This is a genomic window from Stenotrophomonas maltophilia, assembly GCF_023518235.1.
In the GTDB taxonomy this organism is placed as follows: domain Bacteria; phylum Pseudomonadota; class Gammaproteobacteria; order Xanthomonadales; family Xanthomonadaceae; genus Stenotrophomonas.
In genome coordinates this window covers 4,727,024-4,784,694 of sequence record NZ_CP090423.1, presented here as the reverse complement: position 1 = coordinate 4,784,694, position 57,671 = coordinate 4,727,024, and the positions used below count along the sequence as shown (strand labels likewise).

Sequence of the window (57,671 nt, the reverse complement as noted above, 5' to 3'; positions counted from 1 at the left end):
ATCGGCCTGTGCGTGGCGATCTCGGTCGCGTTTGGCACCGCGCTGGTGCTGGAACGGTTGGCACCGTCGGTCGTGGACCAGGGAATCCGCTGGGCCTGCTTCGGCAGCTGGGCGGCCTGTGCGCTGTGGGCCGCGCTGCGACGCCCGGCGCAGGCCGCACGCGAGCTGCTGTGGGCGGCAGCGGCCAGTACCGCGCTGGTGCCGATCCTGCACGGCGCACTCAATGGCGACTGGCTGTGGCGCGCCGCCGCGCGTGGCCACTGGCCGCTGTTCTGGGTCGATGCCATCGCGCTGGCCATGGCCTTCGGCTTCGCCCGCCTGGCAGTCGCCAGCCAGCGCCGCGCCCGCAATGGCGATCCGAACAGCGTCTGGGCGAACTGAGCCTTCGCCGGGCATGGCCCGGCGCTACCGGAGCAGGTGCGCTTGGTCGAGGTAACGGCTGACTTCGATCAGGTTGCCGTCCGGATCGCGGAAGTACACCGATTCGATCGGGCCCAGTGCGCCGGTGCGGGCCACCGGCCCCTCCTCCACCGCGACGGCCTGCGCCTGCAGGTGCGCCAGCACCTCGGCCGTGGCGGTACGCGTGACCAGGCAGAGATCGGCGCTGCCCGGCGTGGGCTGCAGCGCATGCGGCTGCAGCGGGGCGCTGGCCGGGTGCAGGTTGATCTTCTGCCGGCCGAACTGCAGCGCGGTGCGGCCGGCGCCGAAGCGGACGACCTGCATGCCGAGCACGCGCTGGTAGAAATCACAGCTGCGTTCGATGTCGGCCACGGTGAGGACCAGGTGGTCCAGGCGCTCGAGAAAGATCATGCCCGCAGCGTAGCGCTGCGGGCGTTGTCACGGTGTGCGGCGTTGGGCCGATGGCGTTGCCGCATCCGCCGGGCATGGCCCGGCGCCGGCGGGCGGCTCAATCGCCGATGCGGGCCTTCTGCCACGGGCCGAGCATGGCGTTGAGCAGGCTGGCCTGTTCGTCGTCGCCGGTCAGCTCCCACATGAAGACCCCGGCCAGGCCCTGCTCGCGGGCAAACTGCGCACGCAGGCCGATCGAACGCGGATCTTCATAGCTGATGAAGATCTTCTGTTCGGCGTTGTACAGCCATGGGCTCTGCGCCTGCGGCTGCCAATGCTTCGTCCAGCCGGGCTGTTCGAGATAGCGCGCCTTGATCACCCGCCAGTCGCCGGCATCGGCCGGTGCGCTGTAGGCCTGGTAGAGGCCATCGGCGGCTTCGCCGGTGACCTTGAACCCGCGCCCGTAGAACGGCACGCCCAGCACCAGCTTGTCGGCCGGCACACCGTGCTGGCGGTAGTACTGCACCGCGCCGGCCACGTTGTTCCAGCGCCGCAGTTCCGGTGCCAGCGGGTCGGCCGGCACTTCATGCAGCGGCGCGTTGAAGGTCGACACCGACGAGAAGCCGGTGCCCATGTCGTAGCTCATCAGGTTGATGAAATCGAACACCTTGGCCAGCGCCGGCAGGTCGTAGCTGGCGGCCGGATCGTACGGGCCATCGGTCTGCAGGCGGCCGGCGGCCAATGCGGCCGTCAGCAGCATCGGCTGTCGTGCCTTGCGCCCGTGCGCGTCGAGCGCCACGCGGAACGCCTGCACCAACCGGGTCAGATTGGCGCGATCCTGCGGACGGTGCGCCAGCTCCTTCGGCCCGCCACTGACCGGAAACTCCCAGTCGATGTCCACGCCATCAAAGCTGCCGGCGTGGCGATCAAAGAACAGCGCCATGCACGAATCGACCAGGCGCTTGCGGCTGCCCTCGGTCAGTGCCGCATCGGAGAACCCGCCGGCACCCCAGCCACCGATCGAGATCAGCGTGCGCAGGTGCGGATGCGCTTTCTTGAGTTCGGCCAGCGCGGCGAAGTTCTTCGGTGCTTCCGCCCCGATCGTGCAGCGCCCGTCCTCGATGGTGGAGAACGCGTAGAACAGGTGGGTCAGGCGCTCGGCCGGAATGCTCGACACCGGGTAGCGCTCGGCCGAGCCCCCCGGGTAGTACGCACCGAAGATCGGCGGTTGCGCCGCTGCGGCCTGCGCGGCAATGGGCGAGGCACCGGCAATCAGCACGGCAAGGACGGCCACGGTCTGGCGGAACATGCGATCTCCTGGTTCGAAGGCGCCGTCACGTTAGCAAACCGATGCGCCCGCAGGACCGATGTCGTGGCATGTCGTCCACTGGACAGGCGCGATCTGCCGGGTGACGACAATCCAGCAGTCACGCCACGGCCATCATGCAGTGCAGCAGGACACGTGCCGACGCAGCAGCACCGGGATGTTTGCTGGAGGCCATCGAACAGCGCGAGCATCCGCTGAGTGACCCCGAGCCGTGGTGAGGCACCGTAGAGTCGAGCAAGCTCGACGCTACGAAAAAGAAAAAGCGGGCCGAAGCCCGCTTTTTCATTTCAGCGATTCCAGAAGCGTGTCAACCAAGGTTGACACCCACCGTAATCGACCGGAGGTCGATTACTCGGCGCTGGCGCCTTCGCCTTCTTCCACGGCCTTCATCGACAGGCGGATACGGCCCTGCTTGTCGACTTCCAGCACCTTGACCTTGACCACATCGCCTTCCTTCAGCTTGTCGCCGACCTTCTCGACGCGCTCGCTGGAGATCTGCGACACGTGGACCAGCCCGTCCTTGCCCGGCAGGATGGTGACGAACGCACCGAAGTCCATGATCTTGGCGACCTTGCCTTCGTAGATGCGGCCCGGCTCGACGTCCGAGGTGATCTGCTCGATGCGGGCCTTGGCGGCCTGGGCAGCGATGGCGTTGACCGAGGCGATGACGATGGTGCCGTCATCCTGGATGTCGATCTGGGTGCCGGTTTCCTTGGTGATGGCCTGGATGGTCGAGCCACCCTTGCCGATCACTTCGCGGATCTTGTCCGGGTGGATCTTGATGGTCAGCAGGCGCGGCGCGTAATCCGACAGCTCTTCGCGCGGCGCGGTCAGGCCGTGGGCCATTTCGCCCAGGATGTGCAGACGGCCAGCCTTGGCCTGCTGCAGGGCCTGCTTCATGATCTCTTCGGTGATGCCTTCGATCTTGATGTCCATCTGCAGGGCGGAGATGCCCTCAGCGGTACCGGCCACCTTGAAGTCCATGTCGCCCAGGTGATCTTCGTCACCCAGGATGTCGGACAGGACGACGAAGCGCTCGCCTTCCTTGACCAGACCCATGGCGATGCCGGCCACCGGGGCCTTCACCGGCACGCCGGCGTCCATCAGGGCCAGCGACGAACCGCAGACCGAGGCCATCGACGAGGAGCCGTTCGACTCGGTGATTTCCGAGACGACGCGGATGGTGTACGGGAAGGCTTCCAGCGACGGCATGACAGCCAGCACGCCACGCTTGGCCAGGCGACCGTGGCCGATTTCGCGGCGCTTCGGGCCCATCATGCGGCCGCACTCGCCCACCGAGAACGGAGGGAAGTTGTAGTGGAACAGGAAGTTTTCCTTGTACTCACCGGCAACGGCGTCGATGACCTGGCCGTCACGGGCGGTGCCCAGGGTGATGGTCACGATGGCCTGGGTTTCGCCGCGGGTGAACAGCGAGGAACCGTGGGTACGCGGCAGCACGCCGGTCTTCACCGCGATCGGGCGGACGGTGTCCAGCGCACGGCCGTCGATGCGGACCTTGGTGTCCAGCACCGAGTCACGCATGGTGCGGTATTCCAGCTCGCCGAATTCCTTCGACAGCTCGGCCGGGTTCCAGCCCTCGGCAGCCACGCGGCCGGCCAGGGTTTCGACCACGTCCTTCTTGATCGCCGAAATGGCGTCGCGGCGCTGCAGCTTGTCGCGCACCTGGAAGGCTTCGCCCAGGCGCGGGCCGATGGCTTCCTTCAGGGCGGAGATCAGCGCGTCGTTCTTGGCCGGGGCTTCCCAGGTCGACGGCTTGGTGCCGGCTTCCACGGTCAGCTCGTTGATCGCGTTGATGACCTTCTGCATTTCGCGGTGACCGAAGGTCACGGCGCCCAGCATCACTTCTTCGGACAGCAGCGCGGCTTCGGATTCAACCATCAGCACGGCGTTGGAGGTACCGGCAACGACCAGTTCCAGCTGCGAGTCAGCCAGTTCGCTGACGGTCGGGTTCAGGATGTACTCGCCGTTCTTGTAACCGACCTTGGCAGCGCCGATCGGACCCATGAACGGGGTGCCGGCCAGGGCCAGGGCCGCCGAGGCGCCGATCAGGGCCGGGATGTCACCGTCCACGTCCGGGTTCAGCGACATGACCGTGGCGATGATCTGCACTTCGTTCTTGTAGTCTTCCGGGAACAGCGGGCGGATCGGACGGTCGATCAGACGCGAGATCAGGGTTTCCTTCTCGGTCGCACGGCCTTCACGCTTGAAGAAACCACCCGGGATACGGCCGCCAGCGTAGAACTTTTCCTGATAATCGACGGTCAGCGGGAAGAAGTCCTGGCCTTCGCGCGCGCTCTTGGCGGCGACGGCGGTGACCAGCAGTACGGTGTCGTCCATCTTGACGATGACGGCGCCGCTGGCCTGACGGGCGACTTCGCCGGTCTCAAGCGTGACGGTGTGCTTGCCGTACTGGAAGGTTTTGGTGATTTTTGCCACGGAGGGTGTCCTTGGGGATGCTGTCTGCGAATTTGGACCGTCGGCGACCCTTGCCGCCAGCGGGTGGCCGGATCGTTCCGGCCTGAATCGGGGATTGCGGTGCTACAAAACAAAACCGCGGCGCATCGCTGCGCCGCGGGGGATTCGTTGCTTAGCGACGCAGGCCAAGCTTTTCGATCAGGGCCTTGTAACGCTCGACGTCCTTCTTCTTCAGGTAGTCGAGCAGGCTGCGACGGCGGTTGACCATCTGCAGCAGGCCGCGGCGGCTGTGGTGGTCCTTCTTGTGGGTCTTGAAGTGGCCGGTCAGCAGCTCGATGCGGGCGGTCAGCAGGGCCACCTGGACTTCCGGGGAGCCGGTGTCAGCCGAGCTGCGCTTGTTGTCTTCAATGACCTTCTGGGTGTCGATCGACATTTTCTTTTTTCTCTGTGATGCGTGGCCGGCAGGAACGCGCTTCGCGCACCGCCAGGCTCGCCGTGGACTACAAGGATGAAACCTGCGTGGAGCAGGCTGCCGGAAAACGGCCGCGAAATTGTAACGGCCAGGGGCTTCCGGGACAAGGACCGGGGCTGAACCAGCCTGACCTGGTCAGAGGTTGAAACGGCGCTGCGGGGCCAGCAGGCCGCTGTCATCAACCTGTCCGAGCCCCTGGACAGCATCGTCCGGACCGAACACGGCAACCAGTCCCTGCGGCCAGGACAGGTCGCGCTGGCGCTGGCCCACGCAGAAGCGATGCGCCTGTTCGGCATCGAGGTCGACCCGCGGGTATTCGGCCAGCCCGGCGGCCAGCGGCAGCAGCAGTGCGTCCATACCCGCCTCGTCGCCGGCCTCGACCATTGTGCGCAGCTGGTCCAGGGTGACCATGGCCGGCTCACGGAAAGGTTCCACCCAGAGCCGGCGCAGCGCGCTGATGTGGGCGCCACAGCCCAGGGCCTCGCCCAGATCACGGGCCAGGCTGCGGATGTAGGTGCCCGAGCCGCAGGTCACGCGCAGGCGCAGCCGTTCCGGCTGCTGCTCCAGCACCTCGATGGCATGCACCTGCACCTCGCGCTCGGGTGCCTGGATGACATCACCACGGCGGGCCTTCACATACAGCGGCTCACCGCCCTGCTTGAGCGCCGAATAGATCGGCGCACGCTGCAGGATGCTGCCGGTGAGCGGCGCCAGCGCGGCCTGCAGGGCGTCTGCACTGATGGCAGGCACCGGGCGCTGCAGCAGCACCTGGCCTTCGGCATCATCGGTATCGGTGGTCTGGCCGAGCACGATCTCGGCGTCGTAGGCCTTGGCCGAACCGAGCAGCAGACCGGCGATCTTGGTGGCTTCACCGAAGCACAGCGGCAGCAGCCCGGTGGCCAGCGGGTCGAGGCTGCCGGTGTGGCCACCCTTTTCGGCGCGGAACAGGCGACGGGCCACCTGCAGGGCGGCGTTGGAGCTCATGCCGGTCGACTTGTCGAGCAGCAGGATGCCATCCAGGCGGCGGAACTGAATTCGGGTCATGACAGGATTTCGTAGAGTCGAGCCATGCTCGACTGCCACAGCGCTGCCTGCATCAGACATCGCGCTGCCGGAATGCAACAACGCCGGGCATGCCCGGCGTCGCACGGTTATTCTTCGTCGCTCTCGCGACGCTTCTCCGCGGCCAGCGTATCGGGCAGGTCGCGCAGGATGTTGTCGATGTGCTCACCACGGTCGACCGAGTCGTCGTAGTGGAAATGCAGCTCCGGCACGTGGCGCAGCTTCATCGCCCGGGCCAGGTCCATGCGCAGGCGGTAGCCCAGCTCCTTCAGGCCGGCCACGGCCTCGGCCGAGCGCTCGGGCATCAGCGCGGTGACGAACACCTTTGCATGGGCCATGTCGCGGGTGATTTCCACGTCGGACACGCTCACCGAGGGCAACCCGTGCTCGCGCACGGCGTTGTGCACCAGGGTGCCGAGTTCGCGGCGCAGCTGGGCGGAGACACGGTCGGTTCGATGGAAAGTCTTGGGCACGAGGAGCTCTTGGTTCAGTTGTCGCCCGACCAACGGTCGGGCGCTACCTTTGATTCGATTGTCGCCCGACCGACGGTCGGGCGCTACAGGTACATGGCAGGGCCCGACCGTTGGTCGGGCCACATCAGATTACAGGGTGCGCGGCACTTCGATACGCTCGAAGCACTCGATCTGGTCACCCGGCTTGACGTCGTTGTAGGCCTTCACCGCGATACCGCATTCGGTACCGTTGCGGACTTCCTCGACGTTCTCCTTGAAGCGGCGCAGCGATTCCAGTTCGCCTTCGAAGATCACCACGCTGTCGCGCAGCACGCGGATCGGCTTGTTGCGCTTGACCACGCCCTCGATGACCATCGAGCCGGCCACGGCGCCCAGCTTGGAGCTGCGGAACACGTCGCGGACCTCGGCAATACCGATGATCTCTTCGCGGATCTCCACGCCCAGCAGACCGGAGGCCACCTGCTTCACCTGGTCGATCACGTCATAGATGATCGAGAAGTAACGCAGGTCAACGCCGTTGGATTCGATGATGCGACGGGCCGAAGCATCCGCACGCACGTTGAAGCCGATGACGGTGGCCTTCGAAGCGGCCGCCGAATTGGCGTCCGATTCGGTGATGCCGCCCACGCCGGAGTGGATCACGTTGATGCGGATGTCTTCGTTGGACAGCGCGACCAGTGCCTGGCTCAGGGCCTGCACCGAACCCTGCACGTCGGCCTTGATGACCAGGTTGAGGACCTGCTGGCCCTCGCCCTTGCCCAGCGTCGCCATGATGTCTTCCATGCGGCTGCCAGCGGTGGCGACCAGGCGCGATTCACGACGCTTGGTCTCGCGCTGCTGGGCAACATCCTTGGCCAGGCGCTCGTCCTCGACGACCACGAAGTCGTCGCCGGCTTCCGGCACGCCGGACAGGCCCAGGACCTGCACCGGGATGGACGGGCCGGCGAATTCCGGCTGCTTGCCGGTTTCGTCAAACAGCGCACGCACGCGGCCGTACTGGATGCCGCACACCAGGTAGTCGCCCTTCTTCAGGCGGCCCTGCTGCACCAGCACGGTAGCGACCGGGCCGCGGCCCTTGTCCAGCGACGATTCGATCACCACGCCCGAGGCGCGGCCTTCGTCGACGGCCTTCAGTTCCAGCAGTTCGGCCTGCACCGACACCGCGTCCAGCAGATCGTCGATGCCCAGGCCGGTCTTGGCCGAGATCTCCACCATCTGGATGTCACCACCGAAGTCTTCGGCCACGACCTGCTCGGACAGCAGCTCGTTCTTGACCCGCATCGGGTCGGCGCCGGACTTGTCGATCTTGTTGATCGCCACGATCAGCGGCACACCCGCCGAACGGGCGTGCTGGATCGCTTCCTTGGTCTGCGGCATGACGCCGTCATCGGCCGCCACCACCAGCACCACGATGTCGGTCAGCTTGGCGCCGCGTGCACGCATCGAGGTGAACGCTGCGTGGCCCGGGGTATCCAGGAAGCTGATCACGCCCTTCGGCGTATCCACGTGGTAGGCGCCGATGTGCTGGGTGATGCCGCCGGCTTCGCCGGTAGCGACCTTGGTGCGACGGATGTAATCCAGCAGCGAGGTCTTGCCGTGGTCGACGTGGCCCATGATGGTGACCACCGGCGGACGCTGCACGGCTTCGCCCTGGTTTTCACCGGTCGAGGCCAGCAGTGCGTCTTCGGCGTCGTTGTCGTTGGCACGGATCGCCTTGTGGCCGAGTTCTTCGGTCACCAGCGCAGCGGTGTCGTGGTCGATGGACTGGGTGATGGTGGCCATCACGCCCATCTTGAACAGCGCCTTCACCACCTCGCCGCCCTTCAGCGCGAGCTTCTGCGCCAGGTCGGCCACGGTGATGGTTTCGCCGATCGCCACTTCACGCACCACCGGTGCGGTCGGACGCTCGAACGCGTGCGGGCCGGCATTGCTGCCACCGCGCGACATGTCGCGACGGCCACCGGCCTGGTTGCGGCCACCCGGACGACCCCGGGTGTTGCTGTTGTTGCTGTTGCCACGACGCGCACGATCGGCGGCCGACAGGTGCATCTGGCCGGCGAAACGGTCGCCCGGGCCACGCTCGTTGCGCGGCGCGCTGCGGTTGTTGCGGTCATCGTTGCGCGGCGGCGGCGGTGCACCACGCGGCGCTGCCGGAGCGGCGGCCGGGGTACGCGGCGGGCGCGGCGCGGTTTCATCGATCGGAGCACGCTTGGGCTTGCTGGCCGCCAGCGCCTCGGCCGCCTTGGCGGCAGCCGCAGCTTCTTCGGCAGCCTTCTTCTCGGCCTCTGCGCGTTCCTTGGCCGCAACCTCTTCCTCACGGGCACGGACGATGGCTTCGTCGCGCAGACGATCCTTCTCGGCCAGGGCCTGCTGTTCGGCGAGGTTGCGGGCACGCGACTCTTCCAGCTTGCGCAGGATGTCGGCGCGCTCTTCGTCCGGGGTCATGGCGCGAGCACCATCCTTGACGTAGGTGCGCTTCTGGCGCACCTCGACATTCACGGTCGTCTTGCTGCGACCGGAATTGACCGTCACTTCCTGCTGCTTCCGGCGGTTGAGCGTGATCTTCTTTGCAGACTGATCGGTCTCTTCCGGGGCCTGCTCGGGCTTGCCGTGCGAACGACGAAGGAAGCCCAGGAGCTTCACCTTCTCGGAGCTGGTCACGACCTGGTCGGGACCGCTGAACTTCATGCCGGCACCGGCCAGCTGTTCCAGCAGTTTTTCGACCGGCGTGTTGACCAGTTCGGCAAGCTTGCGGATGGTGGTTTGCTGCGACATTCGGATCCTATGATCTTGTGGGCGCCCCCCCGCATCTGGAGGTGGCGCGGATTCTACGCCCTGAGCGGCTCAGGGCCCTGTTCATTGCCGGCTCATTCGCCGCGTTCCAGTCGGGCGATCTCCTCGGCACGCGCGGCCAGGATCAGCGCCGCGGCGCGCTCCTGGTCCAGCCCTTCGATGCCGAAGTCCATGACCTCGTCGGCGGCCAGGTCGGAAAGCTCCTCGCTGGTACGCACGCCGTGGCCGGCCAGCGCATATGCGGTGGCTTCGTCCATGCCCTTCAGGGACAGCAGGTCCTGCGCCGGCTGGCCGTCTTCAAGGCCTTCTTCGACTGCCAGGGCCTCATTGAGCAGCGCATCGCGGGCACGAGCGCGCAGCTCTTCGACGATGTCTTCGTCGAAACCTTCCACGGCCAGCAGCTCGCCAACCGGGACATAAGCGATTTCCTCGACGGTGCCGAAGCCTTCGCTGACCAGGATGCCGGCGATTTCCTCGTCCACTTCCAGCTTGTCCATGAACAGCTGGCGGGCCGACGCCTGCTCGGCTTCCGACTTGGCGGTGACCTGGTCCTGGGTCATCACGTTGAGCTGCCAGCCGGTCAGGCGGCTGGCCAGGCGCACGTTCTGGCCGCCCTTGCCGATGGCCTGGGCCAGGCGGTCTTCAGCGACAGCCAGGTCCATCGAGTGCTTGTCTTCATCGACGATGATCGACTGCACTTCGGCCGGCGCCATCGCGTTGATGACGAAGTTGGCCGGGTTGTCGTTCCACAGCACGATGTCCACGCGCTCGCCATTGAGCTCGTTCGACACGGCCTGCACGCGCGAACCGCGCATGCCGATGCAGGCACCGATCGGATCGGTACGCTGGTCGTGGGCCAGCACGGCGATCTTGGCGCGGTCGCCCGGATCGCGGGCACAGGCCTTGATTTCCACCAGGCCCTGGCCGACTTCCGGCACTTCCAGCTTGAACAGCTCGATCATGAATTCCGGGGCGGCGCGGCTGATGAACAGCTGCGGGCCACGCGGCTCCGAGCGCACTTCGGCCAGGTAGCCGCGCACGCGGTCACCGGCGCGCAGCACGTCGCGCGGAATGCCCTTGTCCTTCGGAATGAAGCCTTCGGCGTTGCCGCCGAGGTCGACGTAGATGTTGCCGCGCTCGGCGCGCTTGACCACACCGGTGATCAGCTCGCCGACGCGATCCTTCCACGCATCCACCACCTGCTGGCGCTCGGCTTCGCGCACGCGCTGGACGATGACCTGCTTGGCGGCCTGGGCGGCGATGCGGCCGAAGTCCGGGTTTTCGATCTGCTCTTCGATGTAGTCGCCGACGTCCACGCCTTCGGCTTCATCGACGGCGTCCATCAGGCGGATCTGGCGGTCCGGCGATTCCATGACCACGTCATCGGCCACCACTTCCCAGCGGCGGTAGGTTTCGTAGCTGCCATCCTTGTGGTCGATGACCACGCGGGTCAGCACTTCCTCGTCGGGATAGCGCTTCTTCGCTGCCGAGGCCAAGGCGGCCTCGATGGCATCGAAGATCACTTCACGCGGCACGCCCTTCTCGTTGGCGACTGCGTCGACTACCAGCAACAGTTCCTTGCTCATTGGCTCACTCCGCGCGCGGCTTCTTTGCCGCCGGCTCGTTGGAAGAAGAATTCGGGTTCGGCTTCGGACGCTTCGGTGCCGGACCGGTCGGCTTGCTCGGGGCCAGCCCCAGCGCCACCCAGTCGGGCATGATCCGTGCCTTGTCGATGTTGTCAGCCGACACCACCACTTCGGTTTTGTCGACGATGAAGGTGATGGTGCCTGCGGCTTCGTCGGTCGCTTCGATGCGGCCCTGCAGACGACGACGATTGTCCTGCGGCAGCTTCAGCGTGACCTTGGCCGATTCGCCCTGGAGGCGGGCGAACTGCTCCAGGTTGAACAGCGGGCGGTCCACGCCCGGCGAAGACACTTCCAGCGTGTAGTTGCCGCTGATCGGGTCTTCAACGTCCAGCTGCGCCGAGACTTCGCGGCTGACCCGCTCGCAGTCGTCGACATTGATGATGCGCTCGGGCTGTTCAGCCAGCGGCACGTCGATGTAAAGGCGCAGGGTCGCACCGCCGGGGGCCGGCAGATACTCAACGCCCAGCAGCTCCAGGCCCAGCGACACAACGGTCGGGGCGAGCAGATTCGCGATGTCGGTTGCCTTGTCGCTCACAGCCTGCCTTGATCTCTTGGTTGGGTGCCGGCCTTGGCCGGCGTGAAAACATGACGCCCCGGAAACGACAAAGGGCCCGCTGGGCCCCTTTTCCGGAAAGACTCCGGTGACTGGATTCCGGTTGCAACCTGCATTGCCTGCCGGTTGCGGCCCTCCTTCCGGGTCCGGACTCCCGCCGGGAGGCCGCCTTCAGGGGTAGTGCTAGGCCGCTGATGATAGCGGCTGCACCGCACTGGTGCAAGGTGCGGGGTTACCCCGAAGCTTCCGCTGCGCTCGCCGGGCATGGCCCGGCGGACCGAGCACCGCCCCAAAGAAAAACGCCTCCGAAGCAGGACTTCGAAGGCGATCTCTTTACTTGGTAGCGGGGGCAGGATTTGAACCTGCGACCTTCGGGTTATGAGCCCGACGAGCTGCCAGACTGCTCCACCCCGCATCAGAAGCGGAATTATGAGTGATGGCTTCAAAAAATGCAAGCTTTCCCTCATTCATCAAGCCGGTTGGCGCCGGTTCGATGTTGGTAGCGGGGGCAGGATTTGAACCTGCGACCTTCGGGTTATGAGCCCGACGAGCTGCCAGACTGCTCCACCCCGCACCGGAAGTGTTTGAACTGCTGCCCTGCTCTTTCGAGGAGGGCTACCGCAACGATGTTCTGGCTGAACCGCTGCAGTGACAACTCAGGCTGCGCATATTACACGAATCGCGCAGCTTTGTGTCAACTTTTATGCAAGATGCGCAAATGCCTGCTGGCACCAGACCATGATCGGGTTCCAGGCGATACCCAGCGCCAGCAGCGCCAGTGCGTTCACGCCCAGCACCAGGCCCAGCACGCGGTCGTTGCTGCGCGGCATGGCCTCGCCCACCGGCTCATCGAAGTACATGACCTTGATGACGCGCAGGTAGTAGAAGCAGCCGACCACGGCACACAGCACGCCGAGGATGGCCAGCCACAGCAGGCCGCCGTTGACGGCCGCGCCAAGCACGGCCAGTTTGGTCCAGAAGCCCAGGAACGGCGGGATGCCAGCCAGCGACGCCATGATGCACAGCACCAGGCCGGCCATCCACGGGTTGCGGGCATTCAGGCCCTTGAAGTCCTCGATGTTCTCGGCTTCAAAACCGGCACGCGACAGCGCGATGATCGCGCCGAAAGCGGCGGTGGACATGATGGCGTAGGCCAGGGCGTAGAACAGCGCTGCCGCATAGCCCTGCGCGCCGCCACCGGCGATGCCCATCAGCAGGAAGCCGATGTGCGAGACGGTGGAGAACGCCAGCATGCGCTTGAGGTTGCTCTGCGCGATGGCCATCAGGTTGCCGATCACCAGCGAGACCGCGGCCAGGCCGGCGATCAGCAGCTGCAGCTCGGTGGACAGCGGGCCCACGCCCATTTCCAGCAGGCGGTAGGCCATGCCGAACGCGGCCAGCTTCGGCGCCGAGCTGATGAACAGCGCGATCGGCGCCGGCGCACCCTGGTACACGTCGGGCAGCCACATGTGGAACGGCGCGGCGCCGAGCTTGAAGGCGACGCCGGCGATCATGAACACCGCACCGGTGATCAGCAGCACGCGCTCTTCCGAGTGCGGAATGGCATCACGGATGACGTCCAGGTGCAGGCTGCCGGTGGCGCCGTAGATCAGCGACATGCCGTACAGCAGCAGGCCCGAGGCCAGCGAACCGAGCACGATGTACTTCATCGCCGCTTCCGAGGCCAGACCGCTGTCGCGGTTGCTGGCGACCAGGGCGTAGGAGCACAGCGCCAGCAGTTCCAGGCCCAGGTAGACCATCAGCAGGCTGCCGGCCGAGACCAGGATCATCATGCCGGCGGTGCCGAACAGGATCAGCACCGGGATCTCGCCCTGGAACAGGTTGCGGTCACGCAGGTAGCGCCAGCCATAGACCAGGGTCAGGCCGCTGAGCAGCACGATTCCGGTCTTCATCACGTCCGCGGCGGTATCGCGCACGAACATGCCATGGAAGACTTCGCCCTGCCCGCCCACGCCGGTGGCCAGCATGAACAGCACCACGGCCAGCGCAGCGAGCGAGAACAGGTGGGTGACGATCTTGTTCCGGTTGCTGACGAACAGGTCGAGGATCATCAGGGCGAAGGCGCTGCCGATCAGCACCAGCTCGGGAGCGAGCGGTGGCAGGTCGGCGGCGGTCAATGGCAGCAGCGGCGAGGTGGTCATCATCAAATCCTGGAATTACAGCAGCTTGCTGGATGCGATCTGCATGGCCAGCTTCGCGATCGAGGGCTCCATCAGGTCGGTCAGCGGCTTGGGGTAGATGCCCAGGGCCAGCACGCCGACGGCGAACACGCCCAGCACCAGCCATTCGCGGCCGTTGATGTCCTTCAGTTCGGCCACGTGGCTGTTGGCCACCTCGCCGAAGAAGATGCGCTTGTACAGCCACAGGGTGTAGGCCGCGCCAATGATCAGCGTGGTGGCCGCACCCAGCGCGATCCACGGATTACGCTGGAACGCCGACAGGATGACCATGAACTCACCGACGAAACCGCTGGTGCCCGGCAGGCCGGCATTGGCCATGAAGAACAGCATGGCGAAGGTGGCGAACCACGGCATCACGTTGACCACGCCGCCGTAATCGGCGATGCGGCGGCTGTGCATGCGGTCGTACAGCACGCCGACGCAGGAGAACATCGCGCCGGACACGAAGCCGTGCGAAATCATCTGCACCATGGCGCCCTGCAGGCCCAGGCGGGCCGCATCGGCGTTGCCGGCTTCACGCACCAGCCACAGGGCGATGAAGGTGCCCAGGGTGACAAAACCCATGTGCGCGATCGACGAATAGGCGATCAGCTTCTTCATGTCGTCCTGCACCAGGGCGACCAGGCCGACGTAGATCACTGCGATCAGCGACAGCGCGATCACCAGCCAGGCCCATTCCTGCGATGCGTCCGGGACGATCGGCAGGTTGAAGCGCAGGAAGCCGTAGCCACCGATCTTAAGCGCGATGGCGGCCAGGATCACCGAACCGGCGGTCGGCGCTTCCACGTGCGCGTCCGGCAGCCAGGTGTGGACCGGGAACATCGGCACCTTGACCGCAAAGGCGATCAGGAAAGCGAAGAAGATCCAGGTCTGTTCCTTGGCCGACAGCGGCAGTGCATACAGGTCGGCCAGCTGGAAGCTGCCGCCCTTCATGTACAGGTAGATCAGCGCCACCAGCATCAGCACCGAGCCGAGGAAGGTGTACAGGAAGAACTTCAGCGCAGCGTAGATGCGGCGCGGGCCGCCCCAGACACCGATGATCAGGAACATCGGGATCAGCATCGCTTCGAAGAACACGTAGAACAGCATCGCGTCCGTCGCGGCGAAGATGCCGACGGTGACGCCTTCCAGGATCAGGAAGGCGGCCACGTACTGGTTCACACGCTTGTCGATGGCGCTCCAGGCGCCGATCAGGGCAAGCACGCTGACCAGCGTGGTCAGCAGGATCAGCGCGATGGCAATGCCGTCCACGCCCAGGTTGTAGCCGATCTTGTACGCCGGGATCCAGGCATGGGTCTCGACGAACTGCAGGCCGTCGACACCCGGGTTGTAGCCGCTCAGCAGCGAAAGGCTTGCAACGAAGGTGAGGACCGCCACGCCCAGCGACGCCCAGCGGGCGGTCTGCGCATCACGGATCGCAAGGATCAGGGCGCCACCGATGATCGGCAGCCAGATGAGGACACTGAGTAGAGGCCAGTTCGACACGTCTTCTTATTCCGTACAGGTCATCAACGCAGGTAATGCATCAGCACGCCCAGCAGGGCAATCAGGCCGATGATCATCGCGAAGGCGTAGTGATAGAGGAAACCGGATTGGGTACGACGCAGCACGCCGGCTGCGACGTCCACAACACGTGCCGAGAGATTGACCACGCCGTCGACGATGTTGCTGTCGATCCAGCGCGAGACCTTGCCCAGCTTGACGCTGCCGCCGGCAAAGCCATCGATCCACAGCTTGTCGAAGCCGTACTTGTTTTCCAGCACCGAAACGATCGGGGCGAAGGCCTTGCGCGCCTTGCCCGACAGGTCCGGCTTCCACAGGTAGAACAGTGCAGCCAGCAGGAAGCCCGCAACGGTCAGGAAGAACGCAGGTGCCATCATGCCGTGCAGCGCGAAGGCGACCGGGCCGTGGAACTCTTCACCCAGGAAGCCGATGGTGTTCTTGGCCGGATCGTAGAAATCGACGATGCCGGTGAAGAACGTATGCGCCTGGCCCTTGATGGCGTCGTGCGCGTGGTGGCCGGCCCAGTCGGTGCCGTACAACATCGGACCAATGCTGAAGAAACCGATGGCGATCGACGGGATGGCCAGCAGGATCAGCGGCAGGGTCACCACCCACGGGGTTTCGTGCGGCTCATGCGGACCATGGCCATGGCCGTGGTCGTCGTGGTGCGCATCACCGTGGTGGGCGTCGGCGGCGTGGTGATCGTCATGACCGTGGCCATGGGCATGATCATCATGCGCGTCGCGGAAGCGTTCCTTGCCATGGAAGGTCAGGAACAGCAGGCGGAAGCTGTAGAAGCTGGTGACGATCACGCCACCCAGCACCGCCCAGTAGCCGTAGGTGGCCACCCAGTTGTTGGACAGGTGCGCGTGCAGCTCGGCCGCCTCGATGATGGTGTCCTTCGAGTAGAAGCCGGAGAAGAACGGCGTGCCGACCAGCGCCAGGGTACCGATCCACATGGTGATGAAGGTGATCGGCATGTACTTGCGCAGGCCGCCCATCTTGCGCATGTCCTGCTCGTGGTGCATCGCGATGATGACCGAGCCGGCACCCAGGAACAGCAGGGCCTTGAAGAAGGCGTGGGTCATCAGGTGGAACACGGCGGCCGAATAGGCCGACACGCCCAGGGCGACGGTCATGTAGCCCAGCTGCGACAGCGTGGAGTACGCGACGACGCGCTTGATGTCGTTCTGCACGATGCCGATCAGGCCGGTGAAGAACGCGGTGGTGGCACCGATGAACAGCACGAAGTTCAGCGCGGTCTGCGACAGCTCGAACAGCGGCGACATGCGGGTGACCATGAAGATACCGGCGGTCACCATGGTCGCGGCGTGGATCAGGGCCGAGATCGGGGTCGGGCCTTCCATCGAGTCCGGCAGCCACACGTGCAGCGGGACCTGGGCCGACTTGCCCATGGCGCCGATGAACAGGCAGATGCAGATGACGGTGGCGATCGACCAGATCACCGGCTCGTTGAGCAGCTGCATGCCGAGGATCGTGCCGTCCCAGATCTGCAGCTGGGCGCGCGGATCAGCCAGCATGCCGGCCTGCGAGAACACCTGCGAGTAGTCCAGGGTGCCGAACACCCACAGAACGCCGGCGATGCCCAGCAGGAAGCCGAAGTCACCGACGCGGTTGACCAGGAACGCCTTCATGTTGGCGAAGATCGCGGTCGGGCGCTTGAACCAGAAGCCGATCAGCAGGTACGACACCAGGCCCACCGCTTCCCAGCCGAAGAACAGCTGCAGGAAGTTGTTGCTCATCACCAGGGTGAGCATCGAGAAGGTGAACAGCGAGATGTAGCTGAAGAACCGCTGGTAGCCCGGGTCGTCCTGCATGTAGCCGATGGTGTAGATGTGGACCAGCAGCGACACGAAGGTCACCACCACCATCATCATCGCGGTCAGCTTGTCGACCATGAAGCCGACGTGGGCCGAGTACTGGCCAACCTCGAAGAACGTGTAGATGTTCTGGTTGAACGGCTGCGCGCCGCCCCACATCAGCTGGTAGAACGTGTACATCGACAGGCCGCAGGCAACTGCGACGCCGAGGATGGTGAGGGTCTGCGCGCCGAAGCGCTTGACCTGGCGACCGAACAGGCCGGCGATGATGCTGCCGAACAGCGGTGCAAGCACCACTGCGATCAACAGACTCTTGGAGAGAGTGATTTCCATCTGTGGATCAGCCCTTCAACGAATCGACTTCGCCGACATTGATCGTGCGGCGGGTGCGGAACAGGGTCACCAGGATCGCCAGGCCGATGGCGGCTTCCGCGGCGGCGACGGTCAGGATGAAGAACACGAACAGCTGGCCGGACGGGTCGCCCAGCTGGCGCGAGAAGCCGACGAAGTTGATGTTCACCGACAGCAGCATCAGCTCGATCGACATCAGCAGGACGATGACGTTCTTCCGGTTGAGGAAGATGCCGGCCAGGCTGATGGCGAACAGCACCGCGCCCAGCGCGAGGATATGGCCCAGCGTGATCATGCCTTGGTCTCCTCTTCGCCTGCGGCAGGCGTGTTGTTGCTGTGGACCACCGGCTGTTCGGCATCCATCTTGACCATGCGCAGGCGCTGGTCGGCCTTGACCATGGTCTGCTCGCCCGGGTTCTGGCTCTTCACACCGGTGCGGCGACGCAGGGTCAGCATCACGGCGGCAACCACGGCCACGGTCAGGATGACGGCGGCGAACTCGAACGGCAGCAGGTATTCGGTGAACAGCGTGCGCGCCAGCCAAGTGATGTTGGAGCTGTCGGCGGCGATCGCGGCGGCGTTGTCGGCCGGGAACGGGTTGACCGCCCTGCCCTTCACGCCGATCAGGATCAGCATCTGCACCAGCATCGCCACGGCCACGATCAGGCCGACCGGCAGGTAGCGCACCCAGCCTTCACGCATCTTGGTGGGATCGATGTCCAGCATCATCACCACGAACAGGAACAGCACCATCACCGCACCGACGTACACCAGCACCAGCGCCACGCCGAGGAACTCGGCGCCCACCAGCAGCCACACGCAGGCAATGGAGAAGAAGGTCAGCACCAGGCACAGCACGGCGTGAACCGGGTTGCGCACGCTGATCACCGCACCGGCCGAAACCGTTGCCGCGATGGCGAACACCCAGAAAGCGATATTTACCCAATCCATCTCTCGACCTCAGCGGTAAGCGGCGTCGGCGGCACGACGCTCGGCGATCTCGTTTTCGAGACGATCGCCAAGGGCCAGCAGCTGCGGCTTGGTAACGATGTTTTCGCCACGGTTCTCGAAGTGGTACTCGAGGATGTGGGTTTCGACGATCGAGTCCACCGGGCAGCTTTCTTCACAGAAGCCGCAGAAGATGCACTTGAACAGGTCGATGTCGTAGCGGGTGGTACGGCGGGTGCCGTCCTCGCGCTTGGCCGAGTCGATGGTGATGGCCAGCGCCGGGCACACCGCTTCGCACAGCTTGCAGGCGATGCAGCGCTCTTCGCCGTTGGGGTAACGGCGCAGCGCGTGCAGGCCACGGAAGCGCGGCGACTGCGGGAACTTCTCCATCGGGTACATCATCGTGTACTTCGGCTTGAAGCTGTACTTCAGCGTCAGCCAAAGACCGGCCAGCAGTTCGAGCAGCAGCAGGCTCTTGAAGTAATGGGTAATCCTGTTCATCACTTAGACGCCCTTTTGAATCACGCCGAAGAACACCATGACGGCGGTAACCGCGATCCACAGAATGGCCAGCGGGATGAAGACCTTCCAGCCCAGGCGCATGATCTGGTCATAGCGGAAGCGCGGGAAGCTGGCACGGAACCAGATGTAGGCACTGGCGAAGAAGAACACCTTGACGAACAGCCACGGTGCACCGCCCTTCCAGATCCAGTCGACCAGCGGCGAGACATCACCGAAGTTGACCCAGCCCTGGACCGGACTCAGCCAGCCGCCGAGGAAGAAGATCGAAATCAGGAAGCTGATCAGGATCATGTTCGCGTATTCGGCCAGGAAGAACAGCGCGAACGCGCCGCCGGAGTACTCGACCATGTGGCCGGCCACGATTTCCGACTCGCCTTCCACCACGTCGAACGGCGCGCGGTTGGTTTCAGCCACGCCCGACACCCAGTAGATGACGAACAGCGGGAACAGCGGCAGCAGGAACCAGTCGAAGAAGCCGGAGCTGCCGGCCTGCGCCATCACGATGTTGCTCAGGTTCAGGCTGCCGGCAGCGATCATCACGCCGACCAGCGCGAAGCCCATCGCGATTTCGTAGCTGATCATCTGCGCCGAGGCGCGCATCGCACCCAGGAACGCGTACTTCGAGTTGGAGGCCCAACCGGCCAGGATGATGCCGTAGATGCCCAGCGAGGTCATCGCCAGCAGGTACAGCAGGCCGGCGTTGGCATTGGACAGCACGATCTGCGAATCGAAGGGCACCACCGACCAGGCCGCGAAGGCCGGCGCCAGGGTGATCAGCGGCGCCAGCAGGTAGATCGCCTTGTTGGCGCTGCTCGGCTGGACCACTTCCTTGAACAGCAGCTTGAAGACGTCGGCGAAGGCCTGGAAGATGCCCATGCCCACGTACATCGGGCCGTGGCGGACGTGCATCCAGCCGATCAGCTTGCGTTCCCAGACCACGTAGAAGGCCACCGAGACGATCACCGGCACGGTGATCACCAGGATCTTCAGGATGATCCAGATCAGCGCGCCGATGTCACCGAGGCCAAGCAGCCACTGGTGCAGCGGGTCGACCGCGTTCAACAGCAATTCGTTCATGCAGCCACCACCGATACGCGAGCGGCACCCAGCGGCGCGGTCGCGCCGTGGCCCGATTCAATCCAGACCGAACCCGCAGCGACGCGGGCGTCGACCACCACCGGCAGGGTGGCCTTGCCGGCATCGGTGCCGACCTTGGCCATCTGCCCTTCCTGCAGCTGCAGGCGAGCGGCATCGTCAGCGTTGAGCACGATGCGCGGGGCGTTGTTGAGCGGATGCGACTGCAGCGCCGGAGCGCGACGGACCACCGCATCGGTGCGGTAGATCGCGGCGGTCGAAGCCACTTCCAGGCCTTCGCCGGCAACGGCCGGCTGCGCGGAGGCAGCCACGGCGACCGACACCGGCGCCAGGCTGGCACGCAGGCCGGCCAGGTCGGTGAAGTCGAAACCGGCCAGCGCCATGTCGCCGCCCAGGGCACGCAGCACGCGCCAGCCCTCACGGGCCTCGCCCGGCAGCTTGCCGCCGGCACGCGCCGACTGCTCGCGACCATCGAGGTTGGTCAGGGTGGCGTCGATTTCCGGCAGCGCACCGATCGGCAGGATCACGTCGGCAACATCGCGGGTCGAGGTGCAGGCGAACTGGCTGAAGGCCACCACCTGGGCACCGGCCAGCGCCTTGCGCGCGGCCGGCGCGTCGGCGAAGTCCAGGCCCGGCTCCAGGCCGTACACCACGTAGGCCTGGCGCGGCTGCGCCAGCATCGCGGCGACGTCCTTGCCGGCCGGCAGCACGCCGGCGCGGGTCAGGCCAATGGCATTCGCGCCCTGCGGGATGCGGCACAGCTTGGCACCGGTGGCGGCAGCGAAGTCACGCGCAGCGGCGCGGATCGCGGCAGCCTGCGGGTGGTTCTCGGCGATGCCACCGACGATCAGCACGGTGTTGTTGCCGCCCTGCACTGCCGAACGCAGCTCGGCGTTGGCCAGTGCGTCGACGAACTTCGACGGCGCGACGATCTGCTTGCCGGCAATGCTGAAGGCGAAGTCGAAGTCCACCGGGTTGACGACGTGGATCTTGGCGCCGTTGGTGGTCTGCGCCTTGCGCAGGCGGGCGTGCAGCAGCGGCAGTTCGTGGCGGATGTTGCTGCCCAGAACGACGATGCGGTCGGCGCCTTCGATTTCGGCCAGCGGCAGGCCGAACACTTCGGCGGTTGCGGCGTCGGAGAAATCGCGGTTGTTGATGCGGTGGTCGATGTTGCTCGAGCCCAGGCCCTTGGCCAGGCGGGCCAGCAGCGCGCCTTCCTCGTTCGAGGTGGACGGGTGCACCAGCACGCCCAGGTTGTCGCCCTGGTTGGCCTTGAGGATCTCGGCGGCTGCGGCCAGGCCTTCGGCCCAGCTCACTTCCTTCCACTCGCCATTGACCTTGCGCAGCGGCTTGACCGCACGGTCTTCGCTGTACAGGCCCTGGTGCGAGTAGCGGTCGCGGTCGGACAGCCAGCACTCGTTGACGGCTTCGTTGTCACGCGGCACGGTACGCAGCACTTCGCCGCGACGTACATGCAGGAACAGGTTCGAACCCATCGCGTCGTGGTAGCCCAGCGATTCGCGCGCGGTCAGTTCCCACGGGCGGGCGCGGAACTGGAACACCTTGTTGGTCAGCGCACCGACCGGGCAGACGTCGACGACGTTGCCCGACAGTTCGGTGGTCAGCGGCTTGCCGTCGTAGGTACCGATCTGCAGGTTCTCGCCACGGTACATGCCACCCAGTTCATAGGTGCCAGCCACGTCGGCGGTGAAGCGCACGCAGCGGGTGCACTGGATGCAGCGGGTCATCTCGGTGGCGACCAGCGGGCCCATGTCTTCGTCGGGCACCACGCGCTTGCGCTCGTTGAAGCGGCTGACCGAACGGCCGTAGCCCAGCGACACGTCCTGCAGCTCGCACTCGCCGCCCTGATCGCAGATCGGGCAGTCCAGCGGGTGGTTGATGAGCAGGAACTCCATCACCGAGCGCTGGAACTTCAGTGCCTTCTCGCTGCGGGTGGCGACCTTCATGCCGTCCATCACCGGCGTGGCGCAGGCCGGCGCCGGCTTCGGCGACTTCTCCACGTCCACCAGGCACATGCGGCAGTTGGCGGCGATCGGCAGCTTCTCGTGGTAGCAGAAGCGCGGAATGGAGATGCCGGCCTTGTCGGCGGCCTGGATGATCATCGAGCCCTTGGGCACGACCAGCGACTTGCCATCGATCTCGATGGTGACGTGATCGGGTGGGACGCTCGGATTTACGGGTTGCGCGCTCATGCAGCGGCTGCCTCCACCTTCTTGCCGTCAACCATCGAATGACCGTTGACGATGTAGTACTCGAACTCGTCCCAGAACTGGCGCAGGAAGCCCTGGATGGGCCATGCAGCCGCTTCGCCGAACGCACAGATGGTGTGGCCTTCGATCTGGCCGGCCACCGCCTTCAGCTGGTGCAGGTCTTCCATCGTCGCCTTGCCGGCGACGATGCGCTCCAGCACGCGGTGCATCCAGCCGGTGCCTTCACGGCACGGGGTGCACTGGCCACAGGATTCCTTGTGGAAGAACTGGCTGATGCGGCAGGCGAACTTGACGCAGCACACGCTGTCATCCAGCACCACGACGGCACCCGAACCCAGGCCCGAGCCCAGTGCGCGGATGGTGTCGTAGTCCATCGGCAGGCCCTTCAGCTCGGCCGCGGTCAGCACCGGCATCGACACGCCGCCCGGAATCGCGCCCTTCAGGGTGCGGCCCGGACGCAGGCCACCGGCCATTTCCAGCAGGTCGTCGAAGGTGGTGCCCAGCGGCACTTCGAAGTTGCCGCCGTTCTGCACGCAGCCGGACACCGAGAAGCACTTCGGGCCGCCGTTGCCGGTCAGGCTCAGGCCCTTGAACCACTCCGGACCGTTGCGGATGATCGCCGGCACCGAACCGTAGGTTTCGGTGTTGTTGATCGTCGACGGCTTGCCGTACAGGCCGAAGTTCGCCGGGAACGGCGGCTTGTAGCGCGGCTGGCCCTTCTTGCCTTCCAGCGATTCCATCAGTGCGGTTTCTTCGCCGCAGATGTACGCGCCGGCGCCCAGGGCACCGTAGATGTCGATGTCCACGCCCGAGCCCATCACGTTCTTGCCCAGCCAGCCGTTCGCATAGGCATCGGCCAGGGCCTGCTCGAAGTGCTCGAACGGCTCGTGGTGGAACTCACCGCGCAGGTAGTTGTAGCCCACGGTCGAACCGGTGGCGTAGCAGGCAATGGCCATGCCCTCCACCACCGAATGCGGGTTGTAGCGCAGGATGTCGCGATCCTTGCAGGTGCCCGGCTCGGATTCGTCCGAGTTGCAGAGGATGTACTTCTGCATGTTGCCCTTGGGCATGAAGGACCACTTCAGGCCGGTCGGGAAGCCAGCGCCACCGCGGCCGCGCAGGCCCGAGGCCTTGACCATCTCGATGACCTGCTCGGGCGGGATCTTCTCTTCGAGGATCTTGCGCAGGGCGGCGTAGCCACCGGTCTTGAGGTAGCTTTCGTACGACCACGGGGTGTCGTAATGCAGGGTGGTGTAGACCACCTGGTGCGGCAGCGGCGCGGGGCCGACCGGACCCTTGGATTCGTGGTGATGTGCCATGCCCTTACTCCAGCCCGTCCAGCAGCTCGTCGACCTTTTCCAGGGTCAGACGCTCATGGTAGTGACCGTTGATGACCATCATCGGCGCGCCACCACAGCCAGCCAGGCACTCTTCCTCGCGCTTGAGGTAGACGCGGCCGTCCGGGGTCGATTCACCGTGCTTGATGCCCAGCTTCTTCTCGCAATGGCGCACGATGTCTTCGGCGCCATTGAGCCAGCAGCTGATGTTGGTGCAGATGGCCACGTTGTTGCGGCCCACCTTCTCGGTCTCGAACATCGAGTAGAAGCTGGCCACTTCGTAGGCCCACACCGGCGGCAGGTCCAGGTACTTGGCCACGCCGGCGATCAGTTCGTCGGTCAGCCAGCCCTCGTTCTGCTCCTGGGCCGCATGCAGGCCCTGCAGCACGGCAGAGCGCTTGCGGTCCGGCGGGAACTTGGACAGCCAGTGATCGATGTGAGCGCGGGTCTTGTCGCTCAGCACCACCATCGGGTCGACGTCGCGCGCCGCCTCGAAATTACCTGTCGCCTTCATCGGCCGACCTCAGCGAAATGCATAACGTGAAATTGCAGAAACTGCGGCGCCGGCTTGCGCCGGCTGCCTGCAGCGGGCGTTGGCGTGGCTGACGGCATTACCGGTCAACCTCGCCGAACACCAGATCGTAGGTACCGATCATGGCCACCACGTCGGCCAGCATGTGGCCGCGCACGATCGAATCGATCGAGGACAGGTGGGCAAAGCCCGGTGCACGCAGGTGCACGCGGAACGGCTTGTTGGCGCCATCGGAGACCAGGTAGCAGCCGAACTCACCCTTCGGGGCTTCCACCGCCGAGTAGGTCTCGCCGGCCGGCACGCAGTAGCCTTCGCTGAACAGCTTGAAGTGGTGGATCAGCGCTTCCATGTCGTCCTTCATGTCCTCGCGCTTGGGCGGAGCGACCTTGAAGTTCTTCACCATCACCGGGCCCGGGTTGGCCTTCAGCCACGCCACGCACTGCTTGATGATGCGGTTGGATTCGCGCATTTCGGCAACGCGGACCAGGTAACGGTCATAGCAGTCGCCTTCCTTGCCCAGCGGGATGTCGAAATCGACGGCATCGTACTTGGCGTACGGGCGCTTCTTGCGCAGGTCCCAGGCAACGCCCGAGCCGCGCAGCATCACGCCGGTCATGCCCCACTGGTGGGCCAGTTCCGGGCTGACCACGCCGATGCCGACCGTACGCTGCTTCCAGATACGGTTGTCGGTCAGCAGGGTTTCGTATTCATCGATGCGCTTGGGGAACTCGACGGTGAAGTTCTCCAGGAAGTCGAGCAGCGAGCCTTCGCGCGAAGCATTGAGCTGCTTCAGCGCCTTGCCCTTGTGCCAGCGCGACTCCTTGTACTTCGGCATGTGGTCCGGCAGGTCGCGGTAGACACCGCCCGGACGGTAGTACGCCGCGTGCATGCGCGCGCCGGAGACCGCTTCATAGCAGTCCATCAGTTCTTCGCGCTCGCGGAAGGCGTACAGCATCACCGCCATAGCACCCAGGTCGAGTGCGTTGGAGCCCAGCCACATCAGGTGGTTGAGGATGCGGGTGATTTCGTCGTACATGGTGCGGATGTACTGCGCACGCTCCGGCGCTTCGATACCCATCAGGGTCTCGATCGCGCGCACGTAGGCGTGCTCGTTGCACATCATCGACACGTAATCCAGGCGATCCATGTAGCCGATCGACTGGTTGAACGGCTTGGATTCGGCCAGCTTTTCGGTACCACGATGCAGCAGACCCACGTGCGGGTCGGCGCGCATGATGGTTTCGCCGTCCATTTCCAGGATCAGGCGCAGCACACCGTGCGCGGCCGGATGCTGCGGGCCGAAGTTCATGGTGTAGTTGCGGATTTCCTGCCGTGCTTCGGCCGGATTGCTCGCGAACGCTTCGCGGGCCTGGTGGAACTCGCTCACTTCACTGCCTCCTGCGCGCGCTCACCTTCTGCGGTCTGCAGACGGGCGTCGTCACGGATCACGCGCGGCACGCCGACGCGCGGCTCCACCGAGGTGACCGGTTCGTAGATCACGCGCTTCTTTTCTTCGTCGTAGCGGACTTCGACATTGCCGATCAGCGGGAAGTCCTTGCGGAACGGATGGCCGACGAAACCGTAGTCGGTCAGGATCCGGCGCAGGTCCGGGTGGCCTTCGAAGATCACGCCGTACAGGTCGAACGCTTCGCGCTCGAACCAGTTCAGGCCCGGCCAGATGCCGGTCAGCGAGGACACCACCGGCAGTGCTTCGTCAGGGGCGAAGCAGCGCAGGTGCATCATCAGGTTGTGCTGGTACGAACGCAGCTGGGCGACCACGGCGAAACGCTGGGTCGGCATGTGCTGCGGGCGGGCGCCGTCGGCACCGTTTTCCTCGGTGGGGAATTCACCCCACGCGAAACGGCCCTGGGCCTTGCCTTCGACACCGCGGCTGAAGCCCTGCGAGGACACGTCAGCGGTGTCCCATTCGTCGGAGCCATAGCCGAGGTAATCGACGCCGCAGAGATCCACGGCCTGCTCGAAACCAAACTCGTCACGCAGCGCCAGGGCGGTGGCGTGCCACTCGGCGGCAGGCACTTCCAGCGTCACTTCGCCGCGGGGTTCGACCACGATGACCTTCGCACCTGCGAAACGTGCGGAGAGTCGGTCGATGAAGGATGCTTGCTCTGCCATGGGGGCTTGGCGCGCTCTTGTCAGGTGAAGGGGTCAGCGGGCGATGGTCTGTGTACGCCAGATCTTCTTCTGCAGCTGCAGGATCCCGTACACCAGCGCCTCGGCGGTCGGCGGGCAGCCCGGGACGTAGACGTCCACCGGCACCACGCGATCACAGCCGCGCACGACAGAATAGGAGTAGTGGTAATAGCCACCGCCGTTGGCGCAGCTACCCATGGAGATGACCCACTTCGGGTCCGGCATCTGGTCGTAGACCTTGCGCAGCGCCGGGGCCATCTTGTTGACCAGGGTACCGGCCACGATCATCACGTCGGACTGACGCGGCGACGGGCGGAACACCACGCCGTAGCGGTCAAGGTCCAGGCGCGCGGCGCCGGCGTGCATCATCTCGACCGCGCAGCAGGCCAGACCGAAGGTCATCGGCCACATCGAGCCGGTGCGCGCCCAGTTCAGCAGTGCGTCGACGCTGGTGGTGACAAAGCCCTTTTCCAGCAGCGGGTTGTCGCCTTCCGGCCGCAGGATGTCGTCAACCCGGCCTTCCGGCGTGGGGTTGTTCATGAGGCCATCGAGAGTCTGAATCACTCCCATTCCAGCGCTCCCTTCTTCCAGACGTAAATGAAACCGAGGAACAGCATGCCGACGAACAGGCCCATGGTGACCAGCGATCGGGCACCGAGCTCCATGAAGACCTGGGTCCACGGCACGATGAAGATGATTTCCAGGTCGAAGACGATGAACTGGATCGCGATCAGGTAGTAGCGCACGTCGAACTTCATGCGCGCGTCTTCGAAGGCTTCGAAGCCGCACTCGTACGGCGACAGCTTTTCCAGATCGGGGCGGCGGGGACCGAGGAATCGGCCTACCAGCATCAGCGTAATGCCGATACCGGTGGCAACGATCAGAAACAGCAGAGAAGGCAAATATTCGGCCAGCACAGCGATTCTCTCTTGCCTCTGCCGCCGCGCCTGCAGGCGCTTTGGCATGGGGGAGTGGACGGGAATGCGCCTGGCGCCTTGCGCGCCAGACCAACCCGCTTTACTTACAAATGGTGCCCAAGAGGGGACTCGAACCCCTACGACTTGCGTCGCTACCACCTCAAGGTAGTGCGTCTACCAATTCCGCCACCTGGGCAAACGATCACATCAGACTATCTTCCCGATGCGCCGCGTATTGTAACCGGCTTCAGTGTTTCTGGGAGCCTTCCGAAGGCTTTTCTTCACCAGAAACCGAAGATTCCGCCTGAGCCGGCACATTCGCGGCCGGAACCGGGGCGACCGGGACCGCATCGGCCTTCGGAACGGCCGGCAGTTCGCCCGCCGGAGCCGCCGGAGCGGTCGCCGCCGGGGCGGACATCAGGCCCAGGTCCTGGTCGGCCGCCGGACGGCTGCCGTGGCCGGCGTACCAGGCCATGAAGAGGCTGATGCCGAAGAACACGACAGCCAGCCACTTGGTCGACTTGGACAGGAAGTTCGAGGCGCCACGCGCACCGAACACCGTCCCCGAGGCGCCGGCACCAAAGCCCGAACCCGCCGCCGCACCCGAGCCACGCTGCATCAGGATCAGCGCGATCATGGCCACAGCGACCAGCACGTAGACGACATTGAGGATCAACATCAGCATTGGAAACCGCCCTCGGACAATACTTCTAGGATTAGTTCGCGGCCGCCGCCCGTGCGATGGCCAGGAAGTCCGCGGCCACCAGGGAGGCGCCGCCGACCAGCCCACCATCGACATCCGGCTGCGCGAACAGTTCCCCGGCATTGTCGGGCTTCACGCTACCGCCGTAAACAATGGGCAGTGAATCAGCAATTCTAGCATCGAAGCGCGCGACTTCGCCACGGATGAACGCGTGTACCTGCTGCGCCTGCTCCTTGCTGGCGGTGCGGCCGGTGCCAATGGCCCAGACCGGCTCGTAGGCGACCACGGCCTGGGCGAAACCGGCCGCGCCGGTCAGCTCCAGCACCGGGGCCAGCTGGCTGGCGATGACCGCCTCGGTCTGCCCGGCTTCGCGCTGCTCCAGGGTTTCGCCCACGCACAGCACCGGCACCAGCCCGGCGTGCAGGGCCGCGGCGAACTTGCGCGCGACCAGCTCACTGCTCTCATGGTGGTACTGGCGGCGCTCGGAATGGCCGACCAGGCCATAGCGGGCACCGACCTCATGCAGCATGGCGGCGCAGACCTCACCGGTATAGGCGCCCTTCTCGTTGCTGCTCACGTCCTGGGCGCCGAATACCAGGCCGGTGTCGCCGAAGTCCTCGACCAGCTCCCCCAGGTACGGCAGCGGTGGCAGGATCACCACGTCCACCCCGTCCAGCGGCAGCCCGGCGGCCACCTGCCCCAGCAGTTCATTGGCGAATTGACGGCTGCCATGCAGCTTCCAGTTTCCGGCGACGATCTTGCGGCGCATGAGCGGGTGGCTCCTGTGTGAAGTCAGCCGAGCATGATACCCGTTACGGCAAAAATCCGTTTCCGTGTAAGCGGTTACATGATTTTTCAGCCAACGGCGCAGCCCCTCATGGCGGGGGAGTTGGTCGCGAAAGGCCAGGTTGAGTGGGTGGGCTTGGCCGGGGTCAGATCCCTTTTCCGCAGGAAAAGGAATCTGACCCCTACCCCCCGCCTCCCCACTGGACATTCCAGAGCCGCTTTGGCTTTGGAGCTGCCGGCCAGCGGCCGGCACTACCTGTAATGAAAAAGCCGCCTTTCGGCGGCCTTTTCATTACTTCAGCTTGATCTCGCGCAGGCGTTCTTCGAGGAAGCCATGGGCGGTGATCGCTTCCGGGTAGCGGCTCGGGTTCTCGGCGGTGATGCACGAGGGCAGCACGTCGATCAGGAAGTCCGGGTTCGGGTGCAGGAAGAACGGCACCGAGTAACGCGGCTGGCGCGCCAGCTCGCCCGGGGGATTGACCACGCGGTGGATGGTCGACGGGTACACATGGTTGGTCAGGCGCTGCAGCATGTCGCCGATGTTGACCACGATGGTGTCCGCGTCCGAGGTGAACGGCACCCACTGACCATCATGCGACTGCACTTCCAGGCCCGCGGCGCTGGCGCCGACCAGCAGAGTGATGAAGTTGATGTCGCCATGGGCACCGGCACGCACGTTCGGGATGTCGTCGGTGGTGATCGGCGGATAGTGGATCGGGCGCAGGATCGAGTTGCCGAAGTTGGTCTTGTCGGCAAAGAAGTTTTCCGGCAGGCCGATATGCAGGGCCAGCGCCGACAGTACGCGCGAGCCCAGGTTGTCCAGCGCCTGGTACAGGCCATAGCCGCGCTCACGGAAACCCTCGACCTCGGTCGGCCACAGGTTCGGTGCCATCACGTCGCGGTACTTGGAATCGTCGGCGATCTCACGACCGATGTGCCAGAACTCCTTCAGGTCGAAGTGCTTGGAGCCCTTGGCGGTTTCCACGCCGAACGGGGTGTAGCCGCGGGCACCACCGCTGCCGGCCACGTGGTACTTGCGCTTGACCTCTTCCGGCAACGCGAAGAAGGCCTTGAAGACGTCGTAGGCCGCGTCGATGTCGGCCTGGGGAATGCCGTGGTTGCGGATGCCCGCGAATCCCCATTGGCGGTAGGCCGCGCCCAGCTCGGCCACGAAGGCCTCGCGGTCGCTGTCGAAACGGGTGATGTCGAGGGTGGGGATCTGGCTCACAGCGGTTCCTGGCTTGTCGTTGGTCTGGGCGGGCCGCGCATTCACGGTCCACCTGAACATTGTGACAGATCGCCCGGAGTACGCCACCCGATACGAAGAAACAAACCGATACAATGCGCCACCCGCGCGCGGATTAACGATTCCGTCACAACCGGGGCTCTCCTTTCATCCCGCGCCCCTGCCCCGATCGTCCATGCACACTGCCGCCCCTTCTACCGATGCTCCGCTGCTGCCCAGTGCCGCCCGCCGCTGGCATCGCCTGGCCTGGTGGTCGCTGTTCGTAGCGGGCAATGCGGTGCTCGCCGCAGCGATCGCGCTGGGCAACGTGCCCCTGCGCGACAACCCCGGCGGCGCTGCCGGCCTGGCCTACCTGGCCATCGCCCTGCCCGGCCACCTGCTGGCCTTCGGTGCCCTGGCCGGCCTGCTGCCCCTGCTGCTCGGCCTGTGGCCACGCAGCGCGCGCATCCTGAGTGTCAGCGCCGTGGTGCTGCAGGGCCTGTGGCTTTGCCTGCTGCTGGTCGACGCCAAGGTGTTCACCCTGTACCGCTTCCACCTCAATGCCATGGTGGTGAACATGGTGTTCGGTGGCGCTCTGCAGGACCAGGTGGCTCTGTCGTGGAAGACCTGGCTGCAGGTCGGCATGCTGGTCGCCGCAATTTTCAGCGCCGAGGGCCTGCTGGCCTGGGCCTGCTGGAAACTGCTGCCTGCCGCTCCGCGCCGGCGCCGCGTGCTGCAGGCGTGGGCGATGGTTGCGCTGCTGATGGGCGGCGGCCAGGTCGCCACCGCCTATTACGATGCCCGCGGCGACCGCGACGTGATCGCGCAGTGGAACTACCTGCCGTGGGCACAGCCGATCACCGCCAAGAGTTTCATGCGCCGTCTGGGCGTGGTCAGTGAGCAGCAGGCCGGCCTGCCCGACCCGCGCCATGCACAGCTGCAGTACCCGCTGCATCCGCTGCGCTGCCAGAGCACGCAGCGCCCGAACGTGTTGATGGTGGTGCTCGAGTCCCTGCGCCAGGATGCACTCACCGCACAGGTGATGCCCAATACCACGGCATTGGCGCAGGACGCGCGCGTCTACGACCACCATTTCAGTACCGGCAATGCCACCCGCTACGGCCTGTTCGGGCTGCTCTACGGTCTGCCCGGCGGCTATTGGCCCAGCATGCTTGACGAGCAGCGCGGCTCGCAGCTGTTCCGGGTGCTGGGCCAGCAGGGCTATGACCTGCATCTGTATGGCAGTGCGCCGCTGTACAGCCCTGAGTTCGACCGCACCGCATTCGCCGATGTGCGCGACCAGCTGCACCAGGGCCCGTCGCAACTGAAATCCGATGGCCGCGATCGCGCGATTGTCAGCGCGTTGCAGCAGGACATCCGGGCCAGCCAGGCGGCACAGCGCCCTTGGTTCGGCTTCGTGTTCCTCGACTCCACGCACGCGCCGTACCACATGCCGGCGGACTATCGCCCCCTGGCCACGCCGATGGCCGGCGACATCGACTTCCTGGCATTCGGCCCTGACCACGACCCGACCCCGGAACTCAACCGCTACCGCACCGCCGTGCACTACGCCGACAGCCTGATCGGCACGCTGCTGGACGACCTGCGCGCGCAGGGGCTGGAGCAGAACACGATCGTGCTGGTCACCGGCGACCACGCCGAGGAGTTCAACGATCTGCAGCTGAACTACTGGGGCCACAACGGCAACTTCTCCGACTTCCAGCTGCAGGTGCCGTTCGTACTGCATTGGCCCGGGCAGGACGCCGGCAGACAGGCCCGCATCAGCTCGCACGAAGACTGGGTTCCCACGTTGATGCGCCACGCACTGGGCTGCGAGAACCCGCTGGCCGACTACAGCACCGGCCAGGACCTGCTGGCCGAGCCGCAGGGCCCGCGCGCACTGGTGGTCGAAAGCTGGTCGCAACGCGCGGTCCGCTACGGCGATGCCATCTACGTGTTCGACAAGTTCGGCAATGCCACCGCACTGGACCGGCACTACCGCCCGCTGCCACAGCAGAGCCCCGATGCCACCGCGGTGCGCGCTGCATGGGAAGCGTTGACCCGCTTCCGTAACCGCTGACCCCCAAGGATCGATTCCACATGAACCGTCCGCTGCGCATCCTGCACACTGAAGCCGCCAAGGGAATGGGCGGGCAGGAGATCTATATTTTCCGCCACATGCAGGTGATGCGCGCGCGTGGCCACGAGGTGTCGCTGTTGTGCCAGCCCGATGCCCGTCTGGCCACGCTGGCACGCGATGATGGCTTCACCGTGCACACCCTGCGCATGGGCGGCCTGGGGCGCCTGCTGCGGGGCATCTGGTCGGTGTCGCGGCTGGTGCGGCGCGAGCGCTATGACGTGGTCAATACCACCAGCCGCCGCGATGCGCTGATTGCCGCTGCCGGCGCACGGCTGGGAGGCACGCCGCTGGTGGTGCGCTCGCGCCACCTGATGAGCCCGGTCAATTCGCTGCTCACCTATACCGGCCTGCCGCACCGGGTGCTGACCGTGAGCAGCTTCGTCAAGCAGCTGCTGGCCGACCGCGGCATTCCCACCGAACGCATCGGCATCGTGCCGCCGATCGCGGTACCGCCGCGCTGGAGCGATATCCGCAAGGATGATCCCTGGCAATGCCTGCAGGACGTGCGCGCCGAAGTGCGTGCCGAGCTCGGCTTCGGTGCGCAGGACATCGTGGTGGGCTGCGTGGCGGTGCTGCGTGAGCCCAAGGGCCATGTCGATCTGCTGCAGGCGATGGTCCCGCTGTGCCGGACCCACCCCAACCTGCATCTGGTGGTGATCGGCGATGGCCAGACCGTGATGGAACGGCTGCAGGCGCTGCGCGAGGAACACGGGCTGCAGCAGCAGGTACACCTGCTGGGCTACCGCGACGGGGCCTGCCGGTTGATGGCCGGCTTCGACATCTTCGCCCTGGCCTCGCACAAGGAGGCCGCCGGAACCGTGTTCCTGGAAGCGGCCTATGTCGGCGTGCCGATCGTGGCGACGCGGGTCGGTGGCGTTCCGGAAATGGTGGTCGATGGCAGCAATGCGATCCTCACCCGGCTGGGTGACGGCGCCGCCCTCACCGGTGCGTTGCGCCTGCTGGTGGATGATCCGGAACGGCGCCGGCAGATGGGCCGCGCTGGCTGGGAATGGATGCGCAGCGCCCACCGCTTCACCCCCGCCGGCCACGGCGAGACCACCGAGTACTATTACCACCAGTGGCTGAAGGAGCTGGGACATGGCTGATGCGCGAACCGTACCGGTGCTGATGCACCATCACGTCAGCCCCTCGCCGGGCATGATCACCGTGTCACCGGAGAACTTCGAGAGCCAGATCGCGTGGCTGGCCCGCAATGGCTGGACGTCGCTGACCCTGGACCAGTACGCCGGTTTTCTTGCGGGCCGGCCGGTGCCGCGCAGGTCGATCGTGATCACCTTCGACGATGGTTATCTGGACAACTGGGTGTATGCGCATCCGATCCTGCAGAAGTACGGCATGCACGCGGTGGTGTTCGTGGTCACCGGCTGGATGGGCGAAGGCCCCGAGCGCCCGCACGCCGGCATCGCCGGCGCGGCACTGCCGGCCACGCCGGACCATCGCAGCTGCGAAGCGGCCATCTATGAGCACAAGCGCAGCGATGAGGTGATGATGCGGTGGAGCGAGGCGCGCGCGGCGATCGCCGCCGGCACCTTCGAAGTGCATTGCCACACCCACACCCATACCCGTTGGCTGCGCCGCGACGACCTGGACCGCGCGCAGCGCCGCGCGGGCCTCAGCCACGACCTGGCGATCTCGCGTGAGGTGCTGCGCGACAAGCTCGGCGAGGTATCGGACACGCTGTGCTGGCCCTATGGTGATTTCGACCAGGACCACATCGAGGTCGCGCGCGAGCACGGCTTCCGCTACCTGCACACCACCCATCCGTTTGGACGCAACGTGGTCGGCGGTGATCCGGAGCGGATCTACCGCTTTGCGATCCGCAACCGGCCGGCCAGCTGGTTGCGCAAGCGCATCGCGCAGAGCTACAACCCGCTGCTCGCACCGCTGTTCAATGGCTTCAAGGCGCGCCAGAAGAAGATGGTGCCGGGGCCGTAGCAAGGGCCTCAGAAGAAGCGCCCGTACACGACCTGCACGATCTCGCCGTTGCCGGTGTTGATCAGCAGCGCGTCCGGCCCATAGCGCACCCATTCAAGTCCCACCGGCGGCACGTCCAGGCCAAACAGCCAGAAGTCGTTGAGGATGTAGTCGCCCACCCAGTACGGGCGCGGCAGGATCTGGCCATAGTGCCAGCGCTGATAGGCGTAGCCGACCGGCGGATGGTAGGGACCGATGCGGAAGGCGTGGTCGGCGCGGAAGTTGTGCCGGTAGTCCTCGCGGTACGCCGGCCGTGCAGTGCCCAGTTCACGCGGGCGCTCCATCCGCGGGTAGCCCCACGGTGCACGCATCGGCTCTTCGCGCGGAGCGGACATCTGCGGTCCGCCTTCAGGGCGGCGTTGCGCGCTGGCAACAGAAATGCCACCCAGCAACGGCAGCACCAGCAGCGCACCTGCCAGCAGGCAGCGGCTGTAGCGCAGTGAGGTGTTCATGGTCGTGGTCCTTGCAACGAAGGAAGAACAATGGAGCGTGATCGGCTCCGACCGGGTCCTCTTCTGCGCAGGCATCGGGCAGAAGCAGGAATCCTGATGCCCGGAATACGCCGCGCTTCGTTCACGCCACGTCAGAAAGCGCATACGCCGCGCTGAACGCGATTTCCGGTCGCGGTGGGTTCAGCCAACGGCACCGGAAAGCGACATGGCCGCTGTCGCGGCCATGTCGGGGTTACCTCTGCGCTGTGCCGACCGGATCGGCCGGCTCAGCCGGCAGCGTCGCGCACGGCGGCCGACAAGCGATCCAGCGTGTCCTGCATCAGCGCTGCATCGTCGGCCTCGACCGTGACCCGCACCACCGGCTCGGTGCCGGACGGGCGCAGGAACGCACGGCCGCGACCGGCCACCGCCTGCTGCGCGTCGGCCAGTGCCGACTGCACGCGTTCGGCCTGCACGGTGGCCTTGGCCGATACATTGCCCAGGCGGACGTTGACCGTCTTCTGTGGCACCCGCAGCAGCCCCTTCAGGGCCTGCCGCAGGGTCTGCCCGCTGTTGCGCAGCGCCACCAGCACCTGCAGGGCACTGATGATGCCGTCGCCGGTGGTGGCCCGGTCCAGGCACAGCAGGTGGCCGGAGGCTTCGCCGCCGAGCACGCCACCGCCTTCCACCAGCGCCTGGTGCACATAGCGGTCACCGACGTTGCTGCGCAGGAAGGGAATCTGCAGGTCGGCGAAGGCCTTTTCCACGCCGTAGTTGCTCATCAGCGTGCCCACCACCGGTCCATGCAGGCGCCCTTCGGCTTTCCACGCACGCGCCAGGATGTACAGCAGATCATCGCCATCGACCGGGTTGCCCTGGTCGTCGGCCATCAACACCCGATCGCCATCGCCGTCGAAGGCGATGCCAAGATCGGCGCGGGTCTCGCGCACCTTGGCCGCCAGGTTGTCGATGTGGGTGGATCCCACACCTGCATTGATGTTGACGCCGTTGGGCTCGGCACCGATGCCGATCACTTCGGCGCCCAGTTCGCGGAACAGCAGCGGCGCGATCTGGTAGGTGGCGCCATGCGCACAGTCGAGCACCAGGCGCACGCCGCGCAGGTCGAACGTGCGCGGCACACTGGCCTTGCAGAACTCGATGTAGCGGCCCACCGCCTCACGGGCGCGCGAGGCCTTGCCCAGCTTCTCCGATTCGGCGGTGGTGAAGGCGATGTCCAGCGCCGCCTCCAGCGCCAGCTCGGTGGCATCGTCCAGCTTTTCGCCCTGGGCGGAGAAGAACTTGATGCCGTTGTCGTAGTGCGGGTTGTGCGAGGCGCTGATGACGATGCCGGCATCCACCCCCAGCGTGCGGGTCAGGAACGCCACGGCCGGGGTCGGCATCGGGCCCAGCAGCTGCACATCAACGCCGGCAGCGACCAGCCCGGCTTCCAGCGCTGCTTCGAACATGTAACCGGAGATGCGGGTGTCCTTGCCGATGATCACGATCGGCCGGCGCCCGTCCTGGCCGCGCTGGGCGACCAGGACGCGGCCGAGCGCATTGCCCAGGCGCAGCACGAAGTCGGCCGAGATCACGCCCTGCCCGACCCGCCCACGGATGCCATCAGTACCGAAGTACTTGCGGCCTCCCATCAAACCACCTCCGGCGCCGGCTGACGGCCGAGCATGGCCAGCAGATCGGACAGCCGGTCGCGCAGTTCACGACGGTCGCAGATCTGGTCGATGGCACCGTGCTCGAGCAGGAACTCCGAGCGCTGGAACCCTTCCGGCAGCTTCTCGCGCACCGTCTGCTCGATCACGCGCGGGCCGGCGAAACCGATCAGCGCCTGCGGCTCGGCGATGTTGATGTCGCCCAGCATCGCGAACGAGGCCGACACGCCGCCGGTGGTCGGGTGGGTCAGCACCGAGATGTACGGCAGCCCGGCTTCACGCAGCTTGCCCAGCGCAGCCGAGGTCTTGGCCATCTGCATCAGCGAGAACAGGCCTTCCTGCATGCGCGCACCACCGCTCTGCGAGAAGCACACGTAGGGCGCGCCGATCTCGACAGCGGTTTCCGCGGCCAGCGCGAAGCGCTCACCGACCACCGACCCCATCGAGCCGCCCATGAAGGCGAAATCGAACGACGACGCCACCAGCGCACGGCCCTTGAGCAGGCCGCGCATGGCGATCAGTGCGTCGTACTCGCCAGTGTTCTTCTGCGCGATCTTGATGCGCTCGCTGTACTTCTTCTGGTCCTTGAACTTGAGCAGGTCGGTCGGCCCCAGGCGCGCACCGATCTCGGTGGTGCTGTCGACGTCGAACAACGCCGCCAGCCGCGCACGCGCGCGGATCGCCATGTGGTGGCCGCACTTCGGGCACACCTCCAGGTTCTCTTCCAGTTCCGGCCGGTACAGCGCACTGCCGCAGTTGCTGCACTTTTCCCACAGGCCCTCGGGGACGCTGCGCTTCTTGCTGGGGGTGTTGTCGGTGCGGATGCCGGACGGCATCAACTTGCTGAGCCAACTCATGCGGGAGGACACTTCCGTTCAGGGCGGCCCGGGGGCCGCAAAGGCGGACAGTCTAGCTCCGCTTCCCCCGCCCGTGCACCCCTTGCCGGGCTTCGGGCTGGCGGGAAAAACCATGCTGGGACGTACGTTTAGCGCGGCAACGCCGTGCGGGGCACACATGTGCCGGTCAGCGGCCGGCACTGCCCTCAGTCGTCAAGGGCCTGCCGCAACGGGCTGAGGAAGGCCCGGGCACGCCGGGCGGCCTCGTCGGCCGAGTCGGCGTCGGCCAATGCGGCCACCAGCGCACTGCCGACCACCACACCGTCGGCCTGCCGCGCCATCGCCGCGGCACTGGCGGCATCCTTGATCCCGAAGCCAGCCACCACCGGCACCGAAGCGCGCTGGCGCAGGGCCTGCAGGCGTGCACCGGCCGCATCGCTGTCCAACCGCTCCGATGCGCCGGTCACACCGGCAAAGCTCACGTAATAGAGGTAACCACGGGCCAGCGCCAGCAGCTTGTCGGCGCGCGCTTCGCTGGTGGTCGGCGAGGCCAGCAGCACCAGCGCCAGGCCGGCGGTATCGAACGCCTGCTGCGCTTCGCCGGCTTCTTCCGGCGGCAGGTCGACCAGCAGCACGCCGTCCACGCCCGCCGCCACCGCGGCCTGGGCGAACGCGGCATAGCCATGGATCTCCACCGGGTTCAGGTAGCCCATCAGCACCACCGGGGTCTGTGCGTCGCGCTCACGGAACTGCGCCACCGCCTGCAGCACGTAACGACTACCGGCACCGCGTGCCAGCGCGCGTTCGGAGCTGCGCTGGATGGTCGGGCCGTCGGCCATCGGGTCGGAGAACGGCACCCCCAGTTCGATCACATCGGCACCGGCCTCGACCAGTGCATGCATGACCGGCACGGTCGCTTCCAGCGAGGGATCACCGGCGGTGACAAAGGGAATCAGCGCCTTGCGGCCAGCGGCACGCAGGCGGGCGAAACAGGCATCGATACGCTCAACGGACATGTCAGGTACATCCTTCAATCAGGTCAACGGCGCCGCTGGCGCCCCAGTACATTCTCGATACAACGCCATCGACGATCTCCACGCGGATCGCCAGGTCCGAACCGGGGTCCTGCCAGAGCAGGCTCTCTCCGGCTTCCGGGTCGTCGCCATAGGGCTGGGCGGTCACACCGGACGGCAGCAGCTGCAGTGCCTGCGCGCGGGGCATGTCCAGGCGCAGGCCGAACGGACCTGGCTGCACCACCACCTGCCCGGAATCATCGATCGGGGCCAGGTCGAAACGAACCACGTCGCCGTCCTGCACCATCATCGCCACGCCTTCCGGCAGCGTGCCGCGCTCGTAGTATTCGCAGCGCCCCTGCGTGGCCTCGTGCAGCCCGGCCGAATGCCAGGTGCCCTCCGCTTCAACTTCGCTGAACCGCTGGCCGATCAGCACCTCACCGGCATGGTCCAGGGCCACCGAGACCACCGCCGGTGCGCTGTCCTCATCGGCCTGCGGGGGGACCACCGGCGCAGGGGCGTCATCGATCGGGCGATGCGCCATGTCGTCGTTGCTGGCCGGGCGCTGCGCCGGCGCAATCGCCGCCGGTGCGGCCGGCGCAGGTGCCAGCACCGGCGGATCGGGCGGCGTGCATCCCCCCAACCCCACCGCCAGCACCAGCGCGCCGCCGTGGCGCAGCATCGAATTCACAGCACCAGGCCTTCGCGCGCGGCGATGGTGTGCACGTCCTTGTCGCCACGGCCGGACAGGTTGCACAGCACGATCTGGTCGCGCGGGCGCTCACGCGCCAGCTTGATCGCCTGCGCCAGCGCATGGCTGGATTCCAGCGCCGGCAGGATGCCTTCGGTGTGCGCCAGCAGGTGGAAGGCCTGCAATGCTTCCTCATCGGTGATGCCGAGGTAGCGCGCACGGCCGGTATCGGCCAGGAAAGCGTGTTCGGGGCCGACGCCGGGGTAATCCAGGCCCGCCGAGACCGAGTGGGTCTCGATGATCTGGCCATCGTCATCGCACAGCACGTAGGTGCGGTTGCCGTGCAGCACGCCGGGGCGGCCGGCGGCGATCGACGCGGCGTGGCGACCGGTGTGGATGCCATCGCCGGCCGCCTCGGCGCCCACGATCTCGACCTGGCGATCGTTGAGGAAGGCATGGAACAGCCCGATCGCGTTGCTGCCGCCGCCGACGCAGGCGGTGATCGCATCGGGCAGACGGCCATACTCGGCCAGCATCTGCTCGCGCGCTTCGCGGCCGACGATGGCGTTGAAGTCACGCACCATGCGCGGGTACGGGTCCGGGCCGGCCACGGTGCCGATGATGTAGAAGGTGTCCTGCACGTTGGTCACCCAGTCGCGCATCGCTTCGTTGAGCGCGTCCTTGAGGGTGGCCGAGCCGGAGGTGACCGGCACCACCGTCGCGCCGAGCAGCTTCATGCGGTAGACGTTGATCTTCTGCCGCTCGATATCGGTGGCACCCATGTACACCACGCACTCCAGGCCAAGCCGTGCGGCCACCGTGGCACTGGCCACGCCGTGCTGGCCGGCGCCGGTCTCGGCGATGATGCGTTTCTTGCCCATCCGCGCCGCCAGCAGCGCCTGGCCGATGGTGTTGTTGATCTTGTGCGCGCCGGTATGGTTCAGGTCTTCGCGCTTGAGCAGGATCTGCGCGCCGCCGACATGGTCGCTCAGGCGCTGGGCGTGGTAGATCGGGCTCGGCCGGCCCACGTAGTGGGCCAGGTCGCGGTCGTAGGCCTGCTGGAAGGCAGGGTCCTGGCGGGCCTGGTCATAGGCCTGGGCCAGTTCCTGCAGCGGGCCGACCAGGGTTTCGGCGACAAAGCTGCCACCGTAGCGGCCGAAGTGACCCTGGGCATCCGGGAAGGCATGGAAGTCGGCAATGGGGGAAGCTGACATGGAAGCGACCGCTGGTTCGAGACAGGTGGATACTCTAGCGCACGGGTCGTGACCGGAAAATGGATATTATCTGGCGCATCCCGTCAGGAAATCTCACATGAGCAGCTCATCGCTTCCGCCGCTCAACGCGCTGCGGGCGTTCGAGGCCACCGCGCGCCTGGGCGGTGTCGGCCGTGCCGCGCAGGACCTTCACGTCACCCACGGTGCGGTCAGCCGGCAGCTGAAGCTGCTGGAGGACCACCTGGGCCTGGCGTTGTTCCAGCGTGCCGGCCGTGGCCTGCGCCTGACAGCCGCCGGCACCCAACTGCACGCCGCGTGCGGTGAGGCGTTCGGTCGCATCGAAGACTGTGTGCGTGAACTGCGGCGGCCTGCGGCGTCACCAGCGCTGGTGCTGGGCTGCAGTGGCAGTGTGCTGGCACGCTGGATGATCCCGCGCCTGCCTGCACTGCAGGCGGCCCTGCCCGGCGTGCGCCTGCAATGGTCGGCGCTGGACGGCAGCTTCACCGAGGCGCAGGCGGCGCTGGACGCGGTGCTGCTGCTGGCACAGGGGCCGTGGCCGCGCGGTTGGCAGGTGCATGAGCTGGCACCGGAACGGGTGGGCGTGGTGGTCGCGCCCTCCCATCCGGCCGCGCAGCGCCTGCGCAGCGGGCCCCCCTCGGTGCTGCTGCAGGAGACGCTGCTGCACACCCGCTCACGGCCGCAGGCGTGGCCGGCATGGGCGAAGGCGCATGATCTGGATGCGTCGAAGCTGCAGCTGGGCACCGCCTTCGATCACCTCTACTACCTGTTGGAAGCAGCGGTAGCCGGGCTGGGCCCGGCCATTGCGCCCGAGCCACTGGTGGCCCAGGACCTGGCCGCGGGCCGGCTGGTGGCCCCTTGGGGCTTCACTGCTACCGGTGGCTTCTGGGTGCTGGCCCGGCCCGATGGCCCATTGGATGCGCGGGTCGATGCCCTGGCCGATTGGTTGGTGGGGCAGCTGTAGCGTCGAGTCTGCTCAACGCTACGGCGCGGTGGGTGCGGCCAGGCGTTGCTGCAGATCTTCGCGCAGGCGCGACAGCTCGACTTCGGCCTGCTGGCGCTGCTGCATGCCTTCGCGATGGATGCTGCGCACTTCCTCGACCGTGGCAATCAGCTGGTCGTGCACATGACGCAGCGTGGCAACGTCGATCACCCCACGCTGGTTGCTGCGCGCGGTATCCACCGATGCCTGGCGCAGCAGGTCGGCATTGCGGCGCATCAGCTCATTGGTGGCATCGTCGATGGCCGTGGACAGTTCAACCGCCGCCTTCTGCTCTCCCAGCGAAAGCTGGATCGCGAACTGGCGCTTCCACGACGGAATGGTGATGTCGCGGACGGCATTGAACTTCTCGATCAGCTGCAGCGCGTTGGCCTGGATCAACCGGATCATCGGCAGCGACTGATCGGCAGCATGCTGCATCAGCTGCAGGTCGGACACGCGCTTGTCGATCAGCCGGATCGCATTGTCGATCTCGCCCTGGCGGATGCGCTGCTGCGGATCCTCACTGCCCTGCCCAGCCAGTTGCTCGGCCTGCAGTTCCGCCAGCCGCTGCTTGCCCGCCGCCGCATACAGGCCGAGCGCATGGCGCTCTTCGCGGACGATGTCATGCATGCGGTCGAACTCGCCCACGCGCTTGGCCATCAACGTCTGCTGCACGCCGACATCGCCCAGCAACTGCTCGATCTGCGCGTTGGTATCGCTGAACTTCTGTACCAGCTCGCCCTTGGATACGCGTAGGCGATCGATCAGGCCACCGATCACCGGCACTTTCGACCTCTGCGCGAAGCCGTCCAGCTTCAGGCTGCGCGCGATGCGCACCACTTCGCCCAGTTTCTCGCCACTGGCGTCCAGGTCGCGGTTGCGCACCTGGTCCAGCAACTGGCTGGAGAACGCCGCCGTGCGCGTGGCGGCTTCACGCCCGAACACCTGCAGGTTGCCCGGTCGCAGATCGTCCAGCTCCATGCGGATCTCGGCGATGCGAGGCAGATCCTCGCGGCCCAGGCCCAGGGCCTGCAGTGCGCCCTCATCGAGCGGAGCGGCGGTCGTCGTGCCGGGCATGAGCGCAGCGGGGGTCTGGCTGTCCTGGGTCATCGGGCAGTCTCCTTGCAGTTGGGTATGCGGCAACGGCGGCCGGCTCACGGCAGTCTAGCCTGAGCCGCCGCCACCTCGTCATCAATCTGGGCGTGCAGTGTGCTGGCCCTCGCGGCCAGGGCGGCACCGGCACCGGCCTGCTTCGCCAGAGCGGCCTGTCGCCAGGCCGGCAGCAGAACATCGTGGATGCGCGCGAAGCGCTGCAGCAGCACCGCGTCCTGGTCCTGCAGCAGCTGCCACTGAGCGGCCTCGACACGATGCAGCGCAGCCAGCCGGCGCAGGTGATCCAGCCGCTGCGACAGCGCGGCCTGGCCGGCCGCATCACATCGCTCCAGCCGTGATACGCCCAGCTCGACCCAGGCGTCCAATGCCGTGGCCGCCTCTGCACGCTCGGTGATGGCCAAGGCTCGGGCCTGCTGATGCTGTTGCAGGTGCTGGGCCTGCTCGCGCGCCTGCAGGGCCAGTACGCCCAATTGCGACTGCAGCGCACGCCCTTCCGCCTCACGGTCGACATCGCGCCCAAGCAGGCGCCCCCACCAGCTCTCCTGGCGCCGGATCTGCGCAGGGTTGCCGGCCTGGAGTGCCAGGGCAATGCGTGCCAACGCGGCCACCAGGCCTTCGCCTGCAACCGAGGGCACGCCAGCGGCGCGCTGGGTGAGCGCCTGCAGCAGTGGCGTACCGTAGTCAGCCAGCACGGCGATATCGGCCGTGTCCGGCAACACCGGTGACGGCAGTGTCGCCGGTGCGGTCACGGCAGAGGCGGCGGCTGTGGGCTCGATGCCGCGCTGCCTTCAGCGTCTTCCGGTGGCAGCGACTCGCCGTAGAAGTGGCGCATCAAGGCCTCGTCCAGTGCGCGTTCTTCCGGCGTCGTGGCACGGCGAACGCGTGCACGCTGCGGCACCCCACTACCGTGCCCACGATGCTCGACCTGCTGCCGCGCCCAGCCGGCGAACGCGGCCAAGGTCTGCGACACCTGTACCTGCTGCGCCTGCGATGCCGCCAACAGTTCGACCAACGGTGCCAGGCCGGCCTGCAGGTCTTCGGCCAGGACCGTGGCCGGCACGCCCGGAGCCGCCGCGATCGACGCCGACGTGGCAGAGGGCTGACGTGTTTCAGAAATGCGCTGCAAGGCCTCCAGCAACGCCTGCCACGGCACCGGTGCCGCAACGGCGATGGCTTCCTGCGCCGGCGGTGGCTGTTGCAGGGCCGTGGCGATGTCGGCCAACTGCGCAACCACTCGCCCACCGACGTCGCTGTCGTCGGCGCCCATGGCCTTGTTGCGCAGGAAATCGCGCTTGATCTGTGCCCAGCGCTGGGCCTGCGCATCATCCAGCACGCCGCGCAGTTCGGCCAGCTTCAGCAGGTTCTCCTCGGCGCCGGTGGTCAGCAGCTGCGCCTCGCCCAGGTAATGGTCGGAGATCAGCTGCTGCAGCTCTTCTTCGTTCATCACCGGCGAGATCTTCTCGGCCAGCTTGTTCATGTTGCGGTAGCTGCCCTGCAGGCGGAACGGCGGTTCGGTGCGGTAGCGATCGTCCTGTGCGGCACTGGCGATGTACTGCTGGTTGACCCGGTAGACCACGTCGCGCACGCGCAGCATGCGCTGCAGGGTGGCGGTGATCTCGTTGATCTCCGCACTGCTGTAGGCGTGACTGAGGCCGTTGGTCGAGACCTCCTTGCCCATCGCGCGATCAACCAGCACGTACAGGTCGGCCATGTCACGGGTGGCCAGCGGCGCCAGCACCGGATTGGAGGTCAGGCTGTTCTCGATATAGCTGAGGGTGAACGCCGCTTCCATGCCGCCCAGCACATCACCGAGGTTGTAGATGTCGGCACGGTTGGCCAGCATGTCCGGAATCTTGAACACCTCACCCGACTCGGTATACGGGTTACCGGCCATGACCACGCAGAACTTCTTGCCGCGCATGTCGTAGGTGCGGGTGCGGCCACGCCACACGCCCTCGATACGGCGGGTACCGTCGCACAGCGAAATGAATTTCTGCAGGAACTCGGGATGGGTGTGCTGGATGTCGTCGACATACAGCATGGTGTTGTTGCCCATCTCCAGCGCCAGGTTGAGCTTCTCCAGTTCCTGCCGCGAGGTCGCATCGGGCGCTTGCTGTGGATCGAGCGAGCGCACTTCATGGCCCAGCGCCGGCCCGTTGATCTTCATGAAAACCAGGCCCAGGCGATGCGCCACGTATTCCATCAACGTGGTCTTGCCGTAGCCTGGCGGCGAAATCATCATCAGCAGGCCCATCAGGTCGCTGCGCTTGTTCTCGCCGACCGTGCCCATCTGCTTGGCCAGGTTGTCGCCGATCACCCCCAGGTAGACGTCATTGATGAGCTTGTTGCGCACGAACGAGGACAGCGGACGCGCCTTGAACTCGGACAGGCGCAGGGCCTGCCGCTCGCGGCTGATGATGCCCTGGCGCACGCTCTGGTAGGCATGGAAGGAGGGCACAAAGCGCTGCAGATGATGCTGCAGCCGCGACTGGAAATCGTCCAGCGTCAGCACCAGCGTGCCGCCCTGGATGCGCGGGTGCTCGCCCAGCAGCCCCTTCACCTCGGCGCGCAGCGTGGCCTCGCTGGCACGCGTGCGCAGCTGCCGCTGCACCAGCAGCAGCGCGGCGGCTTCGTCGACGTAACCAGCGTGCGCAGCCTGGGCCGGCAGGCTGGCCAACGCACGCAGCCACTGCCCGGCCAGGGCCCAGCGCGTGGCCAGCGGATCCTGGTTGCGCTGCAGCGCGCGTTCGAAAGCATCGCGCTGACCGGCCTGCTCCAACCGTGAGGACAAGGCATCCAACAGCGCCTGCGCATGTCGGCTGATGCTGAAGACCGGGTCACCATCGCGCAGTTCATCGGCCAGATAGGCGGCCGCATCGGCGGCCATGTCGGCATCGAACGGAAGGGCCTGCGCCTGCGCATAGTCGTGCAGGGCCTTGGCCATTTCGACGCGCAGCGCCTGACGGCCCTCGTCGGATCCGAACAGACGGGCAATGGTGTCAGCGCCGGCCTGGCGGCTGGGCCACTGCGCGACAGCATCGTCGCGTTGCAGCGCGGCCCAGAACACCTGGGCCAGGGCGCGTACCCGTGGCGCATGCCGCAGCGGACCGGCGGCCTGCTGCAACGGCAACAGCGCACGCAGTATCAGCGCGGCGTCGTGGTCGTGGATGCCACGCTCGTAGCCCTCGCGGTAACGCGGCGCGGCAAACGCACGCACGCGCTGGTCCAGGGCCTCCGGTTCGGCGGCGTCGTGCAGCAGTTGGGGCAGGTCCAGCCCGTCGCGCCCCGCTTCTGCCGTGCGCAGCAGGCAGCCGGCCAGGTACTCGCCGCGGTAGATGGCTTCGGATTCCGAATCCAACGTGACCGGCCAGAACGGCTTCAGCGCGTCCAGTTCCGGGTCGTGCAGGGTTTCCAGGAAATCGGTGCCGGTCAGATGGATGGCCAGCGTATCGCCGCGCGGCAGCAGGGTCAGATCCAGTGCCTGTGTATTGACGCTGAAACGATGCCGCGGCCCCAGCCGCACCACATTGCCACCGGCTTCGTACAGATCGCTGCGGTCGCGCAGCTGGCGCACCGCCTGGTCGCGCACGCCCTTCAGGCGCGCCTCGATGTCGTCGGCCTTGACGTTGTCATGCAAGGTGCGCAGGCGTTCGGCCAGCTCACGCAGCTTGAGGATCAACGGATCGCCGGCGAAGAACGCGTTGAGCTCGTCAGGGCTGGCAAAGCGTTCGGTGCGCTTGGCCAGGCCGTCAAGGATGCGATTGGCCGCATCGAGCACTGAACGCGCCTTGCGCTGGCGATCGTCCAGCAAGGCCTGCTTGTGCGTATCAAATGCCTCGACCAGTTCCTCGCGCTTGCTCAGGATGTCGCCGAGGAACTGTTCATGCTCGCCGAACTGGCTCTCCAGCTCTTCCAACTGCACCAGCAGGCGCGACAACTGTTCGTCGGCGCGCTCCGGGTCGGTGGCCAGGGCCAGCGCACTGGTGATCGATTGCGAAAACAGTGCGAACTGTGCGGCGAACTGCGCTACGGCCTCGGCCGAGCCCAGCGATCGGCGGCGCTGATCAGCGCGTGTGCGGGCCTGGTTGAGGCGGCCATAGAGCACCGAGATCGACTCGACCACACGGGTTCGGGCAGTGGCATCGTCCACCTTCAGCCCGGCCATCAGCTCGGACAGCATGTCCAGGTCGGCGGCCATGCCACGCAGCCCTTCCAGCTGCTCGTCCAGCTGGCGGGCACTCTGCGCCTGCTGGGCGGCTTCATCCAGCGCCTGCAGCCGCAGGGTGAGCGGCGCCAGTGCGGCCTCGCCCGCGAGGAATTCACCGGTGGCGGCGCCAACACGGTCCTGCGCCTGTACCAGCTCGGCGGTCATCGCCTCGATGCGCGCGGTGTCGATGTAGCGCAGCTCGCGGATGGTCAGCAGCCGCCCACGCAAGGCAGCGATCGCATTGAGCGCCTCGACGAAGGCCTGCACTTCATCACAGTTCTGCGGCTGCAGCCGGCCAAGCAGCGCCTTGTGCGCGGCCTCGGCCTCGACCATCGCCTGCGCCGACTGCTGGCGGATCGACTGCACCTTCTCGTATTCGTCCAGCACCGATTCGCCGGTGGCGCTGATCTGTCGCAGCAGCACCTCGGCGCCATCGCAGGCCTCGTCGCCCAGCCAGTGGTGGGCGTCGAACAGCCTGCGGGTGTCGGCGACCAGGCGCTGGTAGCGCTGTACCGACACGTCCTGGCCTTCAATCTCACGTGCCAGGTTGAACAGGTTGGAGATGCCGCGCACCAGTTCGGCGTTGCCGATGCGGCCCATGAAGGTGTTGCCGGGCGGCCGGCTGGCGGCAAACTCGTCACTGCTGAACGGGGTCTGCCAGACCTGCATCGGATGGATGCGGGTCGGTTCGCTGCCCTCGGCATGGAACAGCACCATGCGCCCGTCCTGCATCAAGGCGTAGCCATGGCCGAACACCGGGTTCTGCAGCACGCGCTGGATGGTGTTGTAGACGAACAGTGCCGAGCGCCCGCCTTCGCGCTCGTAGAAGATGTACAGCACGTCCTCGCCGTTCGGCGAGCGGATGCTGCGCTTGAACTGCATGCCGGCCATCGAGGCGTCGAACGCCTTGTGCTCGCCGCCCTGCAGGTAATAGCCACCCGGGAAGATCACGCCGTGGTCTTCGGGCAGCTGCACGCAGGCCTGCACGATCGCATCGTTGCGCACGATGCCGCCGGTCAGCGTGTTGTAGATCAGGCCGCGCCACTCCGTCTCGCGATACGGCAGCACCTTCAGCAGCACCAGCGAACCGACCCGGGCGAACTCGAACTGGGCGTCGTCCAGCGACTGGGTGCTGTCCTCGACTGGTTCGCTGTAGATGCCCTGCCCGGTTTCGGTGTTGTTCTCGACCTTGATGGTCAGGTCGCCACCGGTGGTTTCCACGAACAGGGTGTCGAGGATGTTCAGGTGCGAATGGCGGCCATTGACCGCCAGGTCGCGGGTCGCCCTGGTCCATTCGAAGTCGAACGGCGGCGGCAAAGCGATATCGCGCTCACCGCGCGCATCCAGATAGGTCAGTTCGCCATCGCGCGACAGCGCCCAGCGGAACACGCGCACGTCACTGCTGCGCTCGCCGATCTGGAACGAGGCCAGCAGCTTGTCGCCCACCACGATCAGCTGCAACAGGCGTGCATGCTTGTAGTAGGCATACAGCTCATTGAAATCGTGCACGAAGCCCGGCTGGTCGAGGAAGCTGCCCTTCAGCTCCAGCGCGGCGACATCGTAGCCGTCGTCGCCCTGCACCAGCCGGTACAGGCCGAACACATCCTCGATGCGGGTCTGGGTCTTCAGCCCGATGAACACGTTGTAGCCGAACAGCAGGCGGTCCGGGCCCACCTGCACGATGTCACGGCCGACGCAGTTGTTCTCGCTGCGGATGCGGAAACGCCCGACCACTTCCAGCCGGCTGTCGCCGAACTCGGTCAGGCGCTGGCGGTTGAGCGTTTCGGCCAGGCCCTGCAGGCGCTGGCCCTGCTCGGCCAGGCGGCGGCGCAGGACTTCGTAGGCACCGCCCTGGGCAACGGCCTGGTCGACGCTGGTGGCGCCGGCCTCCGCTGCGGTGGATTCGGCGGTCGGTTGGGTTTGAGACATCAGCAGGCTTCCGGCTCACGGGCGGACGGTCGCGGGTGCGGCCGGCGCGGGCGGGCGGTGGTCACAGCGGCCACCGCCCGATGCATCAACGGGCGCTGTCGAGCACGGTAGCCGACACGGTCGGCACCGTTTCGGCGTCCTCGGCGATCTGCCGCGGTGCCGGCTCGGCCACGGCCACGCCCAGGTAGCGCTGCATCAGCTCCTGCACGATCGGGCTCTTGCCGGCGAAGCCTTCGATCGACTTGCCCAGTGACACGGCCTTGACCAGGTTCTCGAACATGCCGCCGTCGCCGCCGACCAGATCGATGTCGGCGTTGCGCAGTGCGCTGGCGATGACGTTGGCGTTCTCGCGCGACACTTCCTTGCCCGCCTCGATCGAGGCCAGCGCCTGCTTCAGGCTGTTGTCCAGCATCATGCGGAACTCTTCGTGGCCACGCGCCTGGTCGCTCAGCGAAGCGATCGCCTCGAACTTGCGCACCAGGCCCTCGGCCTCGGCCAGCAGCTTCTTCTGTACCACACCGGCCTCGGCGTTGCCCAGCGATTCGGTGGCCGTGGCACGCGCCAGGCCCATCTTTTCTTCGCCCTGGGCCTGCGCCTGCAGCGTCTCGGCCAGCACACGGGCCTCGTTGCTGCCCTGCTTCAGGCTGGCTTCGGCCTTGGCTTCGATCACGCGCGCCTCGGCAATACCGACCTTCTCGATGGCCAGTGCCGAGGCCTCGCGCACCTGCGCCTCGGCCAGGCCCGGTGCGGCCTGTTCGGCACGCAGCGCGTCGGCCAGCAGACGCTTGGCTTCGGCCTGCTTGCCGGCCGCTTCGTGCTCGGCCTGGGCCAGCGTGGTCAGTTCCACCGCACGGTGCTTGGACGCGGTTTCGCGCGCCTGCGCCTCCTTCACTTCGCGCACCAGCGATTCCTGCGCCTTGGCTTCGGCTTCCAGGATCAGCACCTGCTTCTGGCGGTCGGCCTCGGAGACCTCGCGCACTTCCTTGATGCGCTCTTCTTCCTGCGCCACGGTCTTGTCAATGGAGATGCGTTCGCGGGTGATGTTGGCCACGTCCATCTTGCCCTGCTCGACCACCTTGTCACGCTCCACGCCCTGCAGCTGCACTTCGCGGTCGGTGGTGACCTGCTCCAGCTGGCGGGCGCGCTCGACGCGCTCGGCTTCGATGGCCACCGCGCGCTGGCGGTTCTGTTCGGCCACTTCCACCTCGCGCAGGCGGTTCTGGTCACGGATCTCGATCAGCTGCTGCGCTTCGATGCGCGCGTTCTCGGACAGCTGGCGCTGTTCTTCCTGCACCTTGGCGGTCTCGGCTTCCTCGCGCGCGCGGATGGTCTCGATCTCGCGCTTCTGGCGCGCCTCGGCTTCGGCCTGCTGGCGCTCCAGCGCCAGCAGCGCTTCACGTGCCTCCACGTTCTTCTTGGTGATGGCGAGCTTCTCGTTCTGCTCCAGCTCGTTGGTCACCACATTCTGCGCAGCGGTCAGCTCGGTGATCTTGCGGATGCCCTGCGCATCGAGGATGTTGAACTGGTCCAGCAGCGACTTCGGCGTCTGTTCCAGGTAGTCGATGGCCACGTCTTCGAGCACATAGCCGTTCAGATCGTTACCGATCACCGCGATGATCTCGTCGCGGAATTCCTGGCGCTTCTCGAACAGTTCGGTGAAGTCGAACTTCTTGCCGACAGTTTTCAGCGCCTCGGAGAACTTGGCGTTGAACAGCTCGTCCACGGCATGCTTGTCGGATGCGCGGTCGGCGCCGATGGCCTTGGCCACGCGCAGCACGTCGGCCTGGGTCTCATTGACCCGCAGGTAGAAGGCCACGGCGATGTCGGCCCGCATGTTGTCGCGGCAGATCAGCCCTTCCTTGCCGCGGCGGTCGATCTGCAGGGTGATCAGGCTGATCCGCATCAGCTCGGCGCGGTACAGCACCGGGATGATCAGTGCGCCGGTGAAGTGCACCTTCGGCGTGGAACTCATGTCGTTGACGATCAGGGCCACACCCTGGTCGACCTTGCGGTAGAAGGCCTTGAACAGCCCGGCCAGGCCGAGCAGGCCGACCAGCAGGACGGCCACGCCGATCAGGAAGGGGGCCATGGTTGCCAACGTCATCAGTGATTCTCCTTGTTGCCCGGAAGCAGGTTGTCCTGGAAATCGAGGGCGACCGCGTCGGCGCGGACCACCCGGTAGTAGTGCTTTTCGGCCACGTGCTCTACCAGCACGATGCGCTCGCCACGCTGCAGTTCGATGTCGCTGCGAACCTGCAGGACCAGCCCGGCGCCACCGTCGTCGACCGTGGCGTGGCCGCTGCGCGCGTCCACCTTCGGCGAGGCGACCTCGCCGATACGCCCCAGCAGCGAGGTCTGGGCCACCGGCCGCAGGCGCAGCAGGAACCGACGGATCGGGCGCAGCAGCAGTGCCGTCAGCGGTATCGCCGGCAGTGGAGCGAGCACGGCCACGAGCGCGCCGAACCCCCAGCGCAGCAGGTCCGGCAGTGGCAACAGTACGAACAGATGGATGAAGTAGGTCAAGGCCCAGCCGAAGAAACCCAGCAGGGTGACCACGACCATGACCGGCACGCCGCCCAGGCCGAAGCGCTGCAGCAGGGCCGACAGGCCGCTGAGATCGTTGCCGCCGTCCAGCGCGCCGTCGGCGCCGAGGTCGCCGAATCCGTCATCCACCAGGCCAAACGCGGCAAGCCCCCAATAGACCAGCGCTACCGCCAGCACGATGCTGTACGGCAGGGTCGGGAAACAAAACACCACGGTGAGGAATTCCTGCATCGCTTGCCTTCCTGGGCTGAGGGCGGCGGTCGCCCGTTCGGGACGCGCAGAACGCGCCCCGTCGATCCTCGCGCCTGCCTTCACGGCAGGCGCTGAGGACCATCCTATGTGAAGAATGCGTGCAGGCTCAAATCCGGTGGTAGATGACGACGAATAGTGACGCCAATCACTCCAGAACCGTGCAGTCCGCGCGGCGCACTTCCTCGACGAAGGTGCGCATCTTGTAGCCATCCTTGATGCCCGGCTCCAGTTCGATGCCGCTGGAGACGTCCACGCCCCACGGCAGCGTGGCCAGCACGGCATCGTAGACGTTGTCGGGGTTCAGCCCGCCGGCCAGCAGGAACGGCCGGTGCAGCCCGGTCGGGATGCGACCCCAGTCGAAGGCCACGCCGGTGCCGCCACCGCCGCCCGGGGCGTGGCTGTCGAACAGGAAACCGGCCGCGCTGGGATAGCGCAGCTGCAGGGTGCGCGCGTTGACCTCCTCGCGCCCGCCCATGGCAATGGCCTTCAGGTAGGGCATGTTGAAGCTGCGGCAGAAGCTCTCGTCTTCCTCGCCATGGAACTGCAGCAGGGTCGGCCGCACCGTGCGCAGCACCTCGCGTACCTCTTCCTTGCTGTTGTTGCGGAACAGGGCCACCACATCGACCATCGGCGCGATCGCCTGGCGCATCGCGCGCGCCTCGGCCGGGGCGACCCGGCGGCTGCTTTCACGGGCGAAGATGAAACCCACCGCGTCCACGCCCAGCTCACCGGCCAGGCGGACGTCGCCGGCACGGGTCATGCCACAGAACTTGATGCGCGTACGGTAGTAGGAGCGGCTCATAGCGTGACCTCGGCGGGCAGATGCCAGTTGTCGGGGTACAGAGGCCCAAGGAACACCAGGCCCTGTGGCGGTGCGGTGGGACCGGCTACGGTACGGTCGCGCCCGGCCAGCAGTTCGGCGATCCAGTCCACCGGTTTCTCGCCGCTGCCCACCAGGATCAACGAACCGACGATATTGCGGACCATGTGATGAAGGAATGCATTGCCCTGCACAGCCACCTCGATCACCTCGCCGTGGCGGCTGACCTGCAGCGACTGCAGCTCGCGGCGCGCGTGCAGCGCCTGGCACTGCACGGAGCGGAACGCGCTGAAGTCGTTCTCGCCAAGCAGGGCCTGGCCGGCAGCGTGCATCAGGGTTTCGTCCAGCGCCCGGCGCTCCCAGCTCAGGGTCTGCCGATCCAGCGCCGGCCGCACCTCGCGGTTGAGCAGGCGGTAGCGGTAGCGCCGCGCACGCGCCGAGAAGCGGGCGTGGAAATCGTCGGCCACCGGCACGCACCAGCGCACCGCGATCGAACGCGGCAGGCGGGTGGTGGTGCCCAGCATCCAGGCACGTGGATCACGCACCACCCCGGTATCGAAATGCACGACCTGGCATTGGCCGTGCACACCGGCATCGGTGCGACCGGCGCAGACCACCTGCACCGGCGCATCGGCCACCGAAGACAGGGCCTGTTCAAGGCTGGCCTGCACGCTGGGGCCACCTTCTCCCAGGTTCTGCCACCCCCTGAAATCGCTGCCGTCGTATTCGACGCCGAGCGCGTAACGCATGTGCTACCTCGATGTTGCAGATGGGACGGCGCTCAGGCCGGATCGCGTTCCGACCAGACCGCCAGTTCGTTGCCACCGGGCTCGACGAACTGGAAGCGGCTGCCCCCCGGGAAGGAAAACACCGCGCGCACGATCTCGCCGCCGGCGGCGCTCACTGCGGCCTGCACCGGCAGCAGCTGGTCGGCGTACAGCACCAGCAGCGGCGCGCCGCTTTCACTGGCCTGCGCAGGTTGGCCGCGGAAGAACCCGCCCTGCAGGCGGCCATCGTCGAAGGCGGTGTAGTCGCTGCCATAGTCGACGAACGACCAGCCGAACACCTTCTCGAAGAAGGCACGGCTGGCCGCCGGATCGCGGGAGGCGAATTCAACGTAGTCGATGCGGCGCTCGCGGCTCATGGCAGGGTCCTTGTTGGCGGAATCGGTCACGGCAGACGGGCCAGCAGTTCGCGTGCCTGGTTCTGGCAGTGCAGGTCGCCGCCTTCGGCCACTTCCTGCAGCAGCATGCGGGCGGTCTGCGCATCGCCCAGGTCGAGATAGGCGATGGCCAGCTCCAGCCGCTCCTGGCCGGCGCGTGGCGACCAGCCGGCATCACTGCCCGGTACGGCGACGTCTTCGTGCGCGGCCCCGGCCGGCAGCTCATGCAACGCCGTGCTGGAATGCGCGTTGTCCTGCGCCTCGGCCGGCAGATCAAACACGCCGCGGAACTGCGGCTGCTGTTCGGCCTGCAGCGCGTAATCCGGTACCGCCACCTCAACGGGGGCCGCCGGCGCGTCCGGTTCATCCAGCACGGATGCAACCGGCACCCCGTCGTCCTGTGCGGCCACGGGCTCGTCCCAGCGTGGCAGATCGGTCACCGCCGCAGGCAGTTCCACCACCTCGTCATCGCGCAGCGTCTGCGCCTGCCATTCGGCCGGAGCAGCGGTGCCGGCGACCGGTTCGCCGCCCACCTCGTCCTGCACCTCGGCCTCGGTCGCCCAGGCCGGCATCGCCGGCTCGTGGCGGCCTCCGTCGGCCACCGCCGACGACCAGGAGGACTGCTCGGCCAGCGTATCCAGCGCCGCACCGGCCGGTACCGCTGCGGCCAGACCGGCGGCATCGTCTTCTTCGCGCAGCGGCGGCAGCGGCGACGGCTTGCGACGGCGCAGCAGCCAAGCCGCGGCGGCCGCCAGCAGCAGTACCGGCAGGCCCAGCCAGTACCACGGGGCGGCCGCGTCGCGCGATTCCGGAGCCTGTGCCAACCGCTGCTGTGCGGCGGCCAGGTCGTTGTCCTTCATCGCGATCAGCGATTGCTGCTGTTCCTTCAGTTTTTCCAGATCGGCCACACGCTGCTTCAGCTCACCAATCTCGGCATCGCGGGTGGCGATGTCCTCGCGGGCCTGGCGCAGTTGTTCGTTGCCCAGCATGTCACCCTCGCTGCCGGCACCAGTGCCGGTGGTTGTGCCCGCGTGCGCAGCGTCGGAGGCCAGCGCCGGGGCGATTTCAAGTCGTGCCCCGTTGGCCGCAGCCGGGGAGGAAGCGTCTGCTGCGGCTGCCTTGGCAACCGGTGCGACGGTGCCGGCGGGCTGCGGCACGGTACGTGCCTGGCGCCACTGCGCGGTGTGCTCGCGCACCAGCGCGGCGGCCTCGCCTGCGTCGATCGCGGCCACTGCATCGGTACCCGGCATGCGCAGCACCGCGCCCTGCTTGAGCAGATTCACGTTGCCGCGGATGAAAGCCTCCGGATTGGCACGCAGCAGCGCGATCATCGCGCGATCGCGGCTGACCTGGCTGCCGCGCGCGACCGTGGCGGCGATCTGCGACAGCGTCTGGCCGCGCTGCACGGTGAGGCTGCCATCGGCCGCAATCGATGCCGATGCCGATGCCGATGCCGAGCGCGATGCTGCCGGCGCCGCCGCTGCACGGGCCGGTTCGGCCTGGGTAGCCGGCGTGGGGGCTGGCTCACGGGCGATGGTGTTGGACAGGGTCCCTGCCGGGGCAACAATCTCCGGTTCGGCAACGGCCAACGCACTGGCCGGCGCGTCAACCAGCGCCGAATACTCGCGCACCAGCCGGCCCTGGCCCCAGTCGGCCTCGATCAGGAAACTCAACGACGGGGCCTCGACCGGCGCCTGCGAAGTCACCCGCACCACCGCCCTGCCCTGCGCATTGCGGGTCAGCTCGAACTGCAGCTCGCTGACCAGCCCGCTGGGCCGCTGCAGGCCGACACGTTCGAAGGTGACCGGCGAGGCCAGCGCCACGCGCAGGTTCTCCAGCTCGGAGGGGTCGGCCGAGACCACCGGGATCTCGGCCAGCAATGGCTGGCCGGGCTTGGACAGGACACGGATGTCGCCCAGACCGAGGGCGAGCGCCGAACTGCTGGCCAGGGCCAGCAGCGCAGCGGAAAGATAGGTGAGCGGACGCTTCGCGCCCTTGGCCCGTTTATTCATGGGCGACACTATAAAGCGTGCGGACCGGGGTCCGCACCCACCGATGGCGAGCCTTCGGCACTGCTGGTCGCTGGCCGGCAGCACCACATGCCCATCATTGAAGGCAATGCCGGCCAGCGGCCGGCACTACCGCAGTGATCAGCGCGCTTCGGCGGCGACCAGCTCGGCCAGCTGCACGGCGTTCAACGCTGCACCCTTGCGCACATTGTCCGACACGATCCACAGGTTCAGGCCGCGCGGGTGCGACAGGTCCTCACGGATACGGCCAACGTACACCGCGTCGGTGCCCGAGGCATGGGTGACCGGGGTCGGGTAACCACCGGCTTCGTGGCGATCCACCACTTCGATGCCCGGCGACTGCTCCAGCAGCGCGCGCGCCTCGGCCACGGTGACCTTGTCACGGGTCTCGATCGCCACCGACTCGGAATGACCGTAGAACACCGGCACGCGCACGGCGGTCGGGTTCACCAGGATGCTGTCGTCGCCGAGGATCTTGCGGGTTTCCCACACCAGCTTCATCTCTTCCTTGGTGAAGCCGTTGTCCTGGAAGTCGTCGATATGCGGGATGAGGTTGAAGGCGATCTGCACCGGGAAGCGCTGCGGATCGATCTCCTGGAAGCTCAACAGCTGGCCGGTCTGCTTGCCCAGTTCCTCCAGCGCCGAACGGCCGCCGCCGGACACCGACTGGTAGGTGGAGACGTTGATACGCTCGATGCCGTACTTGCGGTGCAGCGGCGCCAGCGCCACCAGCATCTGCATGGTCGAGCAGTTGGGGTTGGCGATGATGCCGCGCGGGCGGTTGCCGATCTGGTCCGGGTTGACCTCGGACACCACCAGCGGCACGTCATCGTCGTAACGGAAGGCCGAGGAATTGTCGATCACCACCGCACCGGCGGCGGCGAACTTCGGCGCGTACTCCTTGGACACGCTGCCACCGGCCGAGAACAGGGCGATCTGGACACCACTCGGATCGAACGTCGCCAGGTCCTGGATCTTGATCTTCTGGCCGTTGAACTCGACTTCGCCACCGGCCGAACGCTCCGAAGCGAGCAGGCTCAGGGTGCCGACCGGGAAATCACGTTCGGCCAGGATGGCCAGCATGGTCTCGCCGACCGCACCGGTGGCGCCGACGATGGCGACGTGGAAACTGCGCTGTGCATTGCTCATGGGGGAACTCTCACGAAAACGGGAATGGGAAAATCGTGCACGACAGCTGGGTTCGGGGAACCTCCTCAAGCGGGACGCGCGGAGGTTCCCTATCGTTTGCCGGTTTTTTTGCCCAGGGTCACGCGCGCAGCCAGGGCCGCGTCCGCGTTGATCGCGCTCGGCATATGCGCCGCGTCACCGGCCAGACCGAGGCCGGCCAGCAGGTTGTCCACGGCCAGCTGCACCATCGCCGTACGCGTGGCCAGCGAGGCGCTGCCGATATGCGGGGTCAGCACCACGTTGCGCAGCGCCAGCAGTTCCGGGCGCACCGCCGGTTCGCCCTCGTAGACGTCCAGACCGGCGGCAGCCAGACGGCCGTTGGCCAGCGCATCGGCCAGCGCCAGCTCGTCAACGATGCCACCGCGGGCGATGTTCACCAGGGTGGCCGAGGGCTTCATCTTCGCCAGCGCCGCCGCATCGATGATGTGATGCGAGGCCGGGGTGTACGGCAGCACGGTAAGCAGGTGGTCGGACTGTGCCAGCAGCGTGTCCAGGTCCACGTAGGATGCGCCGAGCGCGGCCTCGGTCTCGACCGGCAGGCGCGAACGGTTGTGGTACAGCACCTTCATGCCGAAACCGTGGGCACCACGGCGGGCGATGCCCTGGCCGATGCGGCCCATGCCGAGAATGCCCAGCGTGCTGCCGTGGATGTCGGCGCCGAGCATGGTCTGGAACGACCACTGCTGCCACTGCCCTTGGCGCAGCCAGCGCTCGGATTCGGTGATGCGGCGCGCAGTGGCCATCAGCAGCGCGAAACCAAGATCGGCCGTGGTCTCGGTCAACACGTCCGGCGTGTTGCTGGCAAGGATGCCGGCGGCGCTCAGCGCATCGACATCCAGATTGTTATAGCCGACGCCGACATTGGCGATCACCTGCAGCTGCGCAGCGTCGGCCACCTGGGCCGCACCGATGCGCTCGTTGAGGGTGATGATCGCGCCATCGGCGCCGGCCAGCTGTTCGGCGATCTGCGCAGGCGACCAGGCGGTAACGGTGTCGGTGACGCGCAGCTGCACGCGATCGCGCAGCGGCGCGATGGCCGCGTCGATCAGCGGCTGGCTCACCCACACCGTCGGCCGCGTGTCAGCCATCGATGCGCCCGGGAATGCGCGGGGTGATCGTGCCGACATCGCCGCACTGCGCGCGATGGCGCAGTGCCTGATCCATCAGCACCAGCGCCATCATCGCCTCGGCGATGGGGGTGGCGCGGATGCCGACGCAGGGGTCGTGACGGCCGGTGGTGACCACCTCGACCACGTTGCCGGCGGTATCCAGCGATGGGCCCGGCAGGCGCAGGCTGGAGGTCGGCTTCAGGACGATCGAGGCGACCACCGGCTGGCCGGTGGAAATGCCGCCGAGGATGCCGCCGGCATGATTGCTGGCAAAGCCCTGAGGAGTCAGCAGATCACGGTGCTCGGTGCCCTTCTGCGCAGCGCTGGCAAAGCCATCGCCGATCTCCACGCCCTTCACTGCATTGATGCTCATCAGCGCGGCGGCGAGGTCGCCATCGAGCTTGCCGTAGATCGGTTCGCCCCAGCCCGGCGGCAC

At 66.5% G+C, this 57,671-nt stretch carries 49 protein-coding genes and 3 tRNA genes (2 of these 52 running past the window's edge); 5 read left to right on the top strand and 47 right to left on the bottom strand.

Annotation, left to right across the window (positions count from 1 at the left end):
* Positions 1–381, top strand: the end of a protein-coding gene (locus LZ605_RS22135; RefSeq protein WP_249843349.1) for a PepSY-associated TM helix domain-containing protein. It extends 1,179 nt beyond the left edge of the window; 381 of the gene's 1,560 nt are visible here — the last part of the coding sequence; its start codon lies beyond the left edge, outside the window; it ends in the stop codon at positions 379–381.
* A gap of 24 nt (positions 382–405) precedes the next feature.
* Here the strand turns inward: LZ605_RS22135 and LZ605_RS22130 are convergent, their stop codons facing one another.
* From LZ605_RS22130 to LZ605_RS21990, 29 genes are all read right to left on the bottom strand, one after another.
* On the bottom strand, positions 406–810 hold the full coding sequence (locus tag LZ605_RS22130) for a VOC family protein (RefSeq protein WP_249843348.1): 405 nt from the start codon (positions 808–810) through the stop codon (positions 406–408).
* A gap of 97 nt (positions 811–907) precedes the next feature.
* Complete coding sequence (locus LZ605_RS22125) at positions 908–2,098, bottom strand: glycoside hydrolase family 18 protein (RefSeq protein ID WP_249843347.1); 1,191 nt, start codon at positions 2,096–2,098, stop codon at positions 908–910.
* A gap of 366 nt (positions 2,099–2,464) precedes the next feature.
* Complete coding sequence (pnp, locus tag LZ605_RS22120) at positions 2,465–4,573, bottom strand: polyribonucleotide nucleotidyltransferase (RefSeq protein WP_197595073.1); 2,109 nt, start codon at positions 4,571–4,573, stop codon at positions 2,465–2,467.
* Between the two features lie 151 nt (positions 4,574–4,724).
* On the bottom strand, positions 4,725–4,985 hold the full coding sequence (gene rpsO, locus LZ605_RS22115; protein ID WP_005410445.1) for a 30S ribosomal protein S15: 261 nt from the start codon (positions 4,983–4,985) through the stop codon (positions 4,725–4,727).
* A 174-nt stretch (positions 4,986–5,159) separates the two neighbouring features.
* Positions 5,160–6,068: a tRNA pseudouridine(55) synthase TruB gene (gene truB / locus LZ605_RS22110; protein ID WP_249843346.1), complete on the bottom strand. Its 909-nt coding sequence runs from the start codon at positions 6,066–6,068 to the stop codon at positions 5,160–5,162.
* A gap of 107 nt (positions 6,069–6,175) precedes the next feature.
* On the bottom strand, positions 6,176–6,559 hold the full coding sequence (gene rbfA, locus LZ605_RS22105; RefSeq protein ID WP_005410447.1) for a 30S ribosome-binding factor RbfA: 384 nt from the start codon (positions 6,557–6,559) through the stop codon (positions 6,176–6,178).
* A 129-nt stretch (positions 6,560–6,688) separates the two neighbouring features.
* Positions 6,689–9,334 (bottom strand): translation initiation factor IF-2, encoded by a 2,646-nt coding sequence (infB, locus tag LZ605_RS22100; protein WP_249843345.1) that lies wholly within the window; start codon positions 9,332–9,334, stop codon positions 6,689–6,691.
* A gap of 92 nt (positions 9,335–9,426) precedes the next feature.
* On the bottom strand, positions 9,427–10,938 hold the full coding sequence (nusA, locus tag LZ605_RS22095) for a transcription termination factor NusA (protein ID WP_107231059.1): 1,512 nt from the start codon (positions 10,936–10,938) through the stop codon (positions 9,427–9,429).
* A 4-nt stretch (positions 10,939–10,942) separates the two neighbouring features.
* Positions 10,943–11,533 (bottom strand): ribosome maturation factor RimP, encoded by a 591-nt coding sequence (rimP, locus tag LZ605_RS22090; protein WP_249843344.1) that lies wholly within the window; start codon positions 11,531–11,533, stop codon positions 10,943–10,945.
* Positions 11,534–11,889: 356 nt separating this feature from the next.
* A tRNA-Met gene (locus LZ605_RS22085) sits at positions 11,890–11,966 on the bottom strand.
* 82 nt (positions 11,967–12,048) lie between these two features.
* A tRNA-Met gene (locus LZ605_RS22080) sits at positions 12,049–12,125 on the bottom strand.
* 127 nt (positions 12,126–12,252) lie between these two features.
* Positions 12,253–13,713, bottom strand: coding sequence for an NADH-quinone oxidoreductase subunit NuoN (gene nuoN / locus LZ605_RS22075; RefSeq protein ID WP_249843343.1), 1,461 nt, complete (start codon positions 13,711–13,713; stop codon positions 12,253–12,255).
* Between the two features lie 15 nt (positions 13,714–13,728).
* Complete coding sequence (locus tag LZ605_RS22070) at positions 13,729–15,237, bottom strand: NADH-quinone oxidoreductase subunit M (RefSeq protein ID WP_249843342.1); 1,509 nt, start codon at positions 15,235–15,237, stop codon at positions 13,729–13,731.
* A gap of 23 nt (positions 15,238–15,260) precedes the next feature.
* Positions 15,261–17,429, bottom strand: coding sequence for an NADH-quinone oxidoreductase subunit L (gene nuoL / locus LZ605_RS22065; protein WP_249843341.1), 2,169 nt, complete (start codon positions 17,427–17,429; stop codon positions 15,261–15,263).
* A 7-nt stretch (positions 17,430–17,436) separates the two neighbouring features.
* Positions 17,437–17,742: an NADH-quinone oxidoreductase subunit NuoK gene (nuoK, locus tag LZ605_RS22060; protein WP_005417921.1), complete on the bottom strand. Its 306-nt coding sequence runs from the start codon at positions 17,740–17,742 to the stop codon at positions 17,437–17,439.
* Positions 17,739–18,398, bottom strand: coding sequence for an NADH-quinone oxidoreductase subunit J (locus tag LZ605_RS22055; RefSeq protein ID WP_249843340.1), 660 nt, complete (start codon positions 18,396–18,398; stop codon positions 17,739–17,741). Before LZ605_RS22055 ends, nuoK begins: the two co-directional genes overlap by 4 nt.
* 9 nt (positions 18,399–18,407) lie before the next feature.
* Positions 18,408–18,896 carry an NADH-quinone oxidoreductase subunit NuoI gene (nuoI, locus tag LZ605_RS22050; protein WP_005410456.1) on the bottom strand — a complete coding sequence of 163 codons (489 nt, stop codon included), beginning with the start codon at positions 18,894–18,896 and terminating at the stop codon, positions 18,408–18,410.
* 3 nt (positions 18,897–18,899) lie between these two features.
* Positions 18,900–19,994 (bottom strand): NADH-quinone oxidoreductase subunit NuoH, encoded by a 1,095-nt coding sequence (gene nuoH, locus LZ605_RS22045; RefSeq protein WP_107231065.1) that lies wholly within the window; start codon positions 19,992–19,994, stop codon positions 18,900–18,902.
* Positions 19,991–22,225 carry an NADH-quinone oxidoreductase subunit NuoG gene (gene nuoG / locus LZ605_RS22040; RefSeq protein ID WP_249843339.1) on the bottom strand — a complete coding sequence of 745 codons (2,235 nt, stop codon included), beginning with the start codon at positions 22,223–22,225 and terminating at the stop codon, positions 19,991–19,993. Before nuoG ends, nuoH begins: the two co-directional genes overlap by 4 nt.
* Complete coding sequence (nuoF, locus tag LZ605_RS22035) at positions 22,222–23,562, bottom strand: NADH-quinone oxidoreductase subunit NuoF (protein ID WP_108750220.1); 1,341 nt, start codon at positions 23,560–23,562, stop codon at positions 22,222–22,224. Before nuoF ends, nuoG begins: the two co-directional genes overlap by 4 nt.
* A 4-nt stretch (positions 23,563–23,566) precedes the next feature.
* The gene (gene nuoE, locus LZ605_RS22030) at positions 23,567–24,094 is read right to left on the bottom strand and encodes an NADH-quinone oxidoreductase subunit NuoE (protein ID WP_006381132.1); all 528 of its coding nucleotides are present in this window, start codon (positions 24,092–24,094) and stop codon (positions 23,567–23,569) included.
* 97 nt (positions 24,095–24,191) lie between these two features.
* Entirely contained in the window at positions 24,192–25,499 is a 1,308-nt protein-coding gene (locus tag LZ605_RS22025) for an NADH-quinone oxidoreductase subunit D (RefSeq protein WP_049429534.1), read from the bottom strand.
* Entirely contained in the window at positions 25,496–26,245 is a 750-nt protein-coding gene (locus tag LZ605_RS22020) for an NADH-quinone oxidoreductase subunit C (RefSeq protein ID WP_005410462.1), read from the bottom strand. Before LZ605_RS22020 ends, LZ605_RS22025 begins: the two co-directional genes overlap by 4 nt.
* A 33-nt stretch (positions 26,246–26,278) precedes the next feature.
* Entirely contained in the window at positions 26,279–26,833 is a 555-nt protein-coding gene (locus LZ605_RS22015) for a NuoB/complex I 20 kDa subunit family protein (protein ID WP_005410463.1), read from the bottom strand.
* Positions 26,824–27,180 carry an NADH-quinone oxidoreductase subunit A gene (locus tag LZ605_RS22010; protein ID WP_005414075.1) on the bottom strand — a complete coding sequence of 119 codons (357 nt, stop codon included), beginning with the start codon at positions 27,178–27,180 and terminating at the stop codon, positions 26,824–26,826. Before LZ605_RS22010 ends, LZ605_RS22015 begins: the two co-directional genes overlap by 10 nt.
* A 111-nt stretch (positions 27,181–27,291) precedes the next feature.
* Positions 27,292–27,376: transfer RNA gene (locus LZ605_RS22005), tRNA-Leu, on the bottom strand.
* 51 nt (positions 27,377–27,427) lie between these two features.
* A complete protein-coding gene (gene secG, locus LZ605_RS22000) occupies positions 27,428–27,865 on the bottom strand; it encodes a preprotein translocase subunit SecG (protein WP_249843338.1) in 438 nt (145 codons plus the stop codon).
* A gap of 31 nt (positions 27,866–27,896) precedes the next feature.
* Complete coding sequence (tpiA, locus tag LZ605_RS21995; protein ID WP_249843337.1) at positions 27,897–28,652, bottom strand: triose-phosphate isomerase; 756 nt, start codon at positions 28,650–28,652, stop codon at positions 27,897–27,899.
* 309 nt (positions 28,653–28,961) lie between these two features.
* Positions 28,962–29,897: an isopenicillin N synthase family dioxygenase gene (locus LZ605_RS21990; RefSeq protein WP_107231069.1), complete on the bottom strand. Its 936-nt coding sequence runs from the start codon at positions 29,895–29,897 to the stop codon at positions 28,962–28,964.
* Between the two features lie 193 nt (positions 29,898–30,090).
* On the opposite strand from LZ605_RS21990, the gene LZ605_RS21985 reads away from it, so the two are divergent.
* From LZ605_RS21985 to LZ605_RS21975, 3 genes are read left to right on the top strand one after another with little or no spacing between them, the layout of a single operon-like run.
* On the top strand, positions 30,091–31,974 hold the full coding sequence (locus LZ605_RS21985) for a DUF3413 domain-containing protein (RefSeq protein WP_249843336.1): 1,884 nt from the start codon (positions 30,091–30,093) through the stop codon (positions 31,972–31,974).
* 20 nt (positions 31,975–31,994) lie between these two features.
* The gene (locus LZ605_RS21980) at positions 31,995–33,140 is read left to right on the top strand and encodes a glycosyltransferase family 4 protein (protein WP_249843335.1); all 1,146 of its coding nucleotides are present in this window, start codon (positions 31,995–31,997) and stop codon (positions 33,138–33,140) included.
* Positions 33,133–33,990, top strand: a complete 858-nt coding sequence (locus LZ605_RS21975; protein WP_249843334.1) for a polysaccharide deacetylase family protein — start codon at positions 33,133–33,135, stop codon at positions 33,988–33,990. The genes LZ605_RS21980 and LZ605_RS21975 overlap by 8 nt, the downstream gene beginning before the upstream one ends.
* A gap of 8 nt (positions 33,991–33,998) precedes the next feature.
* On the opposite strand, the gene LZ605_RS21970 is transcribed toward LZ605_RS21975, so the two are convergent.
* The 6 genes from LZ605_RS21970 to trpB form a co-directional block, all read right to left on the bottom strand.
* Positions 33,999–34,481 carry an RcnB family protein gene (locus tag LZ605_RS21970; RefSeq protein WP_249843333.1) on the bottom strand — a complete coding sequence of 161 codons (483 nt, stop codon included), beginning with the start codon at positions 34,479–34,481 and terminating at the stop codon, positions 33,999–34,001.
* Between the two features lie 266 nt (positions 34,482–34,747).
* Entirely contained in the window at positions 34,748–36,109 is a 1,362-nt protein-coding gene (gene glmM, locus LZ605_RS21965) for a phosphoglucosamine mutase (protein ID WP_249843332.1), read from the bottom strand.
* A complete protein-coding gene (gene accD, locus LZ605_RS21960) occupies positions 36,109–36,984 on the bottom strand; it encodes an acetyl-CoA carboxylase, carboxyltransferase subunit beta (RefSeq protein WP_249843331.1) in 876 nt (291 codons plus the stop codon). Before accD ends, glmM begins: the two co-directional genes overlap by 1 nt.
* Before the next feature lie 185 nt (positions 36,985–37,169).
* Positions 37,170–37,979 carry a tryptophan synthase subunit alpha gene (gene trpA / locus LZ605_RS21955; RefSeq protein WP_249843330.1) on the bottom strand — a complete coding sequence of 270 codons (810 nt, stop codon included), beginning with the start codon at positions 37,977–37,979 and terminating at the stop codon, positions 37,170–37,172.
* Position 37,980: 1 nt separating this feature from the next.
* Positions 37,981–38,667: a hypothetical protein gene (locus LZ605_RS21950; protein WP_249843329.1), complete on the bottom strand. Its 687-nt coding sequence runs from the start codon at positions 38,665–38,667 to the stop codon at positions 37,981–37,983.
* On the bottom strand, positions 38,664–39,881 hold the full coding sequence (gene trpB, locus LZ605_RS21945) for a tryptophan synthase subunit beta (protein WP_107231077.1): 1,218 nt from the start codon (positions 39,879–39,881) through the stop codon (positions 38,664–38,666). The genes LZ605_RS21950 and trpB overlap by 4 nt, the downstream gene beginning before the upstream one ends.
* Positions 39,882–39,978: 97 nt before the next feature.
* Between trpB and LZ605_RS21940 the strand changes: the two genes are divergently transcribed.
* Positions 39,979–40,863 (top strand): LysR family transcriptional regulator, encoded by an 885-nt coding sequence (locus LZ605_RS21940; protein WP_249843328.1) that lies wholly within the window; start codon positions 39,979–39,981, stop codon positions 40,861–40,863.
* Positions 40,864–40,881: 18 nt separating this feature from the next.
* Here the strand turns inward: LZ605_RS21940 and LZ605_RS21935 are convergent, their stop codons facing one another.
* From LZ605_RS21935 to aroC, 12 genes are all read right to left on the bottom strand, one after another.
* Positions 40,882–41,991 (bottom strand): toxic anion resistance protein, encoded by a 1,110-nt coding sequence (locus LZ605_RS21935; RefSeq protein ID WP_249843327.1) that lies wholly within the window; start codon positions 41,989–41,991, stop codon positions 40,882–40,884.
* Positions 41,992–42,035: 44 nt separating this feature from the next.
* Complete coding sequence (locus LZ605_RS21930) at positions 42,036–42,743, bottom strand: hypothetical protein (RefSeq protein WP_249843326.1); 708 nt, start codon at positions 42,741–42,743, stop codon at positions 42,036–42,038.
* Positions 42,740–48,130 carry a DNA repair ATPase gene (locus tag LZ605_RS21925; protein ID WP_249843325.1) on the bottom strand — a complete coding sequence of 1,797 codons (5,391 nt, stop codon included), beginning with the start codon at positions 48,128–48,130 and terminating at the stop codon, positions 42,740–42,742. The genes LZ605_RS21930 and LZ605_RS21925 overlap by 4 nt, the downstream gene beginning before the upstream one ends.
* An 85-nt stretch (positions 48,131–48,215) precedes the next feature.
* Positions 48,216–50,234 (bottom strand): hypothetical protein, encoded by a 2,019-nt coding sequence (locus LZ605_RS21920; protein WP_249843324.1) that lies wholly within the window; start codon positions 50,232–50,234, stop codon positions 48,216–48,218.
* Complete coding sequence (locus LZ605_RS21915; RefSeq protein ID WP_249843323.1) at positions 50,234–50,905, bottom strand: OB-fold-containig protein; 672 nt, start codon at positions 50,903–50,905, stop codon at positions 50,234–50,236. Before LZ605_RS21915 ends, LZ605_RS21920 begins: the two co-directional genes overlap by 1 nt.
* 166 nt (positions 50,906–51,071) lie before the next feature.
* Positions 51,072–51,728: a phosphoribosylanthranilate isomerase gene (locus LZ605_RS21910; RefSeq protein WP_006458876.1), complete on the bottom strand. Its 657-nt coding sequence runs from the start codon at positions 51,726–51,728 to the stop codon at positions 51,072–51,074.
* The gene (truA, locus tag LZ605_RS21905; RefSeq protein ID WP_249843322.1) at positions 51,725–52,495 is read right to left on the bottom strand and encodes a tRNA pseudouridine(38-40) synthase TruA; all 771 of its coding nucleotides are present in this window, start codon (positions 52,493–52,495) and stop codon (positions 51,725–51,727) included. Before truA ends, LZ605_RS21910 begins: the two co-directional genes overlap by 4 nt.
* A 32-nt stretch (positions 52,496–52,527) precedes the next feature.
* Complete coding sequence (locus LZ605_RS21900; RefSeq protein ID WP_107231080.1) at positions 52,528–52,890, bottom strand: VOC family protein; 363 nt, start codon at positions 52,888–52,890, stop codon at positions 52,528–52,530.
* A gap of 26 nt (positions 52,891–52,916) precedes the next feature.
* Positions 52,917–54,920, bottom strand: a complete 2,004-nt coding sequence (locus tag LZ605_RS21895; RefSeq protein ID WP_249843321.1) for a FimV/HubP family polar landmark protein — start codon at positions 54,918–54,920, stop codon at positions 52,917–52,919.
* Positions 54,921–55,058: 138 nt separating this feature from the next.
* Positions 55,059–56,087, bottom strand: a complete 1,029-nt coding sequence (locus LZ605_RS21890) for an aspartate-semialdehyde dehydrogenase (protein WP_249843320.1) — start codon at positions 56,085–56,087, stop codon at positions 55,059–55,061.
* Between the two features lie 89 nt (positions 56,088–56,176).
* Positions 56,177–57,214 carry a 2-hydroxyacid dehydrogenase gene (locus LZ605_RS21885; RefSeq protein ID WP_249843319.1) on the bottom strand — a complete coding sequence of 346 codons (1,038 nt, stop codon included), beginning with the start codon at positions 57,212–57,214 and terminating at the stop codon, positions 56,177–56,179.
* A protein-coding gene (aroC, locus tag LZ605_RS21880) for a chorismate synthase (RefSeq protein WP_107231084.1) crosses the window boundary here: on the bottom strand, positions 57,207–57,671 show its final stretch. It continues 639 nt past the right edge of the window; the window shows 465 of its 1,104 coding nt (coding positions 640–1,104); its start codon lies off the right edge, out of view; the stop codon is at positions 57,207–57,209. Before aroC ends, LZ605_RS21885 begins: the two co-directional genes overlap by 8 nt.

What these genes read in the sequence shown, in the direction of transcription:
- LZ605_RS22130 (WP_249843348.1), bottom strand. Translation starts at nt 810, where the DNA reads ATGATCTTTCTCGAGCGCCTGGACCACCTGGTCCTCACCGTGGCCGAC.
- LZ605_RS22125 (WP_249843347.1), bottom strand. Translation starts at nt 2,098, where the DNA reads ATGTTCCGCCAGACCGTGGCCGTCCTTGCCGTGCTGATTGCCGGTGCC.
- rpsO (WP_005410445.1), bottom strand. Translation starts at nt 4,985, where the DNA reads ATGTCGATCGACACCCAGAAGGTCATTGAAGACAACAAGCGCAGCTCG.
- truB (WP_249843346.1), bottom strand. Translation starts at nt 6,068, where the DNA reads ATGACCCGAATTCAGTTCCGCCGCCTGGATGGCATCCTGCTGCTCGAC.
- infB (WP_249843345.1), bottom strand. Translation starts at nt 9,334, where the DNA reads ATGTCGCAGCAAACCACCATCCGCAAGCTTGCCGAACTGGTCAACACG.
- nusA (WP_107231059.1), bottom strand. Translation starts at nt 10,938, where the DNA reads ATGAGCAAGGAACTGTTGCTGGTAGTCGACGCAGTCGCCAACGAGAAG.
- nuoN (WP_249843343.1), bottom strand. Translation starts at nt 13,713, where the DNA reads ATGACCACCTCGCCGCTGCTGCCATTGACCGCCGCCGACCTGCCACCG.
- nuoL (WP_249843341.1), bottom strand. Translation starts at nt 17,429, where the DNA reads ATGGAAATCACTCTCTCCAAGAGTCTGTTGATCGCAGTGGTGCTTGCA.
- nuoK (WP_005417921.1), bottom strand. Translation starts at nt 17,742, where the DNA reads ATGATCACGCTGGGCCATATCCTCGCGCTGGGCGCGGTGCTGTTCGCC.
- LZ605_RS22055 (WP_249843340.1), bottom strand. Translation starts at nt 18,398, where the DNA reads ATGGATTGGGTAAATATCGCTTTCTGGGTGTTCGCCATCGCGGCAACG.
- nuoI (WP_005410456.1), bottom strand. Translation starts at nt 18,896, where the DNA reads ATGAACAGGATTACCCATTACTTCAAGAGCCTGCTGCTGCTCGAACTG.
- nuoH (WP_107231065.1), bottom strand. Translation starts at nt 19,994, where the DNA reads ATGAACGAATTGCTGTTGAACGCGGTCGACCCGCTGCACCAGTGGCTG.
- nuoG (WP_249843339.1), bottom strand. Translation starts at nt 22,225, where the DNA reads ATGAGCGCGCAACCCGTAAATCCGAGCGTCCCACCCGATCACGTCACC.
- nuoF (WP_108750220.1), bottom strand. Translation starts at nt 23,562, where the DNA reads ATGGCACATCACCACGAATCCAAGGGTCCGGTCGGCCCCGCGCCGCTG.
- nuoE (WP_006381132.1), bottom strand. Translation starts at nt 24,094, where the DNA reads ATGAAGGCGACAGGTAATTTCGAGGCGGCGCGCGACGTCGACCCGATG.
- LZ605_RS22020 (WP_005410462.1), bottom strand. Translation starts at nt 26,245, where the DNA reads ATGGCAGAGCAAGCATCCTTCATCGACCGACTCTCCGCACGTTTCGCA.
- LZ605_RS22015 (WP_005410463.1), bottom strand. Translation starts at nt 26,833, where the DNA reads ATGGGAGTGATTCAGACTCTCGATGGCCTCATGAACAACCCCACGCCG.
- secG (WP_249843338.1), bottom strand. Translation starts at nt 27,865, where the DNA reads ATGCTGATGTTGATCCTCAATGTCGTCTACGTGCTGGTCGCTGTGGCC.
- tpiA (WP_249843337.1), bottom strand. Translation starts at nt 28,652, where the DNA reads ATGCGCCGCAAGATCGTCGCCGGAAACTGGAAGCTGCATGGCAGCCGT.
- LZ605_RS21985 (WP_249843336.1), top strand. Translation starts at nt 30,091, where the DNA reads ATGCACACTGCCGCCCCTTCTACCGATGCTCCGCTGCTGCCCAGTGCC.
- LZ605_RS21980 (WP_249843335.1), top strand. Translation starts at nt 31,995, where the DNA reads ATGAACCGTCCGCTGCGCATCCTGCACACTGAAGCCGCCAAGGGAATG.
- LZ605_RS21975 (WP_249843334.1), top strand. Translation starts at nt 33,133, where the DNA reads ATGGCTGATGCGCGAACCGTACCGGTGCTGATGCACCATCACGTCAGC.
- LZ605_RS21970 (WP_249843333.1), bottom strand. Translation starts at nt 34,481, where the DNA reads ATGAACACCTCACTGCGCTACAGCCGCTGCCTGCTGGCAGGTGCGCTG.
- glmM (WP_249843332.1), bottom strand. Translation starts at nt 36,109, where the DNA reads ATGGGAGGCCGCAAGTACTTCGGTACTGATGGCATCCGTGGGCGGGTC.
- accD (WP_249843331.1), bottom strand. Translation starts at nt 36,984, where the DNA reads ATGAGTTGGCTCAGCAAGTTGATGCCGTCCGGCATCCGCACCGACAAC.
- trpA (WP_249843330.1), bottom strand. Translation starts at nt 37,979, where the DNA reads ATGTCCGTTGAGCGTATCGATGCCTGTTTCGCCCGCCTGCGTGCCGCT.
- trpB (WP_107231077.1), bottom strand. Translation starts at nt 39,881, where the DNA reads ATGTCAGCTTCCCCCATTGCCGACTTCCATGCCTTCCCGGATGCCCAG.
- LZ605_RS21940 (WP_249843328.1), top strand. Translation starts at nt 39,979, where the DNA reads ATGAGCAGCTCATCGCTTCCGCCGCTCAACGCGCTGCGGGCGTTCGAG.
- LZ605_RS21935 (WP_249843327.1), bottom strand. Translation starts at nt 41,991, where the DNA reads ATGACCCAGGACAGCCAGACCCCCGCTGCGCTCATGCCCGGCACGACG.
- LZ605_RS21925 (WP_249843325.1), bottom strand. Translation starts at nt 48,130, where the DNA reads ATGTCTCAAACCCAACCGACCGCCGAATCCACCGCAGCGGAGGCCGGC.
- LZ605_RS21920 (WP_249843324.1), bottom strand. Translation starts at nt 50,234, where the DNA reads ATGACGTTGGCAACCATGGCCCCCTTCCTGATCGGCGTGGCCGTCCTG.
- LZ605_RS21915 (WP_249843323.1), bottom strand. Translation starts at nt 50,905, where the DNA reads ATGCAGGAATTCCTCACCGTGGTGTTTTGTTTCCCGACCCTGCCGTAC.
- LZ605_RS21910 (WP_006458876.1), bottom strand. Translation starts at nt 51,728, where the DNA reads ATGAGCCGCTCCTACTACCGTACGCGCATCAAGTTCTGTGGCATGACC.
- truA (WP_249843322.1), bottom strand. Translation starts at nt 52,495, where the DNA reads ATGCGTTACGCGCTCGGCGTCGAATACGACGGCAGCGATTTCAGGGGG.
- LZ605_RS21900 (WP_107231080.1), bottom strand. Translation starts at nt 52,890, where the DNA reads ATGAGCCGCGAGCGCCGCATCGACTACGTTGAATTCGCCTCCCGCGAT.
- LZ605_RS21895 (WP_249843321.1), bottom strand. Translation starts at nt 54,920, where the DNA reads ATGAATAAACGGGCCAAGGGCGCGAAGCGTCCGCTCACCTATCTTTCC.
- LZ605_RS21890 (WP_249843320.1), bottom strand. Translation starts at nt 56,087, where the DNA reads ATGAGCAATGCACAGCGCAGTTTCCACGTCGCCATCGTCGGCGCCACC.
- LZ605_RS21885 (WP_249843319.1), bottom strand. Translation starts at nt 57,214, where the DNA reads ATGGCTGACACGCGGCCGACGGTGTGGGTGAGCCAGCCGCTGATCGAC.